This window comes from Caballeronia sp. BR00000012568055 (assembly GCF_029439455.1).
Classification (GTDB): Bacteria; Pseudomonadota; Gammaproteobacteria; order Burkholderiales; family Burkholderiaceae; genus Caballeronia.
In genome coordinates this window covers 1-55,358 of record NZ_JAQFVG010000297.1, presented here as the reverse complement: position 1 = coordinate 55,358, position 55,358 = coordinate 1, and the positions used below count along the sequence as shown (strand labels likewise).

Genomic DNA, 55,358 nt, shown 5'->3' with positions numbered 1-55,358 from the left:
GATCCACGGTGTATCGAACACTTCGCGCGCCATGTAGGCGGTGGTCAGCACTTCATCCACGCTTTGGCAACCAGCGGTGTTCGGCAGCAGCGCGACGCCGTGGCGCTTCAGCACATCGAAGAAACCGGCTTCGCCTGTCTCCGATTGACGGCGCAGCGCGACGGTCACCATGCCGGGACGCGCGGCATCGATGGAATCGGACAATGATTGCAGCGACGGATAACGCGACGTGCCGAGCAGCACGCGGCTCGGAAACGCCTGGCCGTAGAGCGTGAGCGCATCGGCGGTTTGGATGGTCATGATTCGGTTCCTGTGTGTTTCAGCCGCCCGCAACGGGCGATACGACGTCGAGCTTGTCGCCCGCAGCGAGCGTCTTCGTGCCGTGTTCGCCGCGCGCGACGAACTGGCCGTTCAGCGCGACGGCAAATGGCGGTTTCGCGCCGAAAGCGCTGAGCGCGTCGGTGACGGTGGCCGTATCGGGCAACTCGAACGCGCGCTGATTGATGTGGATATTCATATTCGATTCCTGATGCTCAGAGCGCCGGGACGGCCGCAAATTCGGCGTGCAGAAGTTCGGGCCAGCGCGCGGACTGACGGAAAAGCGCGAAGGCATCGGCGTCCGCGACGGTGTGCGCGGCGAGCGCTTCGGCGAGTTCGCATGCGGCGTTCGCGACTTCCGGCGCGATCATAAAGCCATGCCGATACAACCCGTTGACGCGCAATCCACGCGCCCCGTCCCACACGATCGCAGGCCGATGATCCGGCAGCGTCGGCCGGCATTGCGAGTTCAGTTCGAGAATGCGCGCCTCGCCAAAGCCGGGATGCACGGCAAACGCCGCGCTCAGTAATTCGAGCGCGGAGCGCACGCTCATCGGCGACATGTCTTCGCCTTCGACTTCGGTGGCGCCGATCACGTAGAGATCGTTTTGCTTGGGCGCGATATAGAGCGGATAACGCGGATGCAACAACCGCACAGGCCGCGTCAGATCGATGCCAGGCGCGTGCACACGCGCCACTTCGCCGCGAATGCCGCGCAGCGCGGGCCACGCCGGTTTGCCGCCGAGACCACGGCAATCGATGATCCAATGCGCATCGGGCATGGCATCGACGGGTGTATTCCAGTGCGTGCGTACGCCGCGCGTCGCCAAACCTGCCGCGAGCGCTTTGAGCGCCTGACGGTTATCGAGCTGGCCTTCGTTCGGCAGCAGCCAGCCTTGCGCGAAACGCGTGCCGAGCGCCGGTTCCGCATCGCCGACTTGCGCGCCTGCGAGTTTGACGAAACCGCCATCGAGCAGCGCAGCGGGCGCGTTGGCGCGCAAACGGCGTTCGAAAAGCGGCGCTTCCGCGCGATCCGCGTGATGCCACACCACAAGCGTGCCGTTACGCTGATGAAAAACCGGCTCCGGCAACTGCGCCAGCAATTCCGGCCACTTTTCGAGCGATGCCGCGCCGAGCTCAACCACAAGCGGCTCCGCGCTCGTCGCTTCGGCAAGTGGCGCGAGCATGGCGGCAGCGACCCACGCGGCCGACTGCGTGCCGGCTTCATCGCCCCGCTCGTACAACGCCACGCGATGCCCCGCGCCCGCGAGTTGCCAGGCGACGAGCCGCCCGACGAGCCCGCCACCGATGATGGCGAAATCGGTCGAACGTGCGGCCTGATCGATGCTATTCACAATCCGATGTCTCCAGAAAGCATGCCGCGCAAATGCGGACACGACGGAGACGAAATCAGCGGAGAGACCGGCGCGGCATGAACACAAACATGCCGGGCGGAAAGAGGTAAGACTATGGAAGAGACTGGAGGAATGGCGCAGAAAAACGCGCGTTCTCCGGAAACTTCCCTCGCCGGTATTACCCGGATCGGGTGCAAAGGGTCTCTCTCAGCCTCGCCGCGCTCTAACCTCTTACGACAGCACGCGAAGCACCCCTGTTTCGTCGAAGATCATTAGAACATGAAAGCCGAAGCCGCTGCAAACCGGGATTCCCCGTGCAGACGCGCGTTGGCCCTGTTTTTCGCGCCGTCCGGCACTCTGGCACAATGCCCCGAACGGTCGAACGGATTAAGTGACAGTTAAGGGAATACCGGAACAATCGCCGCAATCGCCGGGCGTGGCAGTCCGCGCAGACCACCGCACAACGAATCAACGCATCAGCAGGAAGGTCATGGCCAATACTCAAACCGACAACTCGCAGCAAAGGGCCGATCAGGTTTCGGCCTGGAGCCTCATCAAGCCGTACTGGGTCTCCGAGGAACGCGGCATCGCGTGGGGGCTGCTGGTTGCGATCATCGCGATCAACATGACCGTGGTGTGGATCAACGTGCGGCTCAATACGTGGAACGCGGACTTCTACAACGCGCTGCAAAACAAGAATGTGAAGGACTTTCCGCATCTCTTGCTGATCTTCACCGGCCTCGCGTTCGCGTACATTTTGCTGGCCGTGTACGGGCGATATCTCCGTCAGATGCTCGGCTTTCGCTGGCGGCAATGGCTCACTAACAAGTACCTCGAACAATGGTTCGGCGATAAGGCGTTCTATCGAATCGAACGCGACCGACTTGCCGATAACCCCGACCAGCGTATCAGCGATGACCTGCAATCTTTCGCGACTACTACGCTGTCGTTATCGCTCGATCTGCTTTCTACGCTCGTTACGCTCGTTACCTTCATCACGATTCTCTGGACCATCGCGGGCGCGCTGACGTTGACGCTAGGCGGCACGCCGATCACGATTCCGGGCTACATGGTGTGGGCCGCCGCGCTATACGCGATTCTCGGGTCGCTGATCATTCAGAAAGTCGGGCATCCGCTGGTGTCGATCAATTATCAGCAGCAGAAGGTGGAAGCGGACTTCCGTTTCGGCTTGATTCGCGTGCGTGAGAACGCTGAGCAAATCGCGTTTTACGATGGCATCGCGACCGAAACGGCAAACGCGAAAGGCATTTTTCAGCGCATCAAAGATAACTGGTGGATGATCATGCGCTACACCAAGCGCATGACTTTCGTGCTGAGTTTCTATGGTCAGATTGCGATCATCTTCCCGATCATGGTTGCCGCGCCGCGTTATTTTGCTGGCGCATTCACCTTCGGCGTGCTGATGCAGATTTCGCAGGCATTCGGCACGGTGAGCGATTCGTTCTCGTGGTTCATCAACAGTTATTCGACCTTGGTCGAATGGCGCGCGACGGTGAATCGTCTTCGTGAATTCAAGCGTGTGATGCGTTCGACGCATATCCGCGAAGAGAACTCGCCGGCGACGGAACGCGGCGGTATCAATCTGCACTACACGGCGACGCAGACGCTGACCACGCACGGCCTGACGCTGGCGCTTCCGAATGGCACGCCGCTGTCGCGCGTGTCGGATGTATCGATCGAGCCGGGTTCGCGGTGGCTCGTAGTGGGGCCGTCGGGTTCGGGCAAGAGCACGTTGATGCGCGCGCTCGCAGGTCTTTGGCCCTTCGGCGACGGCACCATCGACGCACCCGTAGATGCGAAGCTGATGTTCATCCCGCAGGTCAGTTATATGCCGATCGGCACCTTGCGCGCGGCGCTGTCGTATCCATCGCCGGGCGGCACGTTCAGCGATGAGGAATCGCGCGCGGCCTTGAAGGCGTGCAATCTCGAAGCGTATGGAGATCGGCTGGAAGAAAGCACGCATTGGGCGCGCAGTTTGTCGCCGGGCGAACAGCAGCGTCTGGCCGCCGCGCGCGTGTTGCTGCACAAACCCGATTTCGTTTTCCTCGATGAAGCCACCAGCGCACTCGATGCGGATAACGAACTGCATATCTACAACACGCTCGTCGAACGCTTGCCGAAGGCTGCGATTCTGAGTGTGGCGCATCGCGAGTCGGTCGCGATGTTCCATGACTACAAGATCGAGATCGAGAGGATGTTGGTGGAAGCTTGATCGTCGTTGCTTGAGGCGGGCAAAGCAAAAGGCCACGCGGTTTTCCGCGTGGCCTTTCCACTTGGCGTTTTTAAAACCCGCTTATCGCGGCAACTCGCTCGACCCCATCAAATACGCATCGACACTACGCGCGCACTGACGTCCTTCACGAATCGCCCACACCACCAGCGATTGCCCGCGCCGCATATCGCCCGCCGTGAACACCTTGTCCACCGACGTGTAATACGCCTTATCGCCTTCGGTCGCCGCACGCACATTGCCGCGCGCATCCTTCTCGACGCCGAACGCCTCGAGCACCGGCGAAACCGGCTGCGTAAAGCCCATCGCGAGCAGCACCAAATCGGCTTTCAGTTCGAACTCGGAGTTCGGCACTTCCTGCATCTTGCCGCCCTTCCATTCGACACGAACTGCGATCAGCTTTTCGACCTTGCCGTTCTTGCCTTCGAAGCGCTTCGTGGCAACCGACCAATCACGATCGCAACCTTCTTCATGCGATGAAGACGTGCGCAGCTTGATCGGCCAATACGGCCACACGAGCGGCTTGTTCTCGACTTCAGGCGGCTGCGCCAACAGTTCGAACTGCGCCACATCCTTCGCGCCATGACGATTCGACGTGCCCACGCAATCCGAGCCCGTATCGCCACCGCCGATCACGACGACGTGCTTGCCCTTCGCCAGCAGTTGATCCGTGAGCTTGTCGCCCGCGTTGACCTTGTTCTGCTGCGGCAGAAATTCCATCGCGTAATAGATGCCTTCCAGCTCACGCCCCGGCACCGGCAAATCGCGCGGCGTTTCCGATCCGCCCGCGATCACCACGGCATCGAACTGTTCCTTCAGTTCGTCCGGCGTGATGGTTTCCTTCGCCGTATTCGCGATATACGCCGGCATCGCATCCTTGCCGATGAACACGTTGGTACGGAACGTCACGCCTTCCGCTTCCATCTGGCGCATGCGGCGATCGATCAGCCACTTCTCCAGCTTGAAGTCGGGAATGCCATAACGCAGCAGCCCGCCGATTCGATCGTTCTTCTCGAACACGACCACATCGTGGCCCGCACGCGCGAGTTGTTGCGCGGCTGCCAGACCAGCAGGACCGGAACCGACCACGGCCACTTTCTTGCCCGTCTTGTGCTTCGGCACTTGCGGCGCAACCCAGCCTTCCGCGAACGCCTTATCGATGATCGCGTGTTCGATCGACTTGATGCCGACCGGATCGTCGTTGATGCCGAGCGTGCACGCGGCCTCGCACGGCGCCGGGCAGATGCGGCCCGTGAACTCCGGGAAGTTGTTGGTCGAATGCAGCACATTGATCGCGTTCTTCCAGTCTTGCTGAAACACGAGATCGTTGAAGTCCGGAATTATGTTGTTGACCGGGCAGCCGTTATTGCAGAACGGAATGCCGCAATCCATGCAGCGCGCGCCCTGAATCTTCGCGTCTTCATCCGTCAGCGCGGCGACGAATTCCTTGTAGTGCTTGACGCGGGTCAGCGGTGCTTCGTACGACTCGTGGCGTCGTTCGAACTCGAGAAAACCGGTGGCTTTTCCCATTTCTTTCTCTGTATTGGGTGAGGATCGCACGCTCCGATGCACACGCACCGGAGCGCCTTTCTATATCTGTCTCTAAGGAAGCGAGGCGTCAGGCAGCGATGGCATCCTTCGACTTCTTCGCGCCGATTTCGCCCAGCGCGCGCTTGTACTCGGTCGGGAACACCTTCACGAACTGACGACGCGACGTATCCCAGTTTTCGAGCAGCGACTTCGCGCGCGGCGAGCCGGTGAACTGAAAGTGACGCTCGATCAGGCCCTTGAGCACGGCTTCGTCGGTCTTGCCGGTGTGCCACAACACGCGATCCACCGTGCGTTCCTGTTCGGCTTGTTGCAGAACCGGATCGAGCGCGACCATCGACTTGTTGCACTTGCCGCCGAAACTGCCGTCCGGGTCGTACACGAAGGCGATACCGCCCGACATGCCCGCCGCGAAGTTGCGGCCCGTTTCGCCGAGCACCACGACCGTGCCGCCCGTCATGTATTCGCAACCGTGATCGCCCGTGCCTTCGACAACCGCCGTCGCGCCCGAGTTACGCACGCAGAAGCGCTCGCCTGCCACGCCACGGAAATACGATTCGCCTTCGATCGCGCCGTACATCACCGTGTTGCCGCAGATGATGTTTTCTTCCGACTTGCCGCGGAAATCGTTAGTCGGGCGAATGATGATGCGCCCGCCCGACAGACCCTTGCCGACGTAGTCGTTGCCGTCGCCGACCAGATCCAGCGTCACGCCCTTGGCCAGGAACGCGCCGAAGCTCTGGCCCGCCGTGCCCTTCAATTGGATGTGGATCGAGTCGTCGGGCAAACCGTCGTGACCGTGCTTCTTCGCGATCAGACCGGACAGCATCGCGCCGACCGTGCGGTTCACGTTGCGCACCGGCTGAATGAACGAAACGTGCTCGCCGCGTTCGATCGCCGCCTTCGCCTTTTCGATCAGCACATGATCCAGCGCCTTGTCGAGACCGTGATCCTGCACATCGACATGCTTGCGTGCGACGTCTTCGCCCACCGGCACTTGATAGAACACGCGCGAGAAGTCCAGACCCTTCGCCTTCCAGTGCTCGACGCCCTTCTTCATATCGAGCATATCGACACGGCCAATCAGATCGTCGAACTTGCGGATGCCGAGTTGCGCCATGATTTCGCGCACTTCTTCCGCGATAAAGAAGAAGAAGTTGACGACGTGTTCCGGCTGGCCCGTGAACTTCGCACGCAGCACCGGATCTTGCGTCGCGACGCCGACCGGGCACGTGTTCAGATGGCACTTGCGCATCATGATGCAGCCTTCGACGACCAGCGGCGCGGTCGCGAAGCCGAACTCATCCGCGCCGAGCAGCGCACCGATCACCACATCGCGGCCGGTCTTCATCTGACCATCGGCCTGAACGCGGATACGGCCGCGCAGACGGTTCAGCACCAGCGTCTGCTGCGTTTCAGCGAGACCCAGTTCCCACGGCGTGCCCGCGTGCTTCAGCGACGACAAGGGCGATGCACCCGTGCCGCCATCGTGACCCGCGATCACGACATGATCCGCCTTCGCCTTCGCCACGCCAGCCGCCACCGTGCCGACGCCCACTTCCGACACCAGCTTCACCGAAATGCTCGACGACGAGTTCACGTTCTTCAGATCGTGAATGAGCTGCGCCAGATCTTCGATCGAATAAATGTCGTGGTGCGGCGGCGGCGAAATCAGGCCGACGCCCGGCACCGAGCAACGCAGCTTGCCGATGTAATCCGACACCTTGTGGCCCGGCAACTGACCGCCTTCGCCCGGCTTTGCGCCCTGCGCCATCTTGATCTGAATCTGATCCGCCGACGACAGATACTCCGCCGTCACGCCGAATCGGCCGGACGCGACTTGCTTGATCTTCGAACGCAGCGAGTCGCCGTCCTTCAGCGGAATATCGGTGATGACTTCCGGTCCGATGATCGATTGCAGCGTGTCGCCGTTCTTGATCGGAATGCCGCGCAGTTCGTTGCGATAACGCTTGTCGTCCTCGCCGCCTTCGCCCGTGTTCGACTTGCCGCCGATACGGTTCATCGCCACGGCCAGCGTCGCATGCGCTTCGGTCGAAATCGAGCCGAGCGACATCGCGCCGGTCGCGAAGCGCTTGACGATTTCCTTCGCCGGTTCCACTTCGTCGAGCGGAATCGCCTTGATCGGTTCGACCTTGAATTCGAACAGACCACGGAAGGTCATATGACGCTTCGTCTGGTCATTGATGATGTGCGCGTATTCCTTGTACGTCTGATACGAGTTGCTGCGCGCCGAGTGTTGCAGCTTGGCGATGGCATCCGGCGTCCACATATGCTCTTCACCGCGCACGCGGTACGCATACTCACCGCCCGCGTCGAGCATGTTGGCGAGGATCGGGTTATCGCCGAATGCATCGCGATGCAGACGCAGCGCTTCCTCGGCCACATCGAACAAGCCGATACCGCCGACCTTCGACGCCGTGCCCTTGAAGTACTTCTCGACCAGTTCCGACGACAGACCGACCGCTTCGAAAATCTGCGCGCCGGTGTAGGACATGTACGTCGAAATACCCATCTTCGACATCACCTTCAGCAGGCCCTTGCCCACGGCCTTGGTGAAGTTGTAGATCACCTTGTCCGCCGACAGATCGCCCTTCAGGCCATCGGCCATATTGGCGAGCGTTTCCAGCGCGAGGTACGGGTGAACGGCTTCCGCGCCGAAGCCCGCGAGCAGCGCGAAGTGATGCGTCTCACGCGCCGAACCCGTTTCCACGACCAGACCGGTGCTGGTGCGCAGACCGTGCTGCACGAGATGCGAGTGGATCGCGGATGTGGCCAGCAGCGCCGGAATCGCGACGTTATCGCGGTCGGCCTTGCGGTCTGACACGATCAGGATGTTGTAGCCCGAACGCACGGCATCGACCGCTTCCGCGCACAGCGACGCGATGCGCGCCTCAATCCCTTCCTTGCCCCACGACGCCGGATACACGATGTTCAGTTCGTACGAGCTGAACTTGCCGCCCGTGTACTGATCGATCGCGCGGATCTTGGCGATGTCCTTGAAGTCGAGCACGGGCTGCGACACTTCGAGGCGCATCGTCGGGTTGATGTTGGTCGTGTCGAGCAGATTCGGCTTCGGCCCGATAAACGAGACCAGCGACATCACCATGTTTTCGCGGATCGGATCGATCGGCGGGTTGGTGACCTGCGCGAACAACTGCTTGAAGTAGTTGTAGAGCGTCTTGTTCTTGTTGGACATGACGGCCAGCGGCGAGTCGTTGCCCATCGAACCGACGGCTTCTTCGCCCGATTGCGCCATCGGCGCCATCAGGAACTTGAGGTCTTCCTGCGTATAGCCGAACGCCTGCTGACGGTCGAGCAGCGCAGCGGCTTCGCGGCGCTGCGTTTCGACGTCTTCCGCCTTCGGCTCGATCTCGTCGAGCTTGATCCGCACGGCTTCGATCCAGCTCTTGTACGGCTTGGCGTTGGCGAGGTTGTCCTTGAGTTCCTTGTCCTGAATGATGCGGCCTTGCTCCATGTCGATCAGGAACATCTTGCCCGGCTGCAAACGCCACTTCTGAACGATCTTCGACTCCGGAATCGGCAGCACGCCGGATTCCGATGCGAGGATCACGAGGTCGTCGTCGGTGACGAGATAACGCGCCGGACGCAGGCCGTTACGGTCGAGCGTCGCGCCGATCTGGCGGCCGTCCGTGAACGCGATGGCGGCAGGACCGTCCCACGGTTCCATCATCGCGGCGTGGTATTCGTAGAACGCGCGGCGGTTGTCGTCCATCAGCGTGTGCTGTTCCCAGGCTTCCGGGATCATCATCATCATCGCGTGGACGAGCGGGTAGCCGGCCATCACCAGCAGTTCGAGACAGTTATCGAACGATGCGGTGTCCGACTGGCCCGGATAGATCAGCGGCCACAGCTTCGGCAGATCGTCGCCGAGCACGTAAGAGGCGATCGCGCCGGTACGCGCGTTCAGCCAGTTGACGTTGCCCTTCACGGTGTTGATTTCGCCGTTGTGCGCAATCATCCGATACGGGTGAGCCAGTTCCCACGCCGGGAACGTGTTGGTCGAGAAGCGCTGGTGCACGAGCGCAAGTGCGGAGACCACGCGGTCGTCCTGAAGATCGCGGTAATACACGCCGACCTGACCCGCCAGCAGCAGGCCCTTGTAGACGACCGTGCGCGACGACATCGACGGCACGAAGTATTCCTTGCCGTGCTTGAGCTTGAGCGCCTGGATGCGATGGCTCGCCGTCTTGCGGATGATGTACAGCTTGCGCTCCAGCGCGTCCGTCACGACGATATCCTTGCCGCGTCCGATGAAAATCATGCGGATCAGCGGTTCGCTGGCCTTCACAGTCGGCGAAATGGGCATGTTGCCGTCGACGGGAACATCACGCCAGCCGAGCACAACCTGGCCTTCCAGCTTGACCGTGCGTTCCAGTTCCTGTTCGCACGCCAGACGCGAGGCGTTTTCCTTCGGCAAAAAGATCATGCCGACGCCGTACTCGCCAGCCGGCGGCAACGTCACGCCCTGCTTGGCCATTTCCTCGCGGTAGAAACCGTCCGGCACCTGAATCAGAATGCCCGCGCCGTCGCCCATGAGCGGATCGGCGCCGACTGCGCCACGGTGGTCGAGGTTCTCCAGGATCTTGAGACCCTGCTGAATGATCTCGTGGCTCTTTTTCCCCTTGATATGGGCGACGAAGCCGACGCCGCAGGCGTCATGCTCGTTGGCAGGGTCGTACATGCCCTGCGCGGCGGGAAGCGAACCGACTGCCGGTTGCTGATCCGGTTGCTGATGATCGTTCATGGGGACACCGTCTCTACTGTGAGGGGCCGATTCGGCCGTTGAACCATTTTTCTTGTTGCCTGCGGCAGATTTATTTCAGCTTGTGGCCGCAAAGCCGGTCGCGGAGAGGCGCGCTGCGCCGCAATATCGCCGGAAATCGAAATATACGCGACGAATCAAAGCGATGGCAAATAAAACTTGATGATATGACACCAATTATCGATATGGTGCAGATATGCCCCATTTTATTAGGGCCGCATTAAAATTAGGCAAATGAAACGGCGGATGCCTTTCGCGATCCGCCGTCTCGGGCGCTTACTGGGGCTGCGGCGTCTCCCGCACCTTGCGCGGCCGTCCGCGCGGCAGCGGTGACACACGCCGGTTCGCCGCGCCCGATGCCCATTCGCGATAGGCATCGCTGCCGAGCACCCAGCCTTTGAGTGTCGCTTGAAGGAGACGGTTGGTTTCACGCTCATCGAGCGGCTGCTCGCACAGTTCCTTGTAAGCGTGCTGCCGTTCGAACGGCGTGTTGCCGAGCGACCAGAACAGCGGATGGTCGGTAATCAGCCCGTCAAGCGCCAGCCCGATGTGATGCCGAAAGCTCGACCACTTATAGTCCTGCGGCGCGGCGACAAGTTGCGCGCGCACCGGCGCCATCTCAACCACGCGCGTGGCGAGCAGGAAATAACGCTCACCTTCGATCACGGTCGCGCGATAGCGTCCTTCCCATAACGTGCCGCGCCGCATGTAACGCCGATTGAAATGCGCTACGTAACGACGCCCGACCGCCTGCATCGCTTTGGGCAGGCTCGCTTCGTCGCGCGGCGTGACGAGCAGATGCACGGCCTGCGGCATCAGCGCATACGCATGGATCGACAAATGATGGTCGCGCGAAGCCGTCCGCAGACAGTCGATGAAAAGCTCGTAGTCCTGGTCATCGACGAAAGCGGGCTGCTGGTCGAGACCACGCAGGATGACATGCTGCGGCTGTTCGGGAACATAGAGTCGTGCAAGCCGTGCCATTCTGGATTTTCCGTTGGTCGCGTTTGTGTTACCCCATTCGGGGACCTGTGGAGTCTCGCAATTGCGGGCGTTTTGCTGGCAAATTACGGGCAAGTTCCTGACGATAAAGGCCGCATGTTCGAAACACATGCAAGCGCCGTGCAATGCGCTCAAAAGCCGCGCAGCCTAGGGAAAATGCTCTACGGCACCGCTATGGTTTATGTGAAATGTTGTGTTCATAATGTCCGTGCTTTTTGGAGGAGCACAAATTGAAAATAAAACAAGTCATCACGGGGATCGCAGCGCTTGCGTGTATGTCCACTGTGGCACATGCGCAGTCCGCTGGATCCATCTATGCAACGGCAGGCTGGTTTCATTTTTCACCGTTGGACAGTAGCGGGCCGCTCAAAGAAACCAGTGTAGGCGGTTCTCCCGTCAATATCAGCGTACCGGGCACGGGCGCAGGTATTTCCAGTTCCGATACGGCCGGTTTCACGCTCGGCTACTTCGTCACTGACCATATCGCCACCGAACTCGAAATGGGCATTCCGCCCACGTTCGATCTTGAAGGCACCGGCACGCTTTCCCAGTACGGCAAGATCGGTGAAGCCAAGCAGTGGAGCCCAACGCTGCTCTTCAAATACTTCTTCATGGCGCCGGAAGCCAAGTTCCGCCCGTTCGTCGGCATTGGCGTGACGCGCGTCTGGTTCAGCGACGCGAAGATCACGAACGGCAGCTTCGAAAGCGGCGTGTTGCATGGTCCGACCAGCGTGGATACGGATCGTTCCTGGGCACCGGTCTTTAATCTTGGCGCGGTCTACAACTTCACTCAACACTGGTTTGCCGGATTTTCTGTTTCATTCATTCCGTTGAAAGCAACTGCTACGCTGAATACTGCGGCGCAAACGCCGGTGGGTACGCTTAACGTTCAATCCAAAGCGAAAATCACGCTCAATCCGATCGTGACTTACTTGCGGGTTGGCTATCGTTTTTGAGTATTCATTCCATAAAGCCGCTTTACATCGAAACTCTTTGTGTGATGCAAAGCTGTTGCAATGAAAACGCCGTCATTTGCTTCTTGCATGACGGCGTTTTCATTTTCTGCAGCTTGTAAATGTGACCGTCGAATCAATGAAATGGTTGCAGTTCTTACGCGTGTCTTTTGGTAAAAAGCCCTGATAGACGGACTCGGGACAAAAAGCGGACTGCGGCATCGAATTTGCTGCATGATGGCCTTTCCCCGCTGAATACACGCGGGCAATCCACGACTCATCCATCGACGGAGCGATCAATGAACGCATTGCCTAACACGCGAGACGCCATCGGAGATTCTTGGAGCAGCACGCAGCGTCGTGCGCGCCGCATGGCGCGTCATGGCCGCGATGCGGCTGAAGATATCGGCTCGGAACTGCGCTCGCTGCTGAGTGAACTGGAAGACACGCTTTCGAGCGGCACCGCGGCGGACGCCGCTGCTTTGCGCTCGCAGATCAGCGATCGGCTGGACAGCGCACGCGCCCGTTTGAACGATACACACGCCGCCCTCCGCCAGCGCGCGGGCGCGGTACTCGACGATGCCGACGCGTATATCCACGAAAAGCCGTGGCAGACGATTGCGCTGGTTGGCGGCTTAGCCTTGGTAGCAGGCGTGCTGTTGGCACGGGCCCGCTAAGCTGATCAACTAAGCGAAGAAATCCGCCCCAATGATGTCGATGCGGTCCGTACAGATCGCATCGACGCCCCATTGCGCGAGCAGCTGCGCGCGCTCGGGTTCGTTGACGGTGTAAGCAAGGATGCGCAGTCCGGCACCCTTGATTTCTTTGACGAGCCGCTCGTTCAGATCGCGGTGATCCGCGTGCAGCGAGACGCATGACAGCGCTGCGGTTTGCGCACGCCAGTCATCAGGAACGTGTTCGTACAGCATGCCGCGATTGATCGTTGGCGCTTCGTCACGCGCGGCTTCAAGCGCTTCATACGAGAACGACGACAACAGCGCGCCGCTCCACGCTTCGCGCGCGACCAGCGTGCCGGTTTCCTTTTCCCGCCCCGGACACGGCTTGATTTCAATATTCGCCATCATGCCGAGCGCATCGCAGCGTGCGTGCACTTGCGTGAGCGTCGGCATACGCGCATCGGCGAATTCCTGACCGAACCACGAGCCTGCATCGAGCGATGAGAGCTGTGCGTAACTCATTGATTTCGCCGCGCCATGTCCATTCGAAGTGCGATCGACGTTGTCGTCATGCAGCAGGAACACGACGTTGTCGGCCGAGAGCTTGGCATCGAACTCGATCATCTTGTGGCCGAACCGCGCGCCGACATCGATGGCTTCGAGCGTGTTTTCCGGCGCGAGCTTGCCGCCACCGCGATGCGCGACGACTGCGGGATAAGGCCACGTTTTCATCGTCGATGCTCCGTATTAACTTGCGCGCAGTCCGCTCGCCGGATCGAAGAAATGGAGATGCGTGGCGGGCAGCGATACATTCAGACGCTCGCCCCGCTCTGGCCGATGCGCATGCGGCAAACGCGCCGCCACATCGTGCTTGCCCCATTTGCCGTGCGCGAGATTGTCCGCGCCGAGCAGTTCCGCCGAATCGACTTCGAGCGTGGCGCTCGCAGCGTTGTCGATGCCCGGCGTCATATGCTCCGGCCGAATGCCCATGATCCACTCGCGCCCGTGCATCTCGCTTCGCACGCCTGATATCGGCAGCGAAGGACCGTCACCGGCAACGACGAACGTAGAACCATCTTCCGACACGCGCCCTTCGAGCAGATTCATCGCCGGCGAGCCGATAAAGCTCGCGACGAACACCGTCGCCGGTCGCTCGTAGACTTCGGTCGGCGCGCCGATCTGCTCCGCGTGCCCCTTGTTCATGACGATCACGCGTTGCGCGAGCGTCATGGCTTCGATCTGATCGTGCGTGACGTACAGGCTCGTGGTCGCAAGACGCGCGTGCAGCCGCTGAATTTCAAGGCGCATCTGCACGCGCAGTTTGGCATCGAGATTGGAAAGCGGTTCGTCGAAGAGAAAGACGGCTGGTTCGCGCACAATCGCGCGGCCCATCGCGACGCGCTGACGCTGGCCGCCCGACAACTCGCGCGGCTTGCGCGCCAGCAGATGTTCGAGTTCGAGGATGCGCGCCGCGTTCGCCACGCGCTCATCGATCGCGGACTTGCTGGTGCCCGCGATCTTCAGCGCGTACGCCATGTTCTGCGCCACGCTCATATGCGGATAGAGCGCGTAGTTTTGAAAGACCATCGCGATATCGCGATCCTTCGGCTCCAGCTTGTTCACCACCTTGCCGCCGATTTCGATCGCGCCATCGGACACGCTTTCGAGTCCCGCGACCATGCGCAGCAACGTGGATTTGCCGCAGCCCGACGGCCCGACCATCACGACGAACTCGCCATCCTTCACCGACACGTCGATGCCATGCAGCACGTAGTTCGTGCCGTCGTACGTCTTTCTGACGCCTTTGAGATTCAATGCGGCCATTGTCTTATTTCTCGGAGTCCACGAGTCCGCGTACGAACCAACGCTGCATGGTCAGCACGACGGCGAGCGGCGGCAGCATGGCGAGCAAAGTCGCGGCCATCACGTAATGCCACTCCGTCGCGGTATCGCCGGATGCGATCATGCTTTTGATGCCGACCACCGCCGTTTGCAGCGACTGCTCGTTGGTGATGAGAATCGGCCAGAGATACTGATTCCAGCCGTAGATGAACGTGATGACGAACAGCGCCGCGATATTCGTTTTCGACAGCGGCAGCACCACGTCCCAGAAAAACCGCAACGGCCCCGCGCCGTCGATGCGCGCCGCCTCCATCAACTCGTCCGGCAGCGTCATAAAGAACTGGCGGAACAGAAACGTCGCCGTTGCCGATGCGATCAGCGGCAGCGTGAGCCCCGCGTACGTGTTGGCGAGATGCATCGACGAGACGACTTGCACGGTCGGAAAGATGCGTACTTCGACCGGCAGCATCAGCGTGATGAAGATCAGCCAGAACGCGAGATTCTTCAACGGAAAGCGGAAGAACACGATCGCATACGCCGAGATGATCGACACCGCAATCTTGCCGATGGAAATGACCAGCGCCATCACCATGCTGTTGATGAGCATGAGGCCAAACGGCGCGGCCGCGTTGCCGCTGCCGTACTTCCAAATATGCGCGATGTTCTCGAACAGATGCGTGCTCGGGATCAGCGATATCGGCACGCTGAAGACTTCGTGCGAATTCATCGTGGCCGCGCAGAACGCGACGTAGACCGGAAACACGATCAGCGCGACGCCCAGCAGCAGCACCGCGTGACAGAAGATATCGAAGCCGCGCCGGTTCTCGATCATGAGTATTGGACCCTGCGTTCGACGAAGCGGAACTGGATCACCGTCAACACGACGACGATCACCATCAGCACGACGGATTGCGCGCCGGAACTGCCGATATCGAGTCCCTGAAAGCCTTCCGCGAAGATCTTGTAGATGAGCGTTTTGGTCGATTGCGCGGGACCGCCACCGGTCGCGGCATCGATCACGGGGAAGGTATCGAAGAACGCGTAGACAAGGTTCACGACGAGCAGGAAGAAACTCGTCGGTGAGAGCAAGGGCAAAGCGATGCCGAAGAAACGACGCACGGGACCCGCGCCGTCGATGGCTGCGGCTTCGATCAGCGATTGCGGAATGGCCTGCAAGCCTGCGTAGAAGAACAGAAAGTTGTAGCTGACCTGCTTCCAGACCGATGCCAGCACGACGAGAAACATCGCCTGCGTGCCGTTCAGCGCGTGATTCCACACGATGCCTTGCTTACCAAGCGCGTACGTCACCAGTCCGATGCTCGGGTTGAACAGGAACGACCACAGCACAGCAGCGATCGCGGGCGCGACGGCGTACGGCCAGATCAGCAGCGTTTGATACGCCTTCGCGCCGCGCGTCACGCGATCCGCGCATGCGGCGAGCAATAGCGAAATGACGAGTCCTGAGACGGTGACCAACGCGCAGAAAACCATCGTCGTGCTGAACGACGAGAGATAGAGCGGATCGGCGAAAAGCTGTTTGAAATTCGCCAGGCCGACGAACTCGCTCGATGTGCCGAACGCGTCCTGACTTTGCGTGGCCTGCCACAGCGCTTCGCCTGCGGGCCACAGAAAGAAGATCGCGGTGATCGCGAGTTGAGGCGCGACGAGCAGATACGGCAGCACGCCCGTATCGAAACGAGAGCGTTTTTCCATGCTTGGGTTTCCCGAAGCGCCCATGCTTTTCAGCGCGGGCGCATACGCTTAGTTGCCTTTAGTTACCGGCTTTTTCGAAGCGGCGCAGCAATTCATTGCCGCGTTGAACCGATGCATCGAGCGCCTGTTGCGGCGTCTTCTTCTCCGCCCAGACCTGCTCCAGTTCTTCATCGACGACGGTGCGAATCTGCGGCATGTTGCCCAGACGCAGGCCCTTGGTGTAGGGCAGCGGCGGCTTGTTCAACATCTGCTTGATGGCGATATCCGCGCCGGGGTTCTTATCGTAGAAGCCCTGTTTTTGCGTGAGTTCGTACGCGGCCTGCGTGACCGGCAGATAGCCCGTGTCCTGATGCCACTTCGCCGCGACTTCCGGCGTGGACAGATACGCGAGGAACTTGGCTACGCCCTTGTACACCGCCGGATCTTTGCCCGCCAACACCCAAAGACTCGCGCCGCCGATGATCGCGTTCTGCGGCGCGCCCTTCACGTTCGCGTCGTACGGCATCATGCCGACGCCGTAATCGAATTTCGCATATTTGCCGATGGTCGCGCGCGATCCCGACGAGTTCGTGATGATCCCGCAATCGCCGCTATAGAACTTGGACACCGGCTCGTCCTTGCGTCCCACGTACGTGAACGTGCCTTCCTTGGCCATGTTCTGCAGGAACTGGATATGCGCGACTTGCAGCGGCTTGTTGAATTCGAGCACGGCGTCCATGCCATCGAAACCATTGTTCTTCGATGCAAACGGCGCGGCGTGCCATGCGCTGTAGTTCTCCAACTGAATCCAGCTTTGCCAGCCCGACGAGTAGCCGCACGAATAGCCTGCGGCCTTGATCTTCTTCGCGTCGGCTTCGACATCGGCCCAGGTTTTCGGCGGCTGATTCGGATCGAGACCGGCCTTCTTGAACGCGTCCTTGTTGTAGTAGAGGACGGGCGTCGAACTGTTGAACGGCATCGAAATCAGATGGCCGGTTTTGGCGTCGCTGTAGTAGCCGGAAATGGTCGGCACGAAGCCTTTTTCGTCGAGCGGCACGCCGGCTTGCTTGAACACATCGTAGACAGGCACGACGGCTTTCTTCGCCTGCATCATGGTCGCGGTGCCGACTTCGTAGACTTGCAGAATGGCCGGCGCGTTGCCACTGCGATACGCCGCAATGCCCGCCGCCAGCGTCTGATCGTAGGTGCCCTTGAACACCGGCACGATCTTGTAGTCATTCTGCGACTTGTTGAAGTCGTCGGCGATCACGTTCACGCGTTCGCCGAGCGCGGCTTCCATCGCGTGCCAGAACTGGATTTCGGTCGCGGCATGCGCGGCGCTGCTGACGCCGAACGCAAGAACAGCCGCCGCTTGGATCAAGGGCTTGCAAACCATCGATGAGTCTCCGTTTTGATCATGCGTCGTTGATAAACGCGCAAGGTTAGTTGTTATCGATGACAAAAAGACGTTGGTATTCCTTCAGTGCGTACCGGTCCGTCATCCCTGCGATGTAATGCGATATCAGCCGCGCCTGCGAACTGCCGTGCACGGGCGCGGCGGCATCGTTCGCGGATTCGTCCGCGACGGGCAAGCGCACCTGATACGCGGGCGGCAGAAGACGCGGATCGTCGGTGAAGGCATCGAACAGACCGGTGACGACGCGCTTGGCCTTGTTCGCCATGCGCATCACGCGATAGTGACGGTAGAGGTTCTTGAACAGAAAGCGCTTGAGTTGCGCGGCTTGCGCGGCGACTTCATCGCTATGAGAGACGAGCGTGGGCGCGTTGCGCACATCATCGAGCGATGCCGGACGTACGCGCGCGAGATTGCGACTCGTGGCTTCGATCAGATCGACGATCAGCGTATTGATGATGCGACGGATGGTCTCGTGAATCAGCCTGCGTCCTTCGCCTTCGATATCCGGATACTCGCCGCGCGCCGCTTCGAAATGCGTCTGCCACAAGCTCACTTCAGAGAGCTGTTCGAGCGTGATGAAGCCGGAGCGCAGGCCATCATCGACATCGTGATTGTTGTAGGCGATTTCATCCGCGACGTTGGCAATCTGCGCTTCCAGCGACGGCTGTTTGCCGGTGAGAAAGCGCTCGCCAAGATCACCGAGCTTGCGCGCATTTTCCCGCGAGCAATGTTTGAGAATGCCTTCGCGCGTCTCGAAACACAGATTCAGGCCGTCAAACGCGCCGTAGTGTTCCTCAAGTTGATCGACCACTGCGAGGCTTTGCAGATTGTGTTCGAAGCCGCCGTGATCGCGCATACATTCGTGCAGCGCATCTTGTCCCGCGTGACCGAACGGCGTGTGGCCGAGATCGTGCGCGAGCGAAATGGCTTCGACGAGGTCTTCGTTCAGCCGCAGATTGCGCGCCACCGAACGCGCGATCTGCGCGACTTCGAGACTATGCGTGAGCCGCGTACGGAACAGATCGCCTTCGTGATTGACGAAAACCTGCGTCTTGTATTCGAGCCGCCGAAACGCGGTCGAATGCACGATACGATCGCGGTCGCGTTGAAACTCGGTGCGCGCGGTCGGCGGCGACTCGTGAAAGCGCCGCCCGCGCGATGTCGCCGAATGCGCTGCGTACGGCGCGAGATGCGCCTCCAACGCAAGCGACGAAGGCGCGCTCAGCGGAAATTCGACTTCGTTTTTGATCACCGGCTGCTCCGCATCGTTTAGGTCCAGGCCGCCGCTCGGTGATCAGACGCTGGCTGCGAGCGTCGCGCGCACGGCCTGATCGGGCGCGCTGGTAATTTGCACGTCACCAAATTCGTTCAGCAGAATGAATTTGATCGTGCCGCCCTCGGCCTTCTTATCGACCTGCATCAAATCGATATAGCGTTCGCTCCCGAGGTCCGGCGCAACGACGGGAAGCTTTGCCTTCTCAATCACGCGCACAAGCCGTTGACGTGCGGCTTCGCTCAGCGCAGCAACACGCACGGACAAGTCCGCCGCCATCACCATGCCGCAACCGACCGCTTCGCCGTGCAGCCATTCGCCGTAGCCGAGTCCGGCTTCGATCGCATGGCCGAACGTGTGGCCGAAATTGAGGATCGCGCGCTGCCCGCCTTCGCGTTCATCCGATGCCACCACCGACGCCTTGATCTCGCACGAACGCTTGACCGCGTGCGCGAGGGCTTCGTCGTCGCGGGCGTTAAGGGCGTCGATATTCGCTTCGATCCAGTCGAAGAATTCGGCGTCCGCGATTGCTGCGGTCTTGATGACTTCCGCGAGTCCCGCCGCCAGTTCGCGCTCCGGCAGCGTGTGCAACGCGCCGATATCCGCGATCACCGCCTGCGGCTGATAGAACGCGCCGATCATGTTCTTGCCGAGCGGATGATTGATGCCCGTCTTCCCGCCCACCGATGAATCCACTTGCGACAACAGCGTCGTCGGCACCTGAATGAACGGCACGCCGCGCATGTAGCAGGCCGCCGCAAACCCCGTCATATCACCGACGACACCGCCGCCCAGCGCAATCAACGTGGTCTTGCGATCCGCGCGCCCGGTGAGCAGCGAATCGAAAATCTGATTGAGCGTTTCCCAGTTCTTGTGCGCTTCGCCATCCGGCAGCACGACAGTCGATACCTTCTTGCCGAGCGGTGCGAGCGCCGCGCGCAGCGTATCGCCGTAAATCGGATCGACAGTCGAATTGGTGACGATTGCCACCGACGAACCCTTGATATGCGGCGCAAACAGTTCGGTCTGACCGATCAGTCCCGCACCGATATGAATGGGATAGGCGCGTTCGCCCAATTCGACGCTGACAGTAATCAACGGGGTAGTCATGGTGGACATTTTACGATTCGGCCGGTTTGATGACGCCGGCCACCTCCAGTTGCATCAGGACCATATTGACGAGCGCGTTGACGGTCGGCCGCCCCGTTTCCACGACGAAATGCGCGGTCTCGTGATAAAGCGGATCGCGCGTCTTGAACAGTTCTTCGAGCTTGCCGCGCGGATCTTCGGTCTGCAGCAGCGGCCGATTTTTGTCGCGCCGCGTGCGCTGCCAGAGATCGTGCGGATTCGCCCGCAAATAAATAACGATGCCGCGATTCTTCAGATGTTCGCGATTCTCTTCGCGCAACACCGCGCCGCCGCCCGTCGCCAGCACGATACCGCTGCGCTGCGACAGTTCGTCGATCACACTGGCTTCACGCTGCCGGAATCCGACCTCGCCTTCCATTTCGAAGATCACCGGAATCCGCGCGCCGGTGCGCGCTTCGATCTCGTGATCCGAATCGATGAACGAGCGCTGCAAACGGCGCGCAACCGCACGGCCCACGGTGGTTTTACCCGCCCCCATGAGTCCGACGAAAAAAATGTTCGCGTTCGCGTGCCCTTCCTGCAACTCGGTTTCCTTCCAGTTCGATCGAAATTTGTTCGTGCGGCAGCTTAAGGGCAAACCGCGTGCTTTGTCGAGTCGCGCCGCGCGTGGCTTTCAGCCCGATTCGCCTGATGCAATCACATGCGGCGTGATCAAAACGATCAGCTCGGTTTTCGAGCTGCGCCGCGCATCGTGACGGAACAGCCAGCCGATCAGCGGCAGTTTCGACAAACCGGGAACGCCGGTCACGTCGTCACGCTCGTCTTCGGCGTAGATTCCGCCGATCGCCACCGTGCCGCCGTTTTCCACTTCCACGCGCGTTTGCACATGTTTGGTGTGGATTGCCGGGCCGTTGGCGGTTTGCTCGCCCAGACTGTCTTTCGTGATGTCGAGATCCAGAATGACGTGCCCGTGCGGCGTGATTTGCGGCTCGACCTCCAGTTTGAGCGTTGCGCGGCGAAACTGCACGCCCGACATGCCGTTGCCGACTTTCGCCTGATACGGCACCTCCATGCCCTGCTCGACAACCGATTTCACGCGATCCGCCGTCACCACGCGCGGCCGCGAGACAATCGTGCCGCGCCCTTCGGCCTCCAGCGCGCTCAGTTGGATATTGAGCAGCCGCGTGGCCTGCGCGACAAACAGCGTCAATCCGGCGGTCGCCGCGTCGAAACCGTTGATCGGTCCAGCAGACAGATCGTATACCACGCCGTCCTTGCCGCCCGCCAAGCCGGTCGCCGGATCGCTTTGCGGCGCAACGCCCAGTTTGACGCCGAGATTGCGCGACAAGCCCGCTTCTCCTTCCACGATCTTCGCCTCGATCATCACCTGCGGCGTCGGTTTGTCGAGCAGCGCGATCAGAGCCGCGATCTGTTGCACGCGCGCGTCGAGATCGGTGATAAAGAGCAGATTGGTACGCGGATCGGCCATGGCGGAGCCGCGTTTGGACAGCACGCGCTGATTGCCCGCGCCGCTCAGCATCTTGCGCACGTCCTCGGCGCGCGGATAGCGCAGCACGAACGTACGGCTGGCCAGCGGTTCGAGATCGGCGGCACGCGCGTGAGCTTCGAAGCGCAGCTTTTCGCGCGCGGCGAGTTCGGCGAGCGGCGCGACCCAGATGACGTTGCCGTGCTGCTCCATCGCCAGGCCGTTGACTTCGAGAAGCGTATCGAACGCGCGACGCCACGGGACATCGACCAGATTCAGCGATATCTGTCCGCGCACCTTTTCACTCGCGATGATGTTGATGCCCGCAAAGCGCGCGAAAGATTGCAGCGCGACGCTCAGGTCGGCGTTTTTCAGGTCGAGCGTGATCGGCTTGCTGTCGTCGATTCCATTCGCCGTGGCGACGCTCAGGCGCGCGGGTGGCGCGAGCGGCACGGGCGGGCCTTCGAGGGCTTCGGCGGTGGCCGGCTCCGGCGCTGGCGCAACGGGCACGGGCGCTTCGGCTTTTGGCGGACTGCTCGTGTCGATGGCCGTTTGGTCGGCGGTCTGGGAATCGAAGGAAATGGGCAGCGGTGGCAGGACGACCTCGCTGCCTTCGTCCGCCAGCGCGCCGCGCATCGATACAAACAGCAGCGTGGATAAAACCAGCTTGGCAATGTTCACTTGTGCCTCGCTTTATCGAAGATCAAGTGATGCGCAATGCCTTCAACGCTCGATGCAGGTTTATCGCGCGTGACAGCGGGTTTGCGCTTCGGCGACGATGCGGTCTTCTTTTCGCGCGGCTTCTGCTTCGACTTCGGTTCCGCAGCGGTGTAAGGAATCTCCTGCGCCGCCACGCGCTCGAACGATCCGTCGCCGCGCTCGCCCGCGATGGTCAGCGTGCGCGACAGACCATCGTCACCGGCAAGCTGAATCGCGCGCGGCGCAACGTGGCCGATGCGCTCATCGCCAATCTTTTGCCCCGCCACGAATCCGTCGATCCCCTCGCCGCTCTGCACCAGCGCCATCGCGCGATGCCTTCCCACGAACGTGCCGACCAGCAGCAGATCGCCGCCGCGCGCGAATCCGCCTGCCGTGTCCTTGCCGAACGGATCGATGATGAACGCGTCGGTGCGCGCCGGTCCGGGCATCGGCACGGCGGGCAGCGCTTCGTACACGCGCAGCGCGGCCTCGATGCCGAGCACGCCCGCCTGCCGCCGAATCAGCGTGCGCTCCGGCACGATCAGACGCGGCAGCCCGCTCAACGCCTGCAGAAACCGCACGATGTCGGGAAACGCGCCGTCCGCGCGAAACTTAAGCGCCCGATCGGTGGCGTTCGGTTGAATCGGCTCGATTTCGGTGACGCGCAGGCCGCTTTGCGTGGCGAGTTCGGTAATGGCGCGCAGGGCATCGGCGGCGGTCCAGTGTTCCGGCTTGAGATCGTTCGCCTTGGCGCGTGCGCGTAGTTCAGGCAGTTCAACGAGCAGACGCCGCGTTTGTTCGATCTTCGTCCGCGCGCCATCGAGCGCGCTGCGGCTCGCTTCGAGATCAGTCAAACCGGACGCGCGCCACGTCTGCATGCCGACGAAAAACACCGCGAGCGCCAGCAACAACGCGCTCCACAAAGTCCGTCGCGCGGACCATTCGTCCAGCGGCGAGAGAATGGATCGCGCGGAAAGGTGCATTGTCATCGCGGTCATTTAGCGTCTCCTTTCTGACGCTGCGATGTGTATCGAACAAGCGCGGAGAATTCGTATCGATCGACATGGCGTTTCATCTCCACGATCTCCACCGACTTCACATCGCGCACACGCTCCAGACCTTTGATCCAGCGCGCCGCCGATTGCGAATCGGGCGCGAACGCCGCCAGTTCGACTTCGTCCGTCCGCTGCGATACACGTTGTAACGACACGCCACGCTGCGCAGGCGTCTGCGCGAGCGTTTCGAGCAGCGCAAGAAACCGGTCACGCGGCGCGGCAAGCGGTTGCGCCGTCTGCCGCACGCGCCGCCGCTCGGCTTCGGCACGCGTCAGCCGCGCGTGCTCCTCCGCCTGCGCGCCCGATGTTCGCAAGGACGCGTCCAGTGCCGCGCGGCGCGCATCCAGCCGCGAGCGCTCGAACGCGTCCCATCCGCCGACGGCACCCACGCCGGCGCATCCCGCGAGACCGGCCGCCGCCAGCACGATCAATCGGCGGCGACGCAACTCGCGCCTTTTCCGCGACCGATACGGCAGCAAATTGAACCCGTCGTGATTCACCGCGCCGATCATTGCAACACCTCGCGCAACGCCAGACCGAACGCGACCGCAAAGCGCGGCGAATGCTTCAAGACATCGTCGATATTTGCGGCGCCGTTGCAGAAAGGCGCGGCTTCGAACGGCAGCGTCGGGCAGTCGAAGAGCGCGGAAATGGCGAGCGTCGAAAATCCGCCGCGCTCCATCAGTTCCAGATTGCCGCCCACGTAGATGCAGTGCGGCGGTGCGGCGTCGCCCGCCAGATCGCGCAGCGCTTCGCCGATAGTTCTGAATTCCGGCGTCGGATAACGCCCTTCGTTTTCGATCTCGCCCGCGTTCACCACCCAGCCGTGCATGCCCGTGCTTTCCGCCCAGCAGACGAGATAGCGCGAATCCGCATCGAATTCGGTCGATCCGGCGTGACGCATGGCGCGCAGCGCGCTGCCCGGTTCGCCATCGATCGCGGATAGCGCGATGCCCGCCTGCGCCGCCACTTCCACCCGCGCTTCCACGAAGCGCCGCTGTGTCGCCGCGATCGACACCGTAGACAGTCCGTTACTGCGCCTTTGCACTGACCAATCGACCGCGAGCGACGCGCGCTCCATCCCGAGCGCGCGTTCGGCTTCCGCCAGCACCGCCGGTTCGAGCACGCCGGACGGATCGCCACTGGAGCCGGACATGCGCATTTTGCGTGGCTCGATCAGTTGCGTCAGCGGCACGCTCAGCGTATGCGTCGCCGAAGACGGCAGTCCCATCGCGCAACGCAGCGCGCGTCGCGTGCCGTTGACGGGCAGCCGTTCGAACGCCGTGCGCAACGCCGCAACAATCGCGGGACGATCGAGGAAATCGCCTCTGACGACCACGCCTTCGTCGAGCGGCACCGTTTCCAGACGCTCCACGCATATCGACGAATTCGCCTTCAGACGACGGCTGATGATCGCCAGCCGCACCGCGTCTTCGCTCACATCGATCCCCGCCGCGAATCGGCGCGACACCGTCAGCAGTGAACCGCGCATCGCGTTTTCTTTCTCCATCGAACACCTCATCTGTCTTCCGCGCGCCGAACCGTTCCGGCGCAAGCAGTCAGACAATTGTGGTGATTGTTCGCGTTGGCGAACATTCGTCCGAATGGCCTAGTCCGGCAGTGCGAAGATGCGGTTTTTTAAGGTGCTCAGGCGTTCGATCGCGCGTATCTTGAGGAGACGGCGAGACGCGGGAAAAACGCATTAAGGACACACAAAATCGACCCTGAGCGACGTGCGCGGCGTGAGCCGTCGCGCGGTGCGTCGAATGAAAGCGTTAAGAAATGTCCAAAACCTGGGCGGCTATAATCGCGTGACCGTTTTTTGGTGTCTCTATGCAATCCTCTTCCCCGACCAATCCACCGTCTCAACCGCCCAAGGGGCAAAAACCCAGACGCCCCTGGTGGCAACGGCTTTTGTTCGGCTTCTTCGTCAGCATTTTTGCGGTGATCGTCTGCGCGGGCCTCGTGCTCGGTTACGCGCTCGTCGTCGCCATGCCGAATCTGCCCTCGCTCGACGCCCTGACCGATTACAAGCCGAAGGTTCCGCTGCGCATCTATACCGCCGATCACGTGATGATCGGTGAGTTCGGCGAGGAGCGCCGCAGCGTCGTGCGTATCAAGGACGTGCCCGATCATCTGAAGAAGGCCGTGCTCGCCATCGAAGATGCGCGTTTCTATGACCACGGCGGCGTCGATCTGACCGGCATTCTGCGTGCCGGCACCGTGGCGCTGTCGAACGGGCACGCATCGCAGGGCGCGAGCACGATCACCATGCAGGTCGCGCGCAACTTCTTCCTGTCGAGCGAGAAGACGTACACGCGCAAGATTTACGAGATGCTGCTCGCATACAAGATCGAGCGCGCACTGACGAAAGATCAGATTCTCGAGGTCTATATGAATCAGATCTATCTCGGACAGCGTGCGTATGGTTTCGCGAGCGCGGCGCGCGTGTACTTTGGCAAGGATCTGAAAGACATCACGCTCGCGGAAGCGGCCATGCTCGCCGGTTTGCCGAAAGCGCCGTCGGCCTATAACCCGGTCGTGAATCCGAAGCGCGCGAAGGTGCGGCAGGAGTACATCCTTCAGCGCATGCGGGAACTGAACTTCATCACCGACGATGAATACGAGACGGCTATCGCGCAAAAAATTGTCGTGAAGGGACAAGGCCGTGAGTTCAGCGTGCACGCCGAATACGTCGCGGAAATGGTGCGTCAGATGATGTACGCGCAATACCGCGAGGAAGCGTACACGCGCGGTCTCAATGTCGTGACCACGATCGATTCCGCCGATCAGGACGTCGCCTACCGCGCCGTGCGAAAAGGTCTGATGGACTATGAACATCGGCATGGGTATCGCGGGCCGGAAGGTTATATCGATCTGCCGAAAGATGCCGACGATCGCGAACAGGCGATCGACGACGCGCTGGCCGAACATCCCGATAACGGCGATATCGTCGCGGCGGTGGTGACATCGGCGAGTCCTAAGGAAGTGAAGGCGAGTTTCATCGACGGAAACGTGGCGACGATCAGCGGCAACGATCTGCGTTTCGTGCAGTTCGCGCTCGGGCCCAAGGCGCAGCCGAATTCGCGGATTCGCCCCGGCGCGATCGTGCGCCTGATGAAGAACGACGACGGCGACTGGGTCATCACGCAATTGCCGCAAGTCGAAGGCGCGCTCGTTTCGATGGTGCCGCAGGATGGCGCAATCCGCGCGCTGGTCGGCGGCTTCGACTTCAACAAGAACAAGTTCAACCACGTGACGCAGGCGTGGCGTCAGCCGGGATCGAGCTTCAAGCCGTTTATTTACTCGGCGTCACTCGAGAAGGGTTTGTCGCCGGCGACCATCATCAACGACGGCCCGCTGTTCTTCTCGGCTGCCGAAACCGGCGGTCAGGCGTGGGAACCGAAGAACTACGGCGGCGGCTTCGATGGCCCGATGACCATGCGCTCCGCGCTTCAGCGCTCGAAGAACATGGTGTCGATCCGCATCCTGAGCCACATCGGCACGAAGTACGGGCAGCAATATGTGACGCGCTTCGGCTTCGACGCGGACAAGCAACCCGCCTATCTGCCGATGGCGCTCGGCGCGGGTCTGGTCACGCCGCTGCAAATGGCGGCGGGTTACTCGGTGTTCGCCAACGGCGGCTATCGCGTGAATCCGTACCTCATTGCCGATATCACCGATCCGTACGGCGCGGTGGTTTCCCATCCGCAACCGCTGATCGCGCAGCAGTCCGCGCCGCTCGCCATCACGCCGCGCAACGCGTACGTGATGAACAGCCTGCTGCAAAGCGTGGCGCAGCGCGGCACGGGCGCGAAGACCAACGAACTGAAGCGCACCGACCTCGCCGGCAAGACCGGCACCACCAACGATTCACGCGATGCCTGGTTCGCGGGCTATCAGCGCAATCTGGTCGCGGTTGCGTGGATCGGTTATGACAATCCGCGCAGTCTCGGCGATAAGGAAACCGGCGGCGGTTTGGCGTTGCCGGTGTGGATGGACTACATGCGCCGCGCGCTGCAAGGCGTGCCCGAATACAAGCCGATGCAACCGCCCGATGTGAAGACGCTCGGCGGCGAACTCTACTTCGACGATATGACGCCGGGTCACGGTTTCGTCGCGACGATCGGCGTGAGTCAGGCGCCGCCACAGGAAGGCGTGTCGGGCGTCGCCGCGCCTGCGCCGGAAGTCGGCGAACAGGAGAAGCAGGACATCATGAATCTGTTCAAAGGCCAGTAACGGCTTCTGCTTCATGAATAAAAAAGAGCGACCATTTTCATTTGGTCGCTCTTTTTTTACGCCTTGAACCTGATCGATTCGCCGGCTTGCTCGCTCGAATACTTCGACAACGTAGCGAAGAACTCGCTGTTGTCGCGTGTGTCGCGCCAGGCGCCATCGACATATTTGTAGTGGAAACCGCCTGCTTTCGCGGCCAACCAGATTTCATGTTTCGGCGGCTGCAAATTGACGATCACCTTCGTGCGATTCTCGAATTCCAGCGTCAAAACATTGCCGCTGCGCTCGAATTCGATATCGGCTTCGGCGTTGTCCACATCGCGCTCGATCGCGCTCAGAGCGGCCTCCGCCAAGCTCAGGTATTCCTGGTCTGTCATGCTAAACTCCATCGATTCAACGTTCAGGGACGGTCATGCGAGTCGTTTTCAAGTTGAGCGGAATTGTAGCGGCTTTGTGCCTTTCCGCTGCGACGCTAGTCTCGCTCGGCGGTTGTGGTCAACGTGGCCCGCTCTATCTGCCGACTGTGCCGCCCATGCCGCAGCGTCCCAGCGACCTCCAGAATACGCCGCCCGCAACCGTCGCTCCTTCGGACGAAAGCGCATCCGGCGACGTTCCCGACACCTCCGGCCAGCCGCTCTCGCTGTCGCCGGAATCGGATTTGAAATCCGCGCCGGACGCGCCCAAAGCGGCTTCTTCCGTCGAGTAATTCTCTCGCCCTTTTCTGGTTGCAAGCATGAGTGATTCCGCATTCCACTATGTCGATGGCGTGCTGTACGCCGAAGGCGTTTCCGCCGCGTCGCTTGCTGATCAATTCGGCACGCCGCTGTATGTCTATTCGCGCGATGCGCTGACGCAAGCGTATCGCGCGTACGCGGATGCGTGCGCGGGCCGCAAGGCAACCGTCCACGCCGCCGTCAAAGCGAACAGCAATCTCGCTGTGCTCAACGTGTTCGCGCGTCTGGGCGCGGGCTTCGATATCGTGTCGTCGGGCGAACTGGCGCGCGTGATCGCGGCGGGCGGAAAGCCGGAGAACACGGTGTTTTCTGGCGTTGGCAAAACGGCGGCGGAAATGCGCGAAGCGCTCGAACTCGGCGTGAAGTGCTTCAACGTCGAATCGATTCCCGAGTTGCACGCGCTGAATGAAGTCGCGCAATCGCTCGGCAAAAAGGCGCCGGTTTCGCTGCGCGTGAATCCCGATGTCGATGCGAAAACGCATCCGTATATTTCCACCGGCCTCAAGTCGAACAAGTTCGGCGTCGCTTTCAGCGATGCGCGCGCCACGTACCGTGCCGCGCACGGTATGGCGAATCTCGATGTGATCGGCATCGATTGCCATATCGGTTCGCAGATCACCGAAATCAGCCCGTATCTCGATGCCGTCGATAAGCTGCTCGAACTCGTCGAGCAGATCGAAGCGGACGGCATGCATATTCATCACGTCGATGTCGGCGGCGGTCTGGGCATCACCTACGACGACGAAACGCCGCCGGAAATCGGCAAGTTCGTGAAGACGCTGCTCGATCACATCGAAAAGCGCGGCCACGGTCATCGCGAAGTGTATTTCGAGCCGGGGCGTTCGCTGGTCGGCAATGCGGGCGTGCTTCTCACGCGTGTCGAGTATCTGAAGCCGGGCGAAGAGAAGAACTTCGCTATCGTCGATGCCGCGATGAACGACCTCGCGCGCCCCGCCATGTACGAGGCGTTTCATCGCATTGTGGCGGTCGAGAAGCGTAACGATGTCGAAGCGCATCAATACGACGTCGTCGGCCCGGTGTGCGAAAGCGGCGACTGGCTCGGACGTGATCGCGCGCTTGCCATCGAGCAAGGCGATCTGCTGGCGATTTGCTCCGCGGGCGCGTACGGCTTCGTGATGAGCTCGAACTACAACACGCGTCCGCGCGCCGCCGAAATCATGGTCGATGGCGAACGCGCGCGTGTTGTACGTCAGCGGGAAGAAGTGGCGCAGTTGTTTGCGGGTGAGTCGGTCTTGCCGGACTGAACTGCGCCTGACGCACCGAAAAAGCGATGCCCTAAAAAGCATCGCTTTTTTTACGCGCGTCGCTTTCGCAGCAGCCACGCAATCACGCGCCAGCCGAGCAGCGCGATCACGATTGCGCCGTAAATCTTCGGCAACGCGAAATCGTGCTTGCCTGCTTTCATCCACCAGAAATGCAGGATCGCGAGCACGGCAATCAGATAGATCAAACGATGCAGCGTCGCCCATTTGCGGCCGAGTTTGCGGACCATCGCTTTCGGTGAAGTGATCGCGAGCGGAATCAGCAACACGAACGCAGCGAAACCGACCGTGATAAATGGCCGCTTGCCGATGTCCTTGATCATCGCGGCGACATCGAACCATTTGTCGAACCAGATATACGTGGTGAAGTGCAGCACGGCGAAAAAGAACGCGTACAAGCCGATCATGCGTCGAAAGCGTGCGAGTGCGTTGATGCCGGTCATGCGGCGCACCGGCGTAATGGCGAGCGTGATGCACAGATAAACCAGCGTCCACAAACCCGTCGATCGCGTGATGAACTCGATCGGATTCGCGCCCAGCCGATCCGTCACGCCAAACAGCACGATACGCGCGAGCGGAAAAAGCATCGCGATAAACACGATCACTTTCACCGGTACGACCCGCGCGCTTTTGATTTCAGATGCAGACGACATCGCTCAGAAATTCTTCTTCAGGTCCATGCCCGCGTACATCGACGCGACCTGATCGCCATAACCGTTGAACATCAGCGTCTTGCGCTTCGGCGTAAAAAACCCGTCCTCGCCGATACGCCGCTCCGTCGCCTGACTCCAGCGCGGATGATCGACATTCGGGTTCACGTTCGAATAGAAGCCGTATTCGCTCGGCGCGTACGTGTTCCAACTCGTCGGCGGCTGCTTCTCGACGAAGCGGATTTTCACCAGCGACTTCGCGCTCTTGAAGCCGTATTTCCACGGCACGACCACGCGCACCGGCGCACCGTTCTGATTCGGCAGCACTTCGCCGTACAAGCCGACGGTCAGCAGCGTGAGCGGGTTCATCGCTTCGTCCATGCGCAGGCCTTCGGAATACGGCCAATCGAGAATCGGCGTGGACAAGCCGGGCATTTGCGATGGATCGGCGAGCGAGATGAATTGCACGTATTTCGCGCTGCCCGTGGGTTCCGCGCGCTTGATCAGTTCCGACAGCGAAACGCCGATCCACGGAATCACCATCGACCAGCCTTCCACGCAGCGCAGCCGATAGATGCGTTCTTCGAGCGGCGAGAGCTTGAGCAACTCGTCGAGATCGTAGACCTTCGGATTCTTGATCGCGCCCTCCACCGACACTTTCCACGGACGCGGACGCAGCGTCTTCGCGTGCTCGACGGGATCGCCCTTGTCGGTGCCGAACTCGTAGAAGTTGTTGTAGCTGGTGATGTCTTTGAGCGGCGTCGGTTTGTCGAGCGCGACGAATTTTGCGTTCGTGGTCGCAGCGAGCTTTTGCCCTTTCGCATCGGGCGATGTGAGCGTCGCGTGCGCGAGGCCGCTTGCGCTGGCGAATCCGCTTGCGGCCAGCGCGCCGATCGAACGCAGCGCGCGCCGCCGATTCTCGAACACATCGCGTGGCGTGATTTCATGACTCGCGATGTCGTCGCCGTATCGATTCCGTTTGATCCACATGTCGATTTCCCCGAAGCCTTTCTCTATTCAATACGTTGAAACAGCAGTTCGGATGCCAGTATTCCATCGCGAGGCGAAAAAAAAACCGCCAGCGCAGCGCGTGGCGGTTTTCTTCTCGAACGCGTTGCAACGTGCGCTCAAAGTTTGCCGTAACTATGCAGCCCCGACAGGAACATGTTCACGCCGAGGAAAGCGAACGTCGTCACGATCAGACCGGTCAACGCCCACCACGCCGCCGCCGCGCCACGCAGTCCCTTCATCAGACGCATGTGGAGCCACGCCGCGTAGTTCAGCCAGACGATCAGCGCCCACGTTTCCTTCGGGTCCCAGCTCCAGTAACCGCCCCACGCTTCGGCCGCCCACAGCGCGCCGAGAATCGTCGCGATGGTGAAGAACGCGAAACCGACCGCGATGGATTTGTACATCACGTCGTCGAGCACTTCGAGCGACGGCAGACGGTCGGCGAGGAAGCCTCGCTGCTTGGCGAGATACGCGACGGACACCATCGCCGATAACGCAAAGCTGCCGTAACCGATGAAGTTGGCCGGAACGTGAATCTTCATCCACCAGCTTTGCAGCGCCGGAACCAGCGGCTGAATCTGCTGCGCGTCACGCGCGATCGAATACCACATCAGGAAGCCGACGGCCGCGCTGATCACCAGCAGCACGAACGCGCCCATTTGCCGCGTCGCGTAATGCTGCTCGTAGTAGAGATAGAACAGCGACGTGATCAGGCAGAACAGCACGAACACTTCGTACAGGTTCGAGATCGGAATATGGCCGACGTCCGAGCCGATCATGTACGACTCGTACCAGCGCACCATCAGGCCGGTGAAGCCCATCAGCACCGCGACCCACGTCATGCGCGAACCGATTGCGCCGCCCGTGGCCGAGCGCGACAACAGGCCGATCCAGTAGAACAGCGTCGCGAGGATAAACAACGCGCTCATCCACAAGATTGCGGACTGGCTGGACAGGAAGTACTTGAGGAAGAAGTTCGTCTCGGCGCGCGCGAGATCGTGCTGATAAAGCTGGATGGAGAACAGCGACAACACCGCCATCGATGCAATCAGCAGCCGCGCCGGTTTCCATCGCCAGCCGAGCACGACGAAAGTCGGCACCGCGCCGATCAGCACGGCCATGTCGTACACGTCCATGTACGCGTGATAGCGATTCAGCGCGAAACCCGCGCCTGCGACCATCGCGAGGGCGAACAGCCAGTCGATCGCGCTCAGCTTGCGCCAGAACGGACGATCATCGAACGCGGCGAATTCGGGAACGCTGCCGGTCGCCGGGCGTTGCGGCTTGGCGGACGGCTGGGAGGATGTCTGTGTGAGGTCCATGATCTTACCGTGATGAAACTTCCGGGCTCGACGCCTCGGATTGCGTATGCGCGCCGGATGCACCGGGCGTGGACGATGTCTCGGCCGACTCGACCGGCGATGCTCCGAGCGCCGCCGCGATCTGCGCACGCGTGCGCACGAATTCCTTCTCGTAGTCCAGCGTTCTGCGTGCCGTGGACATCGCCATCAGGACGGTCGCGCCGCCCTGCTGCGACTCTTTGAGCCAGAACCAGAGCCGGCGTTCACGCACGTAAAACATCGAAAAGATGCCGGCGACGAGCAGAAGGCTGCCAAGATACACCAGATTTTTACCCGGTGCGCGTGTCAACTGGAATACCGAAGCTTGCACCTGCTTGAAGTTGTCCAGTTGCAGGAAGACCGGAGAACCGTACAGAAAGCTGTCAGAAAGCGCATTGATGGACGCTTGTACGAACGCCGTATTCTTTTCATCGACCTTCGCGGGCGGCTGGCCGTTCTGCTCGCGCGAAATCTGCCAGACGTCCCACATCGCGCCTTCGAGCATGCGCATCAGCAGACCGGCGGCTTTTTCCTGCTCGCCCTTCGGCACCGATTTGTCGATGAAACCCGCGACCGCCTGGAATCCGCCATTGATCTGCGGATTGGCGTCCGGCTTGCCGTCTTCGTCCGCGCCTGCGAACAGATTCAGCACGCGATTCGCGCTCTCTTCCAGATGCTTCTGCAGTTCGCCGCTTTCCTGCGGCACGGAGCGCAGCGCGAAACGATGAGCCGCTTCAGCGCGCATCGCGGGCGTTTCGAGCGCGGCGCGCAGGTCCATCCATTGTTTGACGGTACTTTGATCGTCGGCGGGAATGCGCAGATAGCGGAACGGATCGTTCGGGCTGAGGCGCATACCGGCGAGGAACATGCGCTGACCGCTGACATCGACGGGCAGCATGTAGTTGCTGTATTCGCGCGCCTGGCCGTCCGAGCCGCGCACTTTGTATTGGATCGACGGGCCGATATTGCGCAGATCGGTCGGCTTCGAGGTTTTCGCGCCGGAGCCTAAGCGTTCGTCGAACGCATCGCGCAGGGTTTCCTTCTTGCCGACGCCGCGCGCGTCCGGCGCACCGTTGCCGTCCGTCATATTTTCGACGTTGATCGCACGGAAATCGGCGAATTCGATGGTTTCGCCCTTCGAGCCGGGAATCTGCGCGGTAAGCGGCGCCGATCCGCCGATCGTGCCGCTGAACGGCACGGTTTTCGTGCTGCTGCCGGTCATGGGCCACGCGGTCATATCGAGCTTCGAGCCGCCGTCCTGAAAACTCGACTGGAAGATGGACACGCCGTCATACGTGAACGGCTTGTTCACTTCGACGCGCGCCGGAATGCGCTTGCCCGTCTTGTGATCGATCACGACGATATCGCTGGCGAACAGCTTGGGCATACCAGTCGAGTAGTAATCGACGATGAACTTGTTGAGCTGAATGGAGAACGGCAAGTCCTGAATGATCGAACCGGCCGGTTGATTCAGAATCGCGGTGCCGACGTACTGGCCTTCCGGCACCCATGCATAGCCACGGAAAGTCGGATTCGACGTCGATAGACGGTGATCCGCCGAAATGTCGTTGATGACCGCGTTACTGTTGATCGGCGTCTTGTTGAAGAGCCACATTTGCAGCTTGATCGGCAGATTGCTGTCGAGCAAACCGCCCAGACAAATCACGACGATCGCCAAATGCGCCGAGATATAGCCGATCTTCGTCAACGCGCCGCGCTTGCCCGCGATCAGCGTCGCGCCGGAATCCATCTGCCGCGTGACCGTGCGATACCCCATCTTCGCGGTCAGACGTTCGAGCGTCGCCGTAGTCTGCGCGCGATCCGCCGCGACCACGAATTCGCCCTTGTGATGGAACGCGCGCAGGCTGCCTTCGTGCACGCGATCCTTCCAGCTCTTCATGTCCGCGATCATCTTCGGGCCATTGCGAATCACGCACAACGATACCGAAATTACGAGGAAGATCAGGATCAGCATGAACCACCATGCGCTATACACGGTGTAGATGCTCAGACCACGGAAAATATCCGCCCAGAACGGGCCAAACTGATTGACGTAGTTGGGATACGGATCGTCCTGCGTAAGCACCGTACCGATGATGCTGGCAATTGCCAGCACGACCAGCAGCGCGATGGCGAAGCGCATCGAACTGACGAGTTCGACGAAATGCCGCATGGCGCGACGGCCTGACTTCGACTGCATTCCCGATGTGGTGACGCTCATTCAAACTCCGACTGACGACTGACAGCAAAAAAGGGTGGAGACGCAAGCGGTCTGATCGACCGACGTCCCACCCTTTTCTTGTTTTCTTGCCGGCCTCCCGAACTATCTGGGACCAGCTTCGTAGTATGGGCGATTCTCTTGTCTGCTGCCGAGAACCGCTGGACGCTGCTTGATGCTTTAGTGCAATCCGGCGATATAGTCTGCCACCGCCTTCATCTCCGCTTCGTTCAAACGCGAGGAGATGGCGTGCATCGGCTCACTGTTGTTACGTTGCCCCGATGCGAAGGCGTTCACCTGGGCGACGGTGTAATCGCCCCACTGCCACGACAGCCGCGGATACTGCACCGGAATGCCCATGCCCGTTGCACCGTGGCACGCGGCGCACGCCGGCACGCCCTTGTCCGCAATGCCACCGCGATAAATCTTCTGACCCAGCGCGACGTCGTTCTTGTCGCGCGCATAACCTTGCTTGGTCTTCTGCGACGCGAAGTAAGCCGCGACGTTCACCATGTCCTGATCGCTCAGCGCACCTGCGATGCCCGCCATGATCGGATTGTTACGCGCGGGTGCTTTTGCGCCCGGTTGCGTCTTGTAATCCTTCAACTGCTTGACGATGTATTCCGCGTGCTGGCCCGCCAGCTTGGGAAACGCGGCGCCGGCGCTGTTGCCGTCCGCTGCGTGACACGCGGCGCACACCTGCGTGGCGATGGCCTGGCCCCGCGTCACATCCGGCTTGGCCGGCTGCGCGGGCTCTGCCGCATTCACCGATACCGCTATTGCTAAACCGCTGAAACCTGCACCGAAAGCCGCCGCTGCCCGAAGAGTTACCAGAGACCTGTACAGTCGGTTCATTCGCGTACCCTGTTTTTCGTCTTGTGAGAATGTGAGGTTCTGCAGAAAACGACGGCGCTGGATTTTCGCCGCAAGATACCCGAACGAAAGGGCTCAAAAATCACCCTGAATACCGTCTCGCTCCTTTATGGGCCTGGCCTGCGGCTGGGTCCTTCATGCCCTTACGGGTCTTGAAAAATCCGTCGTATTGTACAATAACCCGCTACACGCAAAGACGCCAGTCGGGGCATGCCCAGTATTTGCCGGGTTCTCAAGGCTTCAGTTTTCGCAGCTACTCTGATCGGGCCGCCCAATGTCATTTCTGCTCCACCAATCCCGCTTCTTCACCACCGTCAATCATCTGCGCGATCTGCCGCCTACGCCGCAGCCGGAAATCGCTTTTGGCGGACGCTCGAACGCGGGGAAATCGACGGCGATCAACGTGCTCTGCAATCAGAAGCGCCTCGCGTTCGCCAGTAAGACGCCGGGCCGCACGCAGCACATCAATTACTTCTCGGTCGGCCCGCAGGACGAGCCGGCGGGCTATCTCGTCGATCTTCCCGGCTACGGGTACGCCGAAGTGCCGGGCGCGGCGAAGGAACACTGGCAGCGTCTGCTGTCCACGTATCTGCAAAGCCGCGCGCAATTGCGCGGCATGATCCTGATGATGGATTCGCGCCGTCCGCTCACGGATCTGGATCGCATCATGATCGACTGGTTCGCGCCGACGGGAAAACCCATCCACGCGCTTCTCACAAAATGCGACAAATTGACGCGACAGGAAATGACAAATTCCCTGCGCGCGACGCAGAAGTCGCTCAAGGAATACACGGACGCGGGCTATCGCGGCGAACTGACCGTGCAGCTCTTCTCGGCGATGAAGCGTGTCGGTCTGGATGAGGCGCACGAGCTGATCGAAAGCTGGATCGCGCCGAAGGAAGACGCGTCGGACGAGGCTGCGCAGTCATAAAAAAACCCGCCGCGGTACGGCGGGTTAACAGCCTTGTCCAATAGCGACAGGCACCCGCTCAGGGAGGAGAAGCGGGGAGCCGGACGGCAAACGCCTGACTCGATCGGTATGATATACCATTGTCTCAAAACGGTTTCAGATGCGGCCGAAGGCATATCCAGCAAGGCTCGGCGCCCTTTGGGACGCATTCAGAAGCGCGTTTTCCCCACCTCCTGTTGACCACGGAATTCGACTCGAAAATGAGCTTCTATCCCCACCATCGTCCGCGCCGCATGCGCCACGATGACTTCACGCGCCGTCTGATGCGCGAGAACGTCCTCACCACCAACGACCTCATTTATCCGGTCTTCATCGTCGAAGGCACGAATGTGCGTCAAAGCGTTCCGTCGATGCCCGGCGTCGAGCGCACGTCCGTCGATCTGCTGATGAAAGTCGCGGAGCAATGCGTGGAACTCGGCGTGCCGGTGTTGTCGCTGTTTCCGGCGATCGAGCCGTCGCTGAAAACGCCGGACGGTATCGAAGCCATCAATCGCGCAGGGCTGATTCCGCGCGCCGTGCGCGAGCTGAAAAAGAACTTCCCGACGCTCGGCGTGCTCACCGATGTCGCGCTCGATCCGTACACGAGCCACGGTCAGGACGGCGTGCTCGATGAAACGGGCTATGTCAAGAACGACGAAACCAGCGAGATCCTCGTCGAGCAGGCGCGTGTGCAGGCGGAAGCGGGCGTGGATATCGTCGCGCCTTCGGACATGATGGACGGGCGCATCGGCGCGATCCGCGAGATGCTGGAGAGCGATGACCACATTCATACGCGCATCATGGCTTACGCGGCGAAGTACGCGTCGGCGTTCTATGGCCCGTTCCGCGATGCCGTCGGCTCGGCTGCGAATCTCGGCAAGAGCAACAAGATGACGTATCAGATGGACCCGGCCAATTCGGATGAAGCCATGCGCGAAGTGCGTATGGATATCGAAGAAGGCGCAGACATGGTGATGGTCAAGCCGGGCATGCCGTATCTGGATATCGTGCGTCGCGTGAAGGACGAGTTCCGCTTTCCGACGTATGCGTATCAGGTGAGCGGCGAGTACGCGATGATCAAGGCCGCCGCGCAAAACGGCTGGATCGATCACGACAAGGTGATGATGGAAGCGCTGCTGGCGTTCAAGCGCGCGGGCGCGGACGGCGTGTTGACGTACTTTGCGCTGGATGCGGCGCGGATTATTCGCGCTTCTGTTTGATTCGTTGTGGTGCTACTGCGAAAGGCGATGCGTGTGCATCGCCTTTTTTTATCCGTTCGATGGGCCGACTTTGTCCAGGCTCTTCAAAAACGTATCCGCCGATTCGTAGCCGACTACGCGCGCTACTTCGTTGCCCTGCGCATCGAAAAAGATGATGCCGGGTGGACCGAACAGCTTGAAACGCTTGAGTAGCGTTTGGTCGTCTGCGTTGTTGGCGGTGACGTCGGCGCGTAGCAAGTTGAGTTGCGCGAGGCGCGCTTGCACGCGGGCATCGGAGAACGTCAGGTTCTCCATTTCTTTGCACGATACGCACCAGTCGGCGTAGAAATCGAGCATTGCGGGCCGCGCTGCGGCTTTGACCGCCGAATCCAGTTCCGCCGATGAACGCACGGGCGCGAACGTCGGCCCTTGCGTCTGCTGCGTCGCCGTCGCTGCAGCGCCTTTCGATGCGAATACGGCGAGCGGCCGCAACGGTTCCGTCGAGCCCGCCGCGAGACCGACGAGCACGGCAGCAGCCCAGATTGCGAGCGCAGCACCGAGCCCCCGTCCGAGCCGCTTCCAGACATTCGCCGACTGAAGCGCGCCGAACAGTCCGAGCGATGCCGCAGCGATCAGCAGCCAAAGCGCCGCGAGCAACATCTGCGCGACGCCACCCAACACCGGCCACACGATCCACAACGCCGCCGCCAGCAAGATCACGCCGAAGAACACTTTGACGCCGTCCATCCAGACGCCTGCGCGCGGCAGAATAGAACCCGCGCCGAGTCCGATGATGAGCAAGGGCACACCAAGTCCGATGCCCATCGCAAACAACGCTGCGCCGCCCAGCACCGCGTTTCCCGTATGCGCGATGAACGCAAGCACCGCAAACAACGGCGCAGTCATGCACGCACCAACGACAAGCGCCGACAGCGCGCCCATCACAGCGACAGCCGCAAACTTCCCGCCCGAGCGCTTCTGCGATGCCTGATTCACGCCGCTCTGCCAATGCTCCGGAATCACGATATCGACGCCCGAAATCAGCGTCACCGCAAACGCGGTCAGCAAGACGCCGAACGCGCCAAGCACCCACGGGTTCTGCAACCATGCGCCCAGACTCTGCCCGACGAGCGCCGCCGCCACACCGAGCGCCGTATAAACCAGCGCCACCCCGACCACATACGACACCGACAACGCAAAGCCGCGCGCCCGCGTCACGCGCGCGCCCTCGCCAATGATGATCGCCGAAAGAATCGGGATCATCGGATAGGAGCATGGCAGAAGGCTCAGCACCATGCCCGCGAGGAAGTACAAACCAATCACGGTGAAGAAACCGCCGCCTTCAAGCATCGACTGAGCGTAGTCGGCGCTCGTCGCGCGCTCGAACCAGGATTGATCGCTATTCGTCGTTACCGATGCTTTCGCGCCCGCCGCTTGCAACGCATCGCCCTTAACGCGATAAGTGCGCTCCATCGGCGGATAGCAGATGCCCTGATCCGCGCAGCCTTGCGACGTCACCGACAACTCGAACGGCCCCTTCGCCTGCTTGACCGGAATCCGGATCAGCAACTCGCCGCGATACGTCTCGACATCCTTATTGAACGTCTGATCGAAATGAACCTTGCCCGCCGGCAACTGCGCCTCGCCGATAGTCGCGTCGCCGCTTTTCACCGCGAAGGCGAAACGCTCGCGGTACATGTAGTAACCGTCGGCGATTTTGTATCGAACATCGACTTCGCCTGGCTGCTCCGACGCGCTGAATTTAAAGGCGACAGCGGGATCGAGGAAATCGTCGGCTGCGGCCGCGGTGCCGCTCAGTGCCGCGAAAAAAAGCAGGATTGCCGCGAGGAATCGGGGAAATTCAAACATGAAGAGGACGCTGCGTTTCTGCATTGACCCATTGTCCGTACGCTGACGATGCATCGACCTGCCAGAACAGGATTTCGGGCGTTTCATAGGGATGCCGGGTTTCGACGAAGCGCTGCAAATCGTCACTCCGTGCGACGCTCGTTTTGAACATCAATTGCACTTCGCTCGACGACTCCAGCACGCCTTTCCAATGATATTGCGATGCCACCGCGCCAAGGTTCGTCACACACGCGGCGAGTCGCGCGTCGAGCACAGCTTGCGCGAGCGCATTCGCCGCGTCGGCATCAGGCAGCGTGGTCAGCATCAGAACAACAGGGACGTTCAATCGATACTCCGAGGAAAGCGGCAAATCGGCTCTATCGTAGCATCGGCGGCTGTCGCGCACCTTGATGGACCGACGTGCGCAAAAAAGCAAAAAGGCCAAGCTAAGCTTGGCCTTTCTGTGTGAAGCTGGAGGGAAGTTATTCCGCTTCCGTGACTTCTTCAGTCTCTTCGACTTCCGGACGATCCATCAGTTGGACCAGTGCCATCGGCGCGTTGTCGCCAACACGGAAACCGAACTTCAGGATGCTGAGGTAGCCGCCCGGACGGTTCGCGTAGCGCGGGCCGAGGACTTCGAACAGCTTCGTGACGGAATCACGATCGCGCAGGCGATTGAACGCCAGACGACGGTTCGCCAGCGACGGCTTCTTGCCCAGCGTGATGAGGGGCTCGACAACCTTACGCAGTTCCTTGGCCTTCGGCAGCGTCGTCTTGATGACTTCGTGCTCGATGAGCGAATTCGACATATTGCGGAGCATTGCCAGACGATGGCTGCTCGTGCGGTTCAGTTTCCGCAGACCATGCTTATGACGCATTTTCAGTTCCTTTTACGAGTTTAGAGCCAGCTCTTCTATTGCGTTCCAAATGGACGCACGGGCCGGTCGGAGAAAAAGCAAGACGCGGATTCTAAAGGAAAATCCGCGTCTTTGCCAGTAACGCTTGCGACTCTGCTATTACTTGTCGAGACCAGCCGGCGGCCAGTTTTCGAGCTTCATACCGAGCGTCAGACCGCGCGAAGCCAAGACTTCCTTGATTTCGTTCAGCGACTTGCGGCCCAGATTCGGCGTCTTCAGCAGTTCGTTTTCCGTACGCTGGATCAGATCGCCGATGTAGTAGATGTTCTCGGCCTTCAGGCAGTTCGCGGAACGAACCGTAAGTTCGAGGTCATCGACCGGGCGCAGCAGGATCGGATCGATCTGCGGAGCACGCGACGGCGCTTCAGCAGCGGCTTCCGTGCCTTCCAGCGCGGCGAACACCGACAGTTGATCGACCAGAATACGCGCCGATTGACGGATCGCTTCTTCCGGCGAAATCACACCGTTGGTTTCGATATTCATCACGAGCTTGTCGAGGTCGGTACGCTGTTCGACACGCGCGCTTTCCACGGCATAGCTCACGCGGCGAACCGGCGAGAACGACGCATCCAGCACGATACGGCCGATGATCTTGGCCGACTCTTCGCCGTAACGACGCACGTTGCCCGGCACATAGCCGCGGCCCTTTTCGACCTTGATTTGCACGTCGAGCTTGCCGCCCTTCGACAGATGCGCGATCACGTGATCCGGGTTGATGATCTCGCAGTCATGCGCGAGTTCGATATCGCCGGCCGTGACAACGCCTTCGCCTTCCTTGCGCAGCGTCACCGTGACTTCGTCGCGGTTATGCAGCTTGAAGACGACGCCCTTCAGGTTCAACAGCAGGTTGACCACATCCTCTTGCACACCATCGAGCGTCGAGTATTCGTGCACGACGCCTGCGATCGTCACTTCGGTCGGCGCGTAGCCGATCATCGACGACAGCAGCACGCGCCGAAGCGCGTTACCCAAGGTGTGGCCATAGCCGCGTTCAAACGGCTCCATAACCACCTTCGCGTGGCTTTCGCCAAGCGATTCAACTGCAATGATCTTGGGCTTCAACAAACTGGTTTGCATAGGTTTTCCTTTTCAATACCCTCGGCACGTTACGCCGATAAGGCTGACCGGTAACAACCTGAAAATAAACAGCCGAGGTTGCCCCTTGCGTGAGCAACGAGGGTCCCCGGCTGTCAATCCGGTTACCGCGCGGTTAGCCGCGCGATTAACGCGAATACAATTCGACGATAAGGCTTTCGTTGATGTCGCCAGCGATATCGCTACGTTCCGGCATCGACTTGAACGTACCTTCGAACTTCTTCGCATCGACCGACACCCAGCTCGGCATGCCACCTTGCTCAGCCAGCGACAGCGCTTCGACGATACGAACCTGCTTGCGCGACTGCTCACGCACGGAGACGACGTCGCCCGACTTCACTTGCAGCGACGGGATGTTCGCGACTTGGCCGTTCACCATGATCGACTTGTGGCTCACGAGCTGACGTGCTTCAGCGCGCGTCGAGCCAAAGCCCATGCGATACACGACGTTGTCGAGACGCGACTCGAGCAATTGCAGCAGGTTTTCGCCCGTCGGACCCTTGCGGCGGTCAGCTTCAGCGAAGTAGCGGCGGAACTGACGTTCCAGCACGCCGTAAATACGCTTCACTTTTTGCTTTTCGCGCAATTGGGTGCCGTAGTCGGACGTACGCGCGCCCGAGATGCGGCCGTGCTGGCCGGGCTTGCTGTCGAGCTTGCACTTGTCGGCGAGCGAGCGGCGCGCGCTCTTCAGGAACAGGTCAGTGCCTTCACGGCGGGACAGTTTTGCTTTGGGACCGGTATAGCGTGCCACTTTGCATCCTTAAATATTGATCACGCAAACTTTGGATTAACCTGAGTCTGCGCTAGTCCGAACCTCTTGGGTCGAACGGTGGGCTTAGTCAAAACTACATAACGCACGAAACCCGCCGATGCTTTCGCATCGACAGGAAACATGCGGCAGCGTCGACGTATGTTTAGATACGACGGCGCTTCGGCGGACGGCAGCCGTTGTGCGGGACCGGCGTCACGTCGGAGATCGCGGTGATCTTGATGCCAAGACCATGCAGCGCGCGCACCGCCGATTCACGGCCAGGACCGGGGCCCTTGATCCGCACTTCGAGGTTCTTCACGCCGTATTCCAATGCCACGCGGCCAGCCGATTCCGCTGCGACCTGAGCTGCAAACGGCGTCGATTTACGCGAGCCCTTGAAACCCTGGCCACCCGAGGTCGCCCATGCCAGCGCGTTACCTTGACGGTCGGTGATCGTGATAATGGTGTTGTTGAACGACGCGTGAACGTGAACCACGCCCTCGGCGACGTTCTTCTTGACCTTCTTGCGAACGCGTTGCGCCGCGGAGTTGTTCGAAGCCTTAGCCATTACGTTTTCCTGTAACTGTCAGTTCCGCTTACTTCTTCAGCGATTGCGCTGCACGACGCGGACCCTTACGGGTGCGTGCGTTCGTACGCGTACGCTGGCCACGCAGGGGCAGACCCTTGCGATGGCGCATGCCGCGGTAGCAACCCAAGTCCATCAGGCGCTTGATATTCATCGTCACTTCACGACGCAGGTCGCCTTCGACGATGAACTTGCCCACTTCGTCACGCAGCTTTTCGAGGTCTGCGTCGGTGAGGTCCTTGACCTTCTTCGAAAATTCCACACCAGCAGCGGTGCAAATGCCGCGCGAACGCGTGCGTCCGATGCCGAAGATTGCCGTCAGGCCGATCTCGGTATGCTGGTGATTCGGGATGTTAACCCCTGCGATACGAGCCATTGTTTTTCCTCAAACAAAAAGCGCAAGCAAAAGCGCGGCGTTCAGCCTTGACGCTGTTTGTGGCGCGGATCAGAGCTGCAAATCACGCGCACAACGCCCTTGCGCTTGATGATCTTGCAATTGCGGCAAATGCGCTTAACCGATGCCATCACTTTCATGATATTACCCTTTTTTCTAAATCACTTCGCCCGGAACACGATCCGCGCACGAGACAGATCGTAAGGCGTCAATTCAACCGTAACCTTGTCGCCCGGCAGGATGCGGATGTAGTGCATCCGCATCTTTCCGGATATGTGTCCCAGTACGACATGGCCATTTTCCAACTTCACCCGGAAAGTAGCGTTGGGGAGGTTTTCGATGACCTCACCCTGCATCTGGATTACATCGTCTTTGGCCATAACTTATTAGCGCATCGGGACGTTGTTGCCGCCCTTGAAGTTAGCCTTCTTGAGCAGCGACTCATATTGTTGCGACATCACGTACGACTGCACCTGCGCCATAAAGTCCATCGTGACGACGACAATGATCAGCAGCGACGTTCCACCAAAATAAAACGGCACGTTCCAGCGCAACACCAGAAACTCAGGCAACAAGCACACAAACACGATGTAGATCGCACCGGCCAGCGTCAAACGCGTGAGGATGCGGTCGATATACCGTGCAGTCTGATCGCCCGGACGGATACCCGGAACGAATGCACCGCTCTTCTTCAAGTTGTCGGCGGTCTCACGGCTGTTGAACACCAACGCGGTGTAGAAGAAGCAGAAGAAGACGATCGCCAACGCATACAGCAGCACGTACACAGGTTGACCGGGTTTCAACGCCTCAGCCACGTTGTGCAGCGTGTTTGCAAACCAATTGGTCCGCGTACCCGAACTGAACCAGTTTAGGATGGTTGCCGGGAAAAGGATGATCGACGACGCGAAGATCGGCGGAATCACACCCGACATGTTCAACTTCAGCGGCAGATGGGACGACTGTCCGCCGTAAATCTTGTTACCGACCTGGCGCTTCGCGTAGTTCACGAGGATCTTGCGCTGACCGCGTTCAATGAACACGACCAGATACGTGACCGCCGCAATCAGCGCGACGATGATGATCGCCGAGATGATGCTCATCGAACCGGTGCGAACCAGCTCGAACAGACCACCGATTGCATTCGGGAAGCCTGCCGCGATACCACCGAAGATGATGATCGAGATACCGTTGCCGAGACCGCGCTCCGTGATCTGCTCGCCGAGCCACATCAGGAACATCGTGCCCGTCACCAGCGTGACGACCGCCGTCAGCCGGAACACCATGCCGGGGTCCAGAACCAGAGCCGGCTGGTTTTCCAGCGCGACTGCTATACCGAACGCCTGAAAGGTCGCCAGAACCACCGTGAAGATACGCGTGTACTGCGTGATCTTCCGTTGTCCTGCCTGCCCTTCCTTCTTCAAGGCCTCCATTTGCGGCGATACGATCGACAGCAACTGCATGATGATCGACGCCGAAATGTAGGGCATGATGCCCAGCGCAAAGATCGTGAACCGGGACAGTGCGCCACCCGAGAACATGTTGAACATGCCCAGGATGCCGCCTGACTGGCTTTGGAACAGCTTAGCCAGTTGGTCCGGATCGATGCCGGGAACCGGAATGTGCGCACCAATGCGGTAGACAATCAACGCAAGCAGCAGAAACACTGCACGCTTGCGCAGATCGCCGAACTTCGCCGCGCTTCGACCGGGTTTTGCGAGACTCGGGCTGTTAGCCAAGAACCTTCTCCGATGCTAGTGCTAGTAACGGCGGAGCCAGTTACTCTGCGAACGAGCCGCCAGCGGCTTCGATTGCAGCACGGGCGCCCTTCGTTGCCGTCAGGCCCTTCACCGTGATCTTGCGGCTGATTTCGCCGGTCTTGATGATCTTTGCGCTCTTGATGAGCTCACCGACCAGACCCGCTTGCTTCAGCGCCAACAGATCGATTTCGTCGACCGGCAGCTTTTCCAGATCAGCAAGGCGCACTTCACCAACGAATTCCTTCGTCAGCGAGGTGAAGCCGCGCTTCGGCAGACGACGCTGCAGAGGCATCTGACCGCCTTCGAAGCCGACTTTGTGAAAGCCGCCCGAACGCGATTTCTGACCCTTGTGACCGCGACCTGCGGTCTTGCCGAGGCCCGAACCGATGCCGCGACCGACGCGACGCTTAGCGTGCTTCGCGCCTTCTGCCGGCTTCAGGTTATTCAATTCCATGTTCAACTCCTTGGATCCGTAGGTCGCGCTTAGGCGATGACCTTAACGAGGTACGAGACCTTGTTGATCATCCCGCGCACTGCCGGCGTGTCCTGCAGCTCGGAGACCGAGTTCAGGCGACGCAGGCCGAGGCCACGCACCGTAGCGCGGTGCGATTCGCGGGTCCCGATCAGGCTCTTGACGAGCTGAACCTTGACAGTTTTATCAGACATGGTGACCACCTTAGCCCAGAATGTCTTCGACGGACTTACCACGCTTCGCCGCGATGTCAGCCGGGGTCGACTGCTTGCGCAGACCGTCCAGCGTGGCGCGAACGAGGTTGTACGGGTTCGTCGAACCGTGGCTCTTGGCCACAACGTTTTGCACGCCCATCACGTCGAACACTGCGCGCATCGGGCCGCCAGCGATCACGCCCGTACCATCCTTCGCCGGAGCGAGGAGGACTGCGGATGCGCCGTGCTTACCGTGCACTTCGTGTTGCAGCGTGCCGTTCTTCAGGGGCACCTTGAACATGTTGCGGCGGGCCTGTTCCATTGCCTTTTGAACGGCGACCGGAACTTCCTTCGCTTTGCCCTTGCCCATGCCCACGCGGCCATCACCGTCGCCAACCACGGTCAGTGCGGCGAAGCCGAGAATACGGCCACCCTTCACAACCTTGGTCACGCGGTTGACCGCGATCATCTTTTCGCGCAGGCCGTCGTCGCGTTCGTCAGCCTGAACTTTCGCTTGCATCTTTGCCATGACGAATTCTTCCCTTAGAACTTGAGCCCGGCTTCGCGCGCCGCATCAGCCAGCGCCTTCACGCGGCCGTGGTAGCGGAAACCCGAGCGGTCAAAGGCGACGGATTCGATGCCGGCAGCCTTGGCCTTTTCAGCGATACGCTTGCCGATCAGGGTAGCAGCGTTGACGTTGCCACCCTTGCCCGACTTGTCGGCCAGTTCTGCACGCACTTCAGCTTCGAGCGTCGAGGCGCTAGCCACGACCTTCGTGCCACATGCCGAGAACACTTGCGCGTAGATATGCGTATTCGTGCGATGCACGGCCAGACGCGGAACCTGCAGCTCAGCGATCTTGATACGCGTCTGACGAGCGCGGCGCAGGCGAGATTGAGTCTTATCCATGATTGCGCACCCTTACTTCTTCTTCGTTTCTTTGAGGATCACGACCTCGTCGGAATAACGCACGCCCTTGCCCTTGTACGGCTCAGGCGGACGATAGCCGCGCACTTCTGCTGCGGTCTGTCCGACTTTCTGCTTGTCGATCCCCTTGATCACGATTTCGGTCTGCGACGGGGTTTCAGCCTTGACGCCTTCCGGCATCTGGTGCACCACGGGGTGCGAGAAACCCAGCGACAGGTTCAGCTTGTCGCCTTGCGCTTGCGCACGATAACCGACGCCAACCAGCGTCAGCTTGCGCTCGAAACCCTTGGTAACGCCGTGCACCATGTTCGCCACCAGGGCGCGCATCGTGCCAGACATCGCGTTTGCTTCGCGGCTTTCATCCGTCGGAGCCAGGTTCAACGTGCCGTTGTCGTTGGTCACGGTCACCAGCTTGTTAGCCGGTTGCGAGATCGTGCCCAGCGGACCCTTCACGGTGATAACGTCGCCCTTGATGGCCACTTCGGCGCCTTGCGGCAGCGCGATCGGGCTTTTACCTACTCGAGACATGTTTCTTCTCCTTAGGCGTTAAGCGACGTAGCAGATGACTTCGCCGCCGACGCCGTTCTGGCGCGCCTTACGGTCGGTCATCACACCCTTCGGCGTCGAGACGATTGCAACGCCGAGGCCATTCATGACCTGCGGAATGTCGTTGCGACCGCGGTACACACGCAGACCAGGCTTCGAAACACGCTCGAGGCGCTCGATAACCGGACGGCCAGCGTAGTACTTCAACGCGATATTCAATTCGATCTTCGCGCCTTCAGCCTTAACCGCGAAATCGTCGATATAACCTTCGTCCTTCAAAACCTGCGCAATCGCAACCTTGACTTTCGACGAGGGCATAGTCACCGAAACTTTCTCGACCATCTGCGCATTGCGGATGCGAGTCAGCATATCGGCGATAGGATCACTCATGCTCATTTATGTTTCTCCTATTACCAGCTCGCCTTGGTGAGGCCAGGGATTTCGCCGCGGAATGCGATTTCGCGGATCTTGCCACGCGCGAGTCCGAACTTGCGGAACGTGCCACGCGGACGACCCGTGATCGCGCAGCGGTTACGCTTGCGAGTGGGGTTCGAGTTACGCGGCAGTTGTTGCAGCGCCAGACGTGCGAAATAACGCTCTTCGTCCGACTTGCTTGCATCGTCGATCACAGCCTTCAGCTCAGCACGCTTGGGAGCGTACTTGGCTGCCAGACGCGCGCGCTTCTTTTCACGTTCGATCAGTGCCAGTTTAGCCACGGTAACCTCAGTTTCTGAACGGGAACTTGAAGCCGGCGAGCAGCGCCTTTGCTTCATCGTCAGTCTTCGCGGTAGTCGTGATGCTGATGTTCAGCCCACGCAGCGCGTCGATCTTGTCGTAGTCGATTTCGGGGAAAATGATCTGCTCTTTCACACCGATGTTGTAGTTGCCACGACCGTCGAATGCACGGCCCGACACGCCACGGAAGTCACGCACACGGGGGAGCGAGACCGTCACGAAACGATCGAGGAATTCGTACATCGCTTGGCCGCGCAGCGTAACCATCGCGCCGATCGGGTAGCCCTGACGAATCTTGAAGCCTGCGATTGCCTTGCGCGCCTTCGTGATAACCGGCTTCTGGCCAGCAATCTTCGTCAGGTCGCCCACGGCGTTTTCGATGATCTTCTTGTCAGCGACGGCTTCGCCAAGGCCCATGTTCAGGGTGATCTTGGTGATGCGCGGCACTTCCATGACAGACTTGTAGCCGAACTTTTCGATAAGTTGCGGCACAACCTTTTCTTTATAAAACTCTTGCAGACGAGCCATTATTTAACTCCGCTCAGGCGTTAAGCGTGGCGCCGGTCGACTTCAAGAAGCGAACCTTCTTGCCGTCTTCGACCTTGATGCCGACACGCGATGCCTTGCCATTCGCGTCGACGAGCGCGACGTTCGAAATATGCAGCGGCATCGTCTTGGCTTCCACACCGCCCGTCGTACCCTTCATCGGGTTCGGCTTCACATGCTTCTTGACGAGGTTGATACCCTCGACAGTCACATGCTCTTCCGCAACGGCCAGCACGGTGCCACGCTTGCCTTTGTCTTTGCCGGTGATGACGATAACTTCGTCACCCTTGCGAATCTTATTCATCGCGACTCCTTACAGCACTTCGGGCGCAAGCGAAACGATCTTCATGAATCGTTCGCTACGCAGTTCACGCGTCACCGGCCCGAAAATACGCGTGCCGATGGGCTCGAGCTTGGTGTTCAGCAGAACGGCGGCGTTGCCGTCGAACTTGATCAGCGAGCCGTCCTGGCGACGCACGCCCTTGGCCGTACGAACGACCACGGCGTTGTAAATTTCGCCCTTTTTCACGCGTCCGCGCGGCGTCGCTTCCTTGACGGTCACCTTGATGATGTCGCCAATGCTTGCGTAACGACGCTTCGAGCCGCCGAGCACCTTGATGCACATGACTTCACGCGCACCCGTGTTGTCGGCCACTTCAAGCCGAGTTTCGGTCTGGATCATGGTTTATCTTTCCCAACTTAATCCGATTGCACCACCATGGCACAGCCGGTCAGTCTTGGTCCCGTCAGCCAAATGGCTGCTTGGGTTAGAACAGGCAGCAACGGCAGACGAAACCCGCCATCGCAATCCGGTGAATCTGTCGATACAGGCTGGCGCCCGCACCGGCTTCCCCCACCAACTTCGCCCGCGACGGGGCTCCCACAAAGAGGGAAGACCGAGATTATAACAAATAATCCCGGTCTTACAAGCAAAATCTTACTGCGATGCTACTGCTTGCCACATCGCCGTATTACAGCTACTTCAGATCACGCGAGCCGCTTCAACCAGCTTCGACACAACCCAGGCCTTCGTCTTCGAAATCGGACGAGTTTCCTGGATTTCGACGAGATCGCCTTCGTTGTACGTGTTCGCGTCATCGTGCGCGTGGTACTTCTTGGAACGCACGACGTACTTGCCGTAGATCGGGTGCTTCACGCGGTGCTCGACGAGAACGGTGACCGTCTTGTCCATCTTGTTGCTGACGACCTTGCCGACCAGCGTCCGCTTGAGCGAGGTTTTTACGCTATCGTTCATTTCTGGTTCGCCTTCTCAGTCAGGACGGTCCGCACACGTGCGATGTCGCGACGAACCTTCTTCAGCTGGCTCGTGTTCGTGAGCTGCTGGGTCGCGAGTTGCATGCGCAGGCCGAATTGCGCCTTCAGCAGGTCCGTCAGCTCTTTGTTGAGCGCGGCCTGGTCTTTCTGGTGAAGTTCGGATGCCTTCATCATTTACTCCTTAGGCGCCGAGCTGACGAACGACGAAGTACGTCTTCAGCGGCAGCTTGGCTGCAGCCAGACGGAACGCTTCGCGCGCCAGTTCTTCGGTGACACCGTCCATTTCGTACAGCATCTTGCCCGGTTGAATTTCAGCGACGTAGTACTCCGGGTTACCCTTACCGTTACCCATACGTACTTCGGCCGGCTTTTGCGAAATCGGCTTGTCCGGGAAAATGCGGATCCAGATCCGGCCGCCACGCTTGATGTGACGCGTCATTGCACGACGTGCCGCTTCGATCTGGCGCGCGGTCAAACGGCCGCGACCGATAGCCTTCAGACCGTATTCACCGAACGACACTGCGTTGCCGCGCGTCGCCTTGCCGGTGTTACGACCCTTCTGCTCTTTGCGATACTTTCTGCGTTTCGGTTGCAGCATCGTTATTCTCCAGTCTTAGCGTCACCGCCACGACGGGGGCCGCCACGGCGTGCACCTGCCGGACCGCCGCCTTCGCCATCACGACGCGGACGGCGATCGCCACCCGGACGTGCGTTACGGCGCGGACGCTTTTCTTCCGCGACTTCTTCCACGACCGGCGCGTCGTTACGACCGAGGGTGTCGCCCTTGTAGACCCACACCTTCACGCCGATGATGCCGTACGTCGTCTTCGCTTCCGAGGTCGCGTAGTCGATATCTGCACGCAGCGTATGGAGGGGCACGCGACCTTCGCGATACCACTCAGTACGAGCGATTTCAATACCGTTCAGACGGCCCGCGCTCATGATCTTGATGCCTTGAGCACCAAGACGCATCGCGTTCTGCATCGCACGCTTCATCGCACGACGGAACATGATCCGGCGTTCGAGCTGTTGCGTGATCGAGTCAGCGATGAGCTGAGCATCGGTTTCCGGCTTGCGGATTTCTTCGATGTTGACGTGAACCGGAACGCCCATGCGCTTCTGCAGCTCGGCCTTCAGCGATTCGATGTCTTCACCCTTCTTGCCGATGACAACGCCCGGACGCGAGCTGTAAATCGTGATGCGCGCGTTCTTCGCCGGACGCTCGATAACGACGCGGCCAACCGAAGCGTTCTTCAGCTTCTTCTTCAGGTATTCACGAACACCGATGTCTTCCTGCAACATCGCCGCGAAATTGTTGTTGTTCGCGTACCAACGCGACGCCCAATTGCGGCTGACGGCCAAACGGAAGCCAGTCGGATGAATTTTCTGTCCCATCGTATGGCTCCTTAATTCCCGACCGTCACAGTGATGTGACAGGATTGCTTCTCGATGCGGTTACCGCGACCCTTAGCGCGCGCGGTGAAACGCTTCAGCGAAGCTGCCTTGTCGACGTAGATGCTCGTGATCTTGAGCTCGTCGATATCAGCACCTTCGTTGTGCTCCGCATTCGCGATCGCAGACAGCACGACCTTCTTAACGATACCCGCCGCCTTCTTCGGCGAGAACGTCAGAACGTTCAGCGCCTTGTCGACCGGCAGACCACGGATCTGGTCAGCCACAAGGCGCGTCTTCTGCGCCGAGATGCGGGCACCGCGATGAATTGCTTTCACTTCCATCTTGATAGCCCCTTATTTCTTGGCCTTCTTGTCGGCTGCGTGACCCTTGAACGTACGGGTCAATGCGAACTCGCCAAGCTTATGGCCGACCATGTTTTCCGTGACATACACCGGAACGTGTTGACGGCCGTTGTGAACAGCGATCGTCAGACCGATGAAGTCCGGCAGGATCGTCGAACGACGCGACCAAGTCTTGATAGGCTTCTTGTCGCGCGTCGATGCAGCCGCCTCAACCTTCTTCAGCAAATGAGCGTCGCAGAACGGACCTTTTTTAGCAGAACGTGTCATTGCCTACTCCTTAACGCTTGTGACGGCGCTGGACGATCATTGTCGTCGTGCGCTTGTTGCTACGGGTGCGATAACCCTTCGTCGGCGTGCCCCACGGGCTCACCGGATCGCGACCTGCAGCCGTCTTACCTTCACCACCGCCGTGCGGGTGATCGACCGGGTTCATTGCAACGCCACGCACCGTCGGACGGATACCGCGCCAGCGGTTCGCGCCTGCCTTACCGATTTGACGGAGGCTGTGCTCTTCGTTGCCAACTTCACCGATCGTCGCGCGGCACTCGACGTGCACGCGGCGGATTTCACCGGAGCGCAGACGCACTTGAGCGTAGACGCCTTCGCGAGCCAGCAGCATGGCGGACGTACCAGCCGAACGCGCCATTTGCGCGCCCTTGCCCGGCAGCATTTCGACACAGTGGATCGTCGTACCGACCGGGATGTTGCGGATCGGCAGGGTGTTGCCTGCACGGATCGGCGCTTCCGAACCGGACATCAGCTGCGCACCAACCGCCACGCCCTTCGGCGCGATGATGTAGCGACGCTCGCCGTCTGCGTACAGAACCAGCGCAATGTTCGCGCTACGGTTCGGGTCGTACTCAAGACGCTCGACCTTTGCCGGAATGCCGTCCTTGTTGCGACGGAAATCGACGATACGATAGTGCTGCTTATGACCACCACCCTGGTGACGCGTGGTGATACGGCCGTTGTTGTTACGGCCCGCCGACTTGGATTGCGAGTCGAGCAGCGCTGCGTGCGGCTTGCCCTTATGCAGATCCTTGTTGACGATCTTGACCATCGCGCGGCGACCCGGCGAGGTCGGCTTAACTTTCACGATTGCCATGATTACTTGGCCTCCGCTTCAAAGTTGATTTCCTGGCCGGGCTTCAGGCAGACATACGCCTTCTTCACGTCCTTGCGCTTGCCCATGTGACGGCCGAAGCGCTTTTGCTTGCCCTTGGTGACAAGCACGTTGACGGAATTGACTTCGACCTTGAACAGCAGCTCGACAGCAGCCTTAACTTCCTGCTTCGTGGCGTCCGGTGCGACTTCGAACACAACTTGTTCGTTCTTGTCGGCAACCAGCGTCGCCTTTTCGGAGATCACCGGCGCGAGCAGAACTTGCATCAAACGATGATCGTTTTTGCGAACTTCGCTCATGACAGCAACTCCTCGATCTGAGCGACCGCAGCCTTCGTGATCAGCACTTTCTTGAAGTAGATCAGCGAGAGCGGGTCGGCGTAACGCGGCTCGACAACCGCCACATTGGCCAGGTTGCGCGACGCGAGGTACAGGTTTTCGTCGACCGTATCGGTGATGACCAACACGGACTCGAGACCCATCGCCTTGAATTTTTCAGCTAGCAGCTTGGTCTTCGGCGCTTCGAGCGTCAGCTCTTCCACCACCGAGATACGGCCTTCGCGAGCCAACTGCGAGAAGATCGAGCGGAGACCCGCGCGATGCATCTTCTTGTTGACCTTGTGCGAGAAGTTTTCTTCCGGCGAGTTCGGGAAAATACGACCACCGCCACGCCACAACGGGCTCGACGACATACCGGCACGAGCACGGCCCGTACCCTTCTGGCGCCACGGCTTCTTGGTGGTGTGCTTGACCTGCTCGCGATCCTTCTGCGCGCGGTTGCCGCTGCGTGCGTTCGCTTGATAAGCGACCACGACCTGGTGAATCAGGGCTTCGTTGTAATCGCGACCGAACACGACGTCCGATGCGTTCACGCCAGCACCTTCCTGACCATTGGCATTCAGGAGCTTAAGTTCCATTATTTCGCTCCTTTCACAGCACGCGTCTTGACGGCCGGGGTCACGAAGACCTTGCCGCCCTTCGCACCCGGAACAGCACCGCGGACGAGCAGCAGGCTGCGCTCAGCGTCAATGCGGGCGATTTCGAGATTCTGGACCGTGACGGTCTCGTCACCGAGGTGACCCGTCATGCGCTTACCCGGGAACACACGACCCGGATCCTGCGCCATACCGATCGAACCCGGGACGTTGTGCGAACGCGAGTTACCGTGCGTTGCGCGACCCGAGGCGAAGTTGTAGCGCTTGATCGTGCCGGCATAACCCTTACCGATCGACGTGCCTTGCACGTCAACTTTCTGGCCGACTTCGAAAATGTCCGTACCGATGACGGCGCCGTTCGACAGCTCACCTGCCTTGGCGGTATCGACATGGAATTCTTTGAGGACTTCACCGGCTTGAACGCCGGCTTTGGCGAGGTGACCCGCCAACGGCTTCGTCACGCGCGATGCGCGGCGAGCACCGAATGCAACCTGAACGGCGGTATAACCATCCGTTTCAACGGTCTTGATCTGCGTCACGCGGTTGTCCGACACGTCCAGCACGGTGACGGGGATCGAATCCCCCTCAGGCGTGAAGATACGGGTCATGCCAACCTTGCGACCTACGAGTCCAAGGCTCATCGTTTTCTCCATTCCCAACTGCGATTGGTCGGGGCTGATTTACAAATGCCGGCTGCGTCACGGGAGACTGGGCAGGCCATTTCATTCATTTCCGCATGCATGGACGCGGAAAAGCCTTGGAGTATAACAAGGCTTTTCGTTTTCCGCAACCAATCAATGACTTAGCTTCGTCAGACGCTCCGACGAAGTTTTTGAGACTTACTGCAGCTTGATTTCGACGTCCACGCCAGCCGGCAGATCGAGCTTCATCAGCGCATCGACGGTCTTGTCCGTCGGATCGACGATGTCCATCAGGCGTTGGTGGGTACGGATTTCGAGCTGATCGCGCGACGTCTTGTTGACGTGCGGCGAACGCAGGATGTCAAAACGCTGAATACGCGTCGGCAGCGGCACCGGGCCACGGACGATTGCGCCAGTCCGCTTCGCCGTATCGACGATTTCGGCTGCCGATTGATCGATCAGGCGATAGTCGAAAGCCTTCAGACGAATGCGGATTTTTTGGTTTTGCATGACAATTCCTTGGAAAGAGCGAGGCGGTGTTGCACCGCACATTGGGCAAAAGAGCGTGGGACTGGGCATTCGCGGAGAGCGAACGCCCAGTCCCGGTCGGGTACTACAACTACCTAATACCTATCAGGCAAGCCCGATATATTACTCGATAATCTTAGCCACGACACCGGCGCCGACGGTACGACCGCCTTCACGGATAGCGAAGCGCAGACCTTCTTCCATGGCGATCGGGTTGATCAGCTTGACCGTGATCGACACGTTGTCGCCCGGCATCACCATTTCCTTGTCCTTCGGCAGCTCGATCGAGCCCGTCACGTCCGTCGTACGGAAGTAGAACTGCGGACGGTAGTTGTTGAAGAACGGCGTGTGACGGCCGCCTTCGTCCTTGCTCAGCAC

63 protein-coding genes, 1 pseudogene and 1 riboswitch (1 of these 65 running past the window's edge) are annotated in these 55,358 nt (G+C 60.1%); of the genes and pseudogenes, 8 read left to right on the top strand and 56 right to left on the bottom strand.

Annotated elements, in window-relative coordinates; all coding sequences use genetic code 11:
• The 3 genes in view from P7F28_RS18320 to P7F28_RS18310 are tightly spaced (at most 19 nt apart) and all read right to left on the bottom strand, a layout consistent with a single transcriptional unit that may run on beyond the window.
• Positions 1-300 carry the 5' end (the start) of a thiazole synthase gene (locus P7F28_RS18320; protein ID WP_306805940.1) on the bottom strand. It extends 507 nt beyond the left edge of the window, so the window shows 300 of its 807 coding nt (coding positions 1-300); its start codon is at positions 298-300; its stop codon lies beyond the left edge, outside the window.
• Between the two features lie 19 nt (positions 301-319).
• Complete coding sequence (gene thiS / locus P7F28_RS18315) at positions 320-517, bottom strand: sulfur carrier protein ThiS (protein ID WP_277186005.1); 198 nt, start codon at positions 515-517, stop codon at positions 320-322.
• Between the two features lie 16 nt (positions 518-533).
• On the bottom strand, positions 534-1,664 hold the full coding sequence (locus P7F28_RS18310; protein ID WP_277186040.1) for an FAD-dependent oxidoreductase: 1,131 nt from the start codon (positions 1,662-1,664) through the stop codon (positions 534-536).
• Positions 1,665-1,820: 156 nt separating this feature from the next.
• Positions 1,821-1,939: riboswitch (TPP riboswitch) on the bottom strand.
• 224 nt (positions 1,940-2,163) lie between these two features.
• Here P7F28_RS18310 and P7F28_RS18305 point away from each other — a divergent pair.
• On the top strand, positions 2,164-3,906 hold the full coding sequence (locus tag P7F28_RS18305) for an ABC transporter ATP-binding protein/permease (protein WP_277186004.1): 1,743 nt from the start codon (positions 2,164-2,166) through the stop codon (positions 3,904-3,906).
• A gap of 81 nt (positions 3,907-3,987) precedes the next feature.
• Here the strand turns inward: P7F28_RS18305 and P7F28_RS18300 are convergent, their stop codons facing one another.
• The 3 genes from P7F28_RS18300 to P7F28_RS18290 all read right to left on the bottom strand — a co-directional run bounded on the left by P7F28_RS18300 (position 3,988) and on the right by P7F28_RS18290 (position 11,260).
• Positions 3,988-5,454, bottom strand: coding sequence for a glutamate synthase subunit beta (locus P7F28_RS18300; RefSeq protein WP_277186003.1), 1,467 nt, complete (start codon positions 5,452-5,454; stop codon positions 3,988-3,990).
• An 88-nt stretch (positions 5,455-5,542) separates the two neighbouring features.
• A complete protein-coding gene (locus tag P7F28_RS18295) occupies positions 5,543-10,258 on the bottom strand; it encodes a glutamate synthase-related protein (protein ID WP_277186002.1) in 4,716 nt (1,571 codons plus the stop codon).
• Between the two features lie 294 nt (positions 10,259-10,552).
• Complete coding sequence (locus tag P7F28_RS18290) at positions 10,553-11,260, bottom strand: transposase (protein ID WP_277186001.1); 708 nt, start codon at positions 11,258-11,260, stop codon at positions 10,553-10,555.
• A 248-nt stretch (positions 11,261-11,508) separates the two neighbouring features.
• On the opposite strand from P7F28_RS18290, the gene P7F28_RS18285 reads away from it, so the two are divergent.
• Both P7F28_RS18285 and P7F28_RS18280 read left to right on the top strand, forming a co-directional pair.
• Positions 11,509-12,234 (top strand): OmpW family protein, encoded by a 726-nt coding sequence (locus P7F28_RS18285; RefSeq protein ID WP_277186000.1) that lies wholly within the window; start codon positions 11,509-11,511, stop codon positions 12,232-12,234.
• Between the two features lie 296 nt (positions 12,235-12,530).
• Positions 12,531-12,908 (top strand): YqjD family protein, encoded by a 378-nt coding sequence (locus P7F28_RS18280; protein WP_277185999.1) that lies wholly within the window; start codon positions 12,531-12,533, stop codon positions 12,906-12,908.
• 9 nt (positions 12,909-12,917) lie between these two features.
• On the opposite strand, the gene ugpQ is transcribed toward P7F28_RS18280, so the two are convergent.
• The 12 genes from ugpQ to pilM all read right to left on the bottom strand — a co-directional run bounded on the left by ugpQ (position 12,918) and on the right by pilM (position 24,971).
• Positions 12,918-13,640, bottom strand: coding sequence for a glycerophosphodiester phosphodiesterase (gene ugpQ, locus P7F28_RS18275; RefSeq protein ID WP_277185998.1), 723 nt, complete (start codon positions 13,638-13,640; stop codon positions 12,918-12,920).
• A 15-nt stretch (positions 13,641-13,655) separates the two neighbouring features.
• Entirely contained in the window at positions 13,656-14,732 is a 1,077-nt protein-coding gene (locus P7F28_RS18270) for a sn-glycerol-3-phosphate import ATP-binding protein UgpC (RefSeq protein WP_277185997.1), read from the bottom strand.
• A gap of 4 nt (positions 14,733-14,736) precedes the next feature.
• Complete coding sequence (gene ugpE, locus P7F28_RS18265; RefSeq protein WP_277185996.1) at positions 14,737-15,582, bottom strand: sn-glycerol-3-phosphate ABC transporter permease UgpE; 846 nt, start codon at positions 15,580-15,582, stop codon at positions 14,737-14,739.
• Entirely contained in the window at positions 15,579-16,463 is an 885-nt protein-coding gene (ugpA, locus tag P7F28_RS18260) for a sn-glycerol-3-phosphate ABC transporter permease UgpA (protein WP_277185995.1), read from the bottom strand. The genes ugpE and ugpA overlap by 4 nt, the downstream gene beginning before the upstream one ends.
• Before the next feature lie 58 nt (positions 16,464-16,521).
• A complete protein-coding gene (gene ugpB, locus P7F28_RS18255; protein ID WP_277185994.1) occupies positions 16,522-17,838 on the bottom strand; it encodes a sn-glycerol-3-phosphate ABC transporter substrate-binding protein UgpB in 1,317 nt (438 codons plus the stop codon).
• Between the two features lie 46 nt (positions 17,839-17,884).
• Positions 17,885-19,111: a deoxyguanosinetriphosphate triphosphohydrolase gene (locus P7F28_RS18250; protein ID WP_277185993.1), complete on the bottom strand. Its 1,227-nt coding sequence runs from the start codon at positions 19,109-19,111 to the stop codon at positions 17,885-17,887.
• A 42-nt stretch (positions 19,112-19,153) separates the two neighbouring features.
• A complete protein-coding gene (aroB, locus tag P7F28_RS18245) occupies positions 19,154-20,230 on the bottom strand; it encodes a 3-dehydroquinate synthase (protein ID WP_277186039.1) in 1,077 nt (358 codons plus the stop codon).
• Between the two features lie 22 nt (positions 20,231-20,252).
• Positions 20,253-20,804: a shikimate kinase AroK gene (gene aroK / locus P7F28_RS18240; protein ID WP_277185992.1), complete on the bottom strand. Its 552-nt coding sequence runs from the start codon at positions 20,802-20,804 to the stop codon at positions 20,253-20,255.
• Between the two features lie 90 nt (positions 20,805-20,894).
• Positions 20,895-22,343 (bottom strand): type IV pilus secretin PilQ, encoded by a 1,449-nt coding sequence (locus P7F28_RS18235; RefSeq protein ID WP_277186038.1) that lies wholly within the window; start codon positions 22,341-22,343, stop codon positions 20,895-20,897.
• A 41-nt stretch (positions 22,344-22,384) separates the two neighbouring features.
• The gene (locus P7F28_RS18230) at positions 22,385-23,404 is read right to left on the bottom strand and encodes a hypothetical protein (protein ID WP_277185991.1); all 1,020 of its coding nucleotides are present in this window, start codon (positions 23,402-23,404) and stop codon (positions 22,385-22,387) included.
• A complete protein-coding gene (locus P7F28_RS18225) occupies positions 23,401-23,973 on the bottom strand; it encodes a PilN domain-containing protein (protein ID WP_277185990.1) in 573 nt (190 codons plus the stop codon). Before P7F28_RS18225 ends, P7F28_RS18230 begins: the two co-directional genes overlap by 4 nt.
• Entirely contained in the window at positions 23,970-24,971 is a 1,002-nt protein-coding gene (gene pilM / locus P7F28_RS18220) for a pilus assembly protein PilM (protein WP_277185989.1), read from the bottom strand. The genes P7F28_RS18225 and pilM overlap by 4 nt, the downstream gene beginning before the upstream one ends.
• A 323-nt stretch (positions 24,972-25,294) precedes the next feature.
• Between pilM and P7F28_RS18215 the strand changes: the two genes are divergently transcribed.
• Positions 25,295-27,700, top strand: a complete 2,406-nt coding sequence (locus tag P7F28_RS18215) for a penicillin-binding protein 1A (RefSeq protein WP_277185988.1) — start codon at positions 25,295-25,297, stop codon at positions 27,698-27,700.
• A gap of 56 nt (positions 27,701-27,756) precedes the next feature.
• Here the strand turns inward: P7F28_RS18215 and cyaY are convergent, their stop codons facing one another.
• A complete protein-coding gene (cyaY, locus tag P7F28_RS18210) occupies positions 27,757-28,074 on the bottom strand; it encodes an iron donor protein CyaY (RefSeq protein ID WP_277185987.1) in 318 nt (105 codons plus the stop codon).
• A gap of 35 nt (positions 28,075-28,109) precedes the next feature.
• On the opposite strand from cyaY, the gene P7F28_RS18205 reads away from it, so the two are divergent.
• Positions 28,110-28,403, top strand: a complete 294-nt coding sequence (locus P7F28_RS18205) for a lipoprotein (protein WP_277185986.1) — start codon at positions 28,110-28,112, stop codon at positions 28,401-28,403.
• 27 nt (positions 28,404-28,430) lie between these two features.
• Entirely contained in the window at positions 28,431-29,696 is a 1,266-nt protein-coding gene (lysA, locus tag P7F28_RS18200; RefSeq protein ID WP_277185985.1) for a diaminopimelate decarboxylase, read from the top strand.
• Positions 29,697-29,746: 50 nt separating this feature from the next.
• Here the strand turns inward: lysA and msrQ are convergent, their stop codons facing one another.
• The 5 genes from msrQ to P7F28_RS18175 form a co-directional block, all read right to left on the bottom strand.
• Positions 29,747-30,367 (bottom strand): protein-methionine-sulfoxide reductase heme-binding subunit MsrQ, encoded by a 621-nt coding sequence (gene msrQ, locus P7F28_RS18195; protein ID WP_277185984.1) that lies wholly within the window; start codon positions 30,365-30,367, stop codon positions 29,747-29,749.
• Between the two features lie 3 nt (positions 30,368-30,370).
• Positions 30,371-31,354 (bottom strand): protein-methionine-sulfoxide reductase catalytic subunit MsrP, encoded by a 984-nt coding sequence (msrP, locus tag P7F28_RS18190; RefSeq protein WP_277185983.1) that lies wholly within the window; start codon positions 31,352-31,354, stop codon positions 30,371-30,373.
• 137 nt (positions 31,355-31,491) lie between these two features.
• Positions 31,492-32,697, bottom strand: a complete 1,206-nt coding sequence (gene ccsB / locus P7F28_RS18185) for a c-type cytochrome biogenesis protein CcsB (protein WP_277185982.1) — start codon at positions 32,695-32,697, stop codon at positions 31,492-31,494.
• Positions 32,698-32,701: 4 nt separating this feature from the next.
• Complete coding sequence (locus P7F28_RS18180; protein WP_277185981.1) at positions 32,702-34,936, bottom strand: cytochrome c biogenesis protein ResB; 2,235 nt, start codon at positions 34,934-34,936, stop codon at positions 32,702-32,704.
• Between the two features lie 177 nt (positions 34,937-35,113).
• The gene (locus tag P7F28_RS18175) at positions 35,114-35,788 is read right to left on the bottom strand and encodes a cytochrome c (protein ID WP_277185980.1); all 675 of its coding nucleotides are present in this window, start codon (positions 35,786-35,788) and stop codon (positions 35,114-35,116) included.
• Between the two features lie 292 nt (positions 35,789-36,080).
• Between P7F28_RS18175 and yihA the strand changes: the two genes are divergently transcribed.
• Together yihA and hemB are read left to right on the top strand one after the other, a co-directional pair.
• Positions 36,081-36,737, top strand: coding sequence for a ribosome biogenesis GTP-binding protein YihA/YsxC (gene yihA / locus P7F28_RS18170; RefSeq protein ID WP_277185979.1), 657 nt, complete (start codon positions 36,081-36,083; stop codon positions 36,735-36,737).
• A gap of 239 nt (positions 36,738-36,976) precedes the next feature.
• Positions 36,977-37,975 (top strand): porphobilinogen synthase, encoded by a 999-nt coding sequence (gene hemB, locus P7F28_RS18165; protein WP_277185978.1) that lies wholly within the window; start codon positions 36,977-36,979, stop codon positions 37,973-37,975.
• A 48-nt stretch (positions 37,976-38,023) separates the two neighbouring features.
• Here the strand turns inward: hemB and dsbD are convergent, their stop codons facing one another.
• From dsbD to tuf, 32 genes and pseudogenes are all read right to left on the bottom strand, one after another.
• On the bottom strand, positions 38,024-39,823 hold the full coding sequence (gene dsbD / locus P7F28_RS18160) for a protein-disulfide reductase DsbD (protein WP_277185977.1): 1,800 nt from the start codon (positions 39,821-39,823) through the stop codon (positions 38,024-38,026).
• A complete protein-coding gene (gene cutA, locus P7F28_RS18155) occupies positions 39,816-40,148 on the bottom strand; it encodes a divalent-cation tolerance protein CutA (protein ID WP_277185976.1) in 333 nt (110 codons plus the stop codon). The genes dsbD and cutA overlap by 8 nt, the downstream gene beginning before the upstream one ends.
• A gap of 136 nt (positions 40,149-40,284) precedes the next feature.
• Positions 40,285-40,680: a 50S ribosomal protein L17 gene (gene rplQ, locus P7F28_RS18150; RefSeq protein WP_277185975.1), complete on the bottom strand. Its 396-nt coding sequence runs from the start codon at positions 40,678-40,680 to the stop codon at positions 40,285-40,287.
• A gap of 138 nt (positions 40,681-40,818) precedes the next feature.
• The gene (gene rpoA, locus P7F28_RS18145) at positions 40,819-41,796 is read right to left on the bottom strand and encodes a DNA-directed RNA polymerase subunit alpha (protein WP_277185974.1); all 978 of its coding nucleotides are present in this window, start codon (positions 41,794-41,796) and stop codon (positions 40,819-40,821) included.
• A gap of 145 nt (positions 41,797-41,941) precedes the next feature.
• Positions 41,942-42,565 (bottom strand): 30S ribosomal protein S4, encoded by a 624-nt coding sequence (rpsD, locus tag P7F28_RS18140; RefSeq protein ID WP_277185973.1) that lies wholly within the window; start codon positions 42,563-42,565, stop codon positions 41,942-41,944.
• A gap of 163 nt (positions 42,566-42,728) precedes the next feature.
• Positions 42,729-43,133: a 30S ribosomal protein S11 gene (gene rpsK / locus P7F28_RS18135; RefSeq protein ID WP_035506748.1), complete on the bottom strand. Its 405-nt coding sequence runs from the start codon at positions 43,131-43,133 to the stop codon at positions 42,729-42,731.
• A gap of 28 nt (positions 43,134-43,161) precedes the next feature.
• Positions 43,162-43,527 carry a 30S ribosomal protein S13 gene (gene rpsM, locus P7F28_RS18130; RefSeq protein WP_008344037.1) on the bottom strand — a complete coding sequence of 122 codons (366 nt, stop codon included), beginning with the start codon at positions 43,525-43,527 and terminating at the stop codon, positions 43,162-43,164.
• A 41-nt stretch (positions 43,528-43,568) separates the two neighbouring features.
• Positions 43,569-43,685 (bottom strand): 50S ribosomal protein L36, encoded by a 117-nt coding sequence (gene rpmJ, locus P7F28_RS18125; RefSeq protein ID WP_004199844.1) that lies wholly within the window; start codon positions 43,683-43,685, stop codon positions 43,569-43,571.
• Between the two features lie 21 nt (positions 43,686-43,706).
• Positions 43,707-43,925 carry a translation initiation factor IF-1 gene (infA, locus tag P7F28_RS18120; protein WP_004521905.1) on the bottom strand — a complete coding sequence of 73 codons (219 nt, stop codon included), beginning with the start codon at positions 43,923-43,925 and terminating at the stop codon, positions 43,707-43,709.
• 6 nt (positions 43,926-43,931) lie between these two features.
• Positions 43,932-45,281 carry a preprotein translocase subunit SecY gene (gene secY, locus P7F28_RS18115; RefSeq protein WP_277185944.1) on the bottom strand — a complete coding sequence of 450 codons (1,350 nt, stop codon included), beginning with the start codon at positions 45,279-45,281 and terminating at the stop codon, positions 43,932-43,934.
• A gap of 40 nt (positions 45,282-45,321) precedes the next feature.
• A complete protein-coding gene (gene rplO, locus P7F28_RS18110; RefSeq protein ID WP_277185943.1) occupies positions 45,322-45,756 on the bottom strand; it encodes a 50S ribosomal protein L15 in 435 nt (144 codons plus the stop codon).
• Between the two features lie 29 nt (positions 45,757-45,785).
• Entirely contained in the window at positions 45,786-45,968 is a 183-nt protein-coding gene (gene rpmD / locus P7F28_RS18105) for a 50S ribosomal protein L30 (protein WP_102645119.1), read from the bottom strand.
• 10 nt (positions 45,969-45,978) lie between these two features.
• Entirely contained in the window at positions 45,979-46,497 is a 519-nt protein-coding gene (rpsE, locus tag P7F28_RS18100; RefSeq protein ID WP_062608728.1) for a 30S ribosomal protein S5, read from the bottom strand.
• A 14-nt stretch (positions 46,498-46,511) separates the two neighbouring features.
• Entirely contained in the window at positions 46,512-46,877 is a 366-nt protein-coding gene (rplR, locus tag P7F28_RS18095) for a 50S ribosomal protein L18 (RefSeq protein WP_008343872.1), read from the bottom strand.
• Positions 46,878-46,889: 12 nt separating this feature from the next.
• Positions 46,890-47,423, bottom strand: coding sequence for a 50S ribosomal protein L6 (gene rplF, locus P7F28_RS18090; RefSeq protein WP_277185942.1), 534 nt, complete (start codon positions 47,421-47,423; stop codon positions 46,890-46,892).
• Positions 47,424-47,441: 18 nt separating this feature from the next.
• Positions 47,442-47,837, bottom strand: coding sequence for a 30S ribosomal protein S8 (rpsH, locus tag P7F28_RS18085; RefSeq protein WP_035506756.1), 396 nt, complete (start codon positions 47,835-47,837; stop codon positions 47,442-47,444).
• 14 nt (positions 47,838-47,851) lie between these two features.
• Entirely contained in the window at positions 47,852-48,157 is a 306-nt protein-coding gene (gene rpsN, locus P7F28_RS18080) for a 30S ribosomal protein S14 (protein ID WP_016346471.1), read from the bottom strand.
• Between the two features lie 7 nt (positions 48,158-48,164).
• Entirely contained in the window at positions 48,165-48,704 is a 540-nt protein-coding gene (gene rplE / locus P7F28_RS18075) for a 50S ribosomal protein L5 (protein WP_277185941.1), read from the bottom strand.
• 13 nt (positions 48,705-48,717) lie between these two features.
• On the bottom strand, positions 48,718-49,026 hold the full coding sequence (gene rplX, locus P7F28_RS18070; protein WP_277185940.1) for a 50S ribosomal protein L24: 309 nt from the start codon (positions 49,024-49,026) through the stop codon (positions 48,718-48,720).
• Positions 49,027-49,035: 9 nt separating this feature from the next.
• The gene (rplN, locus tag P7F28_RS18065) at positions 49,036-49,404 is read right to left on the bottom strand and encodes a 50S ribosomal protein L14 (protein WP_006998478.1); all 369 of its coding nucleotides are present in this window, start codon (positions 49,402-49,404) and stop codon (positions 49,036-49,038) included.
• Between the two features lie 300 nt (positions 49,405-49,704).
• Positions 49,705-49,977: a 30S ribosomal protein S17 gene (gene rpsQ, locus P7F28_RS18060; protein ID WP_008343854.1), complete on the bottom strand. Its 273-nt coding sequence runs from the start codon at positions 49,975-49,977 to the stop codon at positions 49,705-49,707.
• Positions 49,974-50,168 (bottom strand): 50S ribosomal protein L29, encoded by a 195-nt coding sequence (gene rpmC / locus P7F28_RS18055; protein ID WP_035933103.1) that lies wholly within the window; start codon positions 50,166-50,168, stop codon positions 49,974-49,976. The genes rpsQ and rpmC overlap by 4 nt, the downstream gene beginning before the upstream one ends.
• Before the next feature lie 10 nt (positions 50,169-50,178).
• The gene (gene rplP, locus P7F28_RS18050) at positions 50,179-50,595 is read right to left on the bottom strand and encodes a 50S ribosomal protein L16 (RefSeq protein ID WP_061170924.1); all 417 of its coding nucleotides are present in this window, start codon (positions 50,593-50,595) and stop codon (positions 50,179-50,181) included.
• Between the two features lie 2 nt (positions 50,596-50,597).
• Positions 50,598-51,392 (bottom strand): 30S ribosomal protein S3, encoded by a 795-nt coding sequence (rpsC, locus tag P7F28_RS18045; protein WP_277185939.1) that lies wholly within the window; start codon positions 51,390-51,392, stop codon positions 50,598-50,600.
• A gap of 11 nt (positions 51,393-51,403) precedes the next feature.
• A complete protein-coding gene (gene rplV, locus P7F28_RS18040) occupies positions 51,404-51,733 on the bottom strand; it encodes a 50S ribosomal protein L22 (protein WP_007730533.1) in 330 nt (109 codons plus the stop codon).
• Between the two features lie 12 nt (positions 51,734-51,745).
• On the bottom strand, positions 51,746-52,021 hold the full coding sequence (gene rpsS, locus P7F28_RS18035) for a 30S ribosomal protein S19 (protein WP_008343850.1): 276 nt from the start codon (positions 52,019-52,021) through the stop codon (positions 51,746-51,748).
• 10 nt (positions 52,022-52,031) lie between these two features.
• Positions 52,032-52,859 carry a 50S ribosomal protein L2 gene (gene rplB, locus P7F28_RS18030; protein ID WP_277185938.1) on the bottom strand — a complete coding sequence of 276 codons (828 nt, stop codon included), beginning with the start codon at positions 52,857-52,859 and terminating at the stop codon, positions 52,032-52,034.
• A 2-nt stretch (positions 52,860-52,861) separates the two neighbouring features.
• Positions 52,862-53,176 (bottom strand): 50S ribosomal protein L23, encoded by a 315-nt coding sequence (gene rplW / locus P7F28_RS18025; RefSeq protein WP_277185937.1) that lies wholly within the window; start codon positions 53,174-53,176, stop codon positions 52,862-52,864.
• Positions 53,173-53,793, bottom strand: a complete 621-nt coding sequence (rplD, locus tag P7F28_RS18020) for a 50S ribosomal protein L4 (RefSeq protein ID WP_277185936.1) — start codon at positions 53,791-53,793, stop codon at positions 53,173-53,175. Before rplD ends, rplW begins: the two co-directional genes overlap by 4 nt.
• Positions 53,793-54,452: a 50S ribosomal protein L3 gene (gene rplC / locus P7F28_RS18015; RefSeq protein ID WP_277185935.1), complete on the bottom strand. Its 660-nt coding sequence runs from the start codon at positions 54,450-54,452 to the stop codon at positions 53,793-53,795. The genes rplD and rplC overlap by 1 nt, the downstream gene beginning before the upstream one ends.
• Before the next feature lie 198 nt (positions 54,453-54,650).
• Positions 54,651-54,962, bottom strand: coding sequence for a 30S ribosomal protein S10 (rpsJ, locus tag P7F28_RS18010; RefSeq protein ID WP_006998489.1), 312 nt, complete (start codon positions 54,960-54,962; stop codon positions 54,651-54,653).
• A gap of 141 nt (positions 54,963-55,103) precedes the next feature.
• Positions 55,104-55,358 (bottom strand): annotated as a pseudogene (gene tuf / locus P7F28_RS18005) (elongation factor Tu); the annotation flags it as partial.

What these genes read in the sequence shown, in the direction of transcription:
- P7F28_RS18270 (WP_277185997.1), bottom strand. Translation starts at nt 14,732, where the DNA reads ATGGCCGCATTGAATCTCAAAGGCGTCAGAAAGACGTACGACGGCACG.
- rplD (WP_277185936.1), bottom strand. Translation starts at nt 53,793, where the DNA reads ATGGAACTTAAGCTCCTGAATGCCAATGGTCAGGAAGGTGCTGGCGTG.
- rpsQ (WP_008343854.1), bottom strand. Translation starts at nt 49,977, where the DNA reads ATGAACGATAGCGTAAAAACCTCGCTCAAGCGGACGCTGGTCGGCAAG.
- pilM (WP_277185989.1), bottom strand. Translation starts at nt 24,971, where the DNA reads ATGGAGAAAGAAAACGCGATGCGCGGTTCACTGCTGACGGTGTCGCGC.
- rplX (WP_277185940.1), bottom strand. Translation starts at nt 49,026, where the DNA reads ATGAATAAGATTCGCAAGGGTGACGAAGTTATCGTCATCACCGGCAAA.
- P7F28_RS18300 (WP_277186003.1), bottom strand. Translation starts at nt 5,454, where the DNA reads ATGGGAAAAGCCACCGGTTTTCTCGAGTTCGAACGACGCCACGAGTCG.
- hemB (WP_277185978.1), top strand. Translation starts at nt 36,977, where the DNA reads ATGAGCTTCTATCCCCACCATCGTCCGCGCCGCATGCGCCACGATGAC.
- P7F28_RS18280 (WP_277185999.1), top strand. Translation starts at nt 12,531, where the DNA reads ATGAACGCATTGCCTAACACGCGAGACGCCATCGGAGATTCTTGGAGC.
- rplO (WP_277185943.1), bottom strand. Translation starts at nt 45,756, where the DNA reads ATGGAATTGAATAACCTGAAGCCGGCAGAAGGCGCGAAGCACGCTAAG.
- rpmD (WP_102645119.1), bottom strand. Translation starts at nt 45,968, where the DNA reads ATGTCTGATAAAACTGTCAAGGTTCAGCTCGTCAAGAGCCTGATCGGG.
- ugpB (WP_277185994.1), bottom strand. Translation starts at nt 17,838, where the DNA reads ATGGTTTGCAAGCCCTTGATCCAAGCGGCGGCTGTTCTTGCGTTCGGC.
- rplE (WP_277185941.1), bottom strand. Translation starts at nt 48,704, where the DNA reads ATGGCTCGTCTGCAAGAGTTTTATAAAGAAAAGGTTGTGCCGCAACTT.
- P7F28_RS18230 (WP_277185991.1), bottom strand. Translation starts at nt 23,404, where the DNA reads ATGACCGCGATGACAATGCACCTTTCCGCGCGATCCATTCTCTCGCCG.
- rplC (WP_277185935.1), bottom strand. Translation starts at nt 54,452, where the DNA reads ATGAGCCTTGGACTCGTAGGTCGCAAGGTTGGCATGACCCGTATCTTC.
- msrQ (WP_277185984.1), bottom strand. Translation starts at nt 30,367, where the DNA reads ATGTCGTCTGCATCTGAAATCAAAAGCGCGCGGGTCGTACCGGTGAAA.
- rpsH (WP_035506756.1), bottom strand. Translation starts at nt 47,837, where the DNA reads ATGAGCATGAGTGATCCTATCGCCGATATGCTGACTCGCATCCGCAAT.
- rpoA (WP_277185974.1), bottom strand. Translation starts at nt 41,796, where the DNA reads ATGCAAACCAGTTTGTTGAAGCCCAAGATCATTGCAGTTGAATCGCTT.
- cyaY (WP_277185987.1), bottom strand. Translation starts at nt 28,074, where the DNA reads ATGACAGACCAGGAATACCTGAGCTTGGCGGAGGCCGCTCTGAGCGCG.
- rplQ (WP_277185975.1), bottom strand. Translation starts at nt 40,680, where the DNA reads ATGCGTCATAAGCATGGTCTGCGGAAACTGAACCGCACGAGCAGCCAT.
- P7F28_RS18215 (WP_277185988.1), top strand. Translation starts at nt 25,295, where the DNA reads ATGCAATCCTCTTCCCCGACCAATCCACCGTCTCAACCGCCCAAGGGG.
- rpsS (WP_008343850.1), bottom strand. Translation starts at nt 52,021, where the DNA reads ATGACACGTTCTGCTAAAAAAGGTCCGTTCTGCGACGCTCATTTGCTG.
- ugpE (WP_277185996.1), bottom strand. Translation starts at nt 15,582, where the DNA reads ATGATCGAGAACCGGCGCGGCTTCGATATCTTCTGTCACGCGGTGCTG.
- rplW (WP_277185937.1), bottom strand. Translation starts at nt 53,176, where the DNA reads ATGAGCGAAGTTCGCAAAAACGATCATCGTTTGATGCAAGTTCTGCTC.
- ccsB (WP_277185982.1), bottom strand. Translation starts at nt 32,697, where the DNA reads ATGGACCTCACACAGACATCCTCCCAGCCGTCCGCCAAGCCGCAACGC.
- lysA (WP_277185985.1), top strand. Translation starts at nt 28,431, where the DNA reads ATGAGTGATTCCGCATTCCACTATGTCGATGGCGTGCTGTACGCCGAA.
- rplB (WP_277185938.1), bottom strand. Translation starts at nt 52,859, where the DNA reads ATGGCAATCGTGAAAGTTAAGCCGACCTCGCCGGGTCGCCGCGCGATG.
- rplN (WP_006998478.1), bottom strand. Translation starts at nt 49,404, where the DNA reads ATGATCCAGACCGAAACTCGGCTTGAAGTGGCCGACAACACGGGTGCG.
- thiS (WP_277186005.1), bottom strand. Translation starts at nt 517, where the DNA reads ATGAATATCCACATCAATCAGCGCGCGTTCGAGTTGCCCGATACGGCC.
- rplF (WP_277185942.1), bottom strand. Translation starts at nt 47,423, where the DNA reads ATGTCTCGAGTAGGTAAAAGCCCGATCGCGCTGCCGCAAGGCGCCGAA.
- P7F28_RS18290 (WP_277186001.1), bottom strand. Translation starts at nt 11,260, where the DNA reads ATGGCACGGCTTGCACGACTCTATGTTCCCGAACAGCCGCAGCATGTC.
- rpsE (WP_062608728.1), bottom strand. Translation starts at nt 46,497, where the DNA reads ATGGCAAAGATGCAAGCGAAAGTTCAGGCTGACGAACGCGACGACGGC.
- msrP (WP_277185983.1), bottom strand. Translation starts at nt 31,354, where the DNA reads ATGTGGATCAAACGGAATCGATACGGCGACGACATCGCGAGTCATGAA.
- rplP (WP_061170924.1), bottom strand. Translation starts at nt 50,595, where the DNA reads ATGCTGCAACCGAAACGCAGAAAGTATCGCAAAGAGCAGAAGGGTCGT.
- rpsM (WP_008344037.1), bottom strand. Translation starts at nt 43,527, where the DNA reads ATGGCTCGTATCGCAGGGGTTAACATCCCGAATCACCAGCATACCGAG.
- P7F28_RS18175 (WP_277185980.1), bottom strand. Translation starts at nt 35,788, where the DNA reads ATGAACCGACTGTACAGGTCTCTGGTAACTCTTCGGGCAGCGGCGGCT.
- ugpA (WP_277185995.1), bottom strand. Translation starts at nt 16,463, where the DNA reads ATGGAAAAACGCTCTCGTTTCGATACGGGCGTGCTGCCGTATCTGCTC.
- rplR (WP_008343872.1), bottom strand. Translation starts at nt 46,877, where the DNA reads ATGGATAAGACTCAATCTCGCCTGCGCCGCGCTCGTCAGACGCGTATC.
- rpsJ (WP_006998489.1), bottom strand. Translation starts at nt 54,962, where the DNA reads ATGCAAAACCAAAAAATCCGCATTCGTCTGAAGGCTTTCGACTATCGC.
- ugpQ (WP_277185998.1), bottom strand. Translation starts at nt 13,640, where the DNA reads ATGAAAACGTGGCCTTATCCCGCAGTCGTCGCGCATCGCGGTGGCGGC.
- yihA (WP_277185979.1), top strand. Translation starts at nt 36,081, where the DNA reads ATGTCATTTCTGCTCCACCAATCCCGCTTCTTCACCACCGTCAATCAT.
- P7F28_RS18305 (WP_277186004.1), top strand. Translation starts at nt 2,164, where the DNA reads ATGGCCAATACTCAAACCGACAACTCGCAGCAAAGGGCCGATCAGGTT.
- rpsC (WP_277185939.1), bottom strand. Translation starts at nt 51,392, where the DNA reads ATGGGACAGAAAATTCATCCGACTGGCTTCCGTTTGGCCGTCAGCCGC.
- P7F28_RS18235 (WP_277186038.1), bottom strand. Translation starts at nt 22,343, where the DNA reads ATGCGCGGCGCGCTGGCGGACGAAGGCAGCGAGGTCGTCCTGCCACCG.
- rpmC (WP_035933103.1), bottom strand. Translation starts at nt 50,168, where the DNA reads ATGAAGGCATCCGAACTTCACCAGAAAGACCAGGCCGCGCTCAACAAA.
- P7F28_RS18205 (WP_277185986.1), top strand. Translation starts at nt 28,110, where the DNA reads ATGCGAGTCGTTTTCAAGTTGAGCGGAATTGTAGCGGCTTTGTGCCTT.
- rplV (WP_007730533.1), bottom strand. Translation starts at nt 51,733, where the DNA reads ATGGAAGTGAAAGCAATTCATCGCGGTGCCCGCATCTCGGCGCAGAAG.
- P7F28_RS18180 (WP_277185981.1), bottom strand. Translation starts at nt 34,936, where the DNA reads ATGAGCGTCACCACATCGGGAATGCAGTCGAAGTCAGGCCGTCGCGCC.
- P7F28_RS18225 (WP_277185990.1), bottom strand. Translation starts at nt 23,973, where the DNA reads ATGATCGGCGCGGTGAATCACGACGGGTTCAATTTGCTGCCGTATCGG.
- dsbD (WP_277185977.1), bottom strand. Translation starts at nt 39,823, where the DNA reads ATGTTTGAATTTCCCCGATTCCTCGCGGCAATCCTGCTTTTTTTCGCG.
- rpsK (WP_035506748.1), bottom strand. Translation starts at nt 43,133, where the DNA reads ATGGCTAAGGCTTCGAACAACTCCGCGGCGCAACGCGTTCGCAAGAAG.
- infA (WP_004521905.1), bottom strand. Translation starts at nt 43,925, where the DNA reads ATGGCCAAAGACGATGTAATCCAGATGCAGGGTGAGGTCATCGAAAAC.
- rpmJ (WP_004199844.1), bottom strand. Translation starts at nt 43,685, where the DNA reads ATGAAAGTGATGGCATCGGTTAAGCGCATTTGCCGCAATTGCAAGATC.
- P7F28_RS18295 (WP_277186002.1), bottom strand. Translation starts at nt 10,258, where the DNA reads ATGAACGATCATCAGCAACCGGATCAGCAACCGGCAGTCGGTTCGCTT.